This window comes from Paenibacillus sp. PAMC21692 (assembly GCF_014303795.1).
GTDB classification, from domain to species: domain Bacteria; phylum Bacillota; class Bacilli; order Paenibacillales; family Paenibacillaceae; genus Pristimantibacillus; species Pristimantibacillus agaridevorans.
Map to the genome: position 1 here is coordinate 3,849,900 of NZ_CP060293.1, position 57,671 is coordinate 3,907,570.

Below are 57,671 nucleotides of genomic sequence, written 5' to 3' on the forward strand. Positions count from 1 at the left end.
GGAGGCCAGATCGCGGGCATCGCCGGCATGATACTCGCCGTCCCGATCTTCGCTGCCTGCAAAGTAATTGTCCAGCATATGTTTGCCTATTATGTCAGGCGAAAGATCATTTGACAGCGATTCGAGGGACCGCTATAATTTGTGCATGCATATATACAAATAAAGGTTCTAAAATCCGGTTTCAATACCTTGGATTTTTGAACGTCCTTAAAGCGATGATGAAAATAAGTAGGCTATTCATAACCCGCCTGCCAGAGAGAGCGCTTCTTCGTTTCCATTGCCGCAAGGCGGGAAACGTCGGTTGAGAGAGCGCTTCTGCGTAGAATGGCCGAAAGCTGTTTTCGGAGCGTGAACGAACTTCACCGGATGGATCCGTTATCGTCCACGAAGGCGATCGTGCTTATGAAGCGCGATAACCAGGGTGGTACCGCGATATACATTCGTCCCTGTCATTGACAGGGGCGTTTTTTATTTGTTTCTAACACCAATTTATCCGCGAGCGGGCAGCCGCATCGACAAACAGGGAGGAACGAAATCATGAAAGCTAGCGAAATCAGATCCAAATGGCTTGCATTCTTCGAAAGCAAGGGCCATAACATCGAGCCGAGCGCGTCGCTCGTGCCGCATAACGACCCGTCCCTTCTCTGGATTAATGCGGGAATGGCGCCGCTCAAGCCTTATTTTGACGGCCGCATCATTCCGGACAATCCGCGGATCGCGAACTCGCAGAAATGCATTCGCACAAACGATATCGAGAACGTAGGCAAGACGCGCCGTCACCACACGTTTTTCGAGATGCTGGGCAACTTCTCCATCGGCGACTACTTCAAGGAAGAAGTCATTACGTGGGCCTGGGAATTCCTGACCGACAAGAAGTGGATCGGTTTCGACCCGAACCGTCTGTCGGTTACCGTGTACCCGGAGGACGAAGAAGCGTTCCGCTTCTGGAATGAGAAGATCGGCCTGCCTGCAGAGCGCATCTACAAGCTGGAAGAGAATTTCTGGGACATCGGAGAAGGTCCTTGCGGACCGTGTACCGAAATCTTCTACGACCGCGGCGACAAATACGGGGACCTGTCCGATCCGGAATGCTGGCCCGGCGGCGAGAACGAACGGTTTCTGGAAGTGTGGAATCTCGTATTCTCGCAGTTTAACCATAACAAGGACGGCAGCTACACGCCGCTTCCGAACAAAAACATCGATACAGGCGCCGGACTGGAGCGGTTCGCTTCCATCCTGCAGGACGTGGACTCCAACTTCGACACGGACCTGTTTCGTCCCATCATCGACCGGACTTGCGACATTGCCGGCGTGAAGTATAAAGACAACGAAGATCAGGATGTAGCGCTAAAGGTCATCGCGGATCATGTCCGCACGGTAGTCTTCTCCGTAGGCGATGGCGTTATGCCGTCGAACGAAGGACGCGGCTACATTATTCGCCGCTTGCTGCGCCGCGCCGTCCGTTATGGGAAGTCGCTCGGCGTAGACCGTCCGTTCCTGTTCGAACTGACGCCGATCGTAGGCGAAGTGATGGGCGTATACTACCCGGAAGTGGTCGAGAAACGCGATTTCATCGAACGTGTTATCCGCACGGAGGAGGAGCGATTCCACGAAACGTTGTCGGACGGCCTCGTCTTGCTGGAAGCGCTCGTTAAGGGCGCGAAGGAAGCGGGAGCCGGCGCGATCGGCGGCACCGACGCCTTCAAGCTGTACGACACGTACGGATTCCCGTTCGACCTGACGGAAGACTTCGCGATGGAGCACGGATTGTCCGTCGACCGCGAAGGCTTCGACGCAGCGATGGAGGCGCAGCGGGAGCGCGCTCGCGCCGCTCGCCAGGATACAGGCAGCATGAAGGTGCAGGGCGGACCGCTTGCCGACTTTACGGATAAAAGCTTGTTTGTTGGCTATAATGACTTGGTAGCTAAAACCCAAATTACGGCAATTATTCTGGATGATTCGTTAGTCGACTTGGCAGGCGAAGGCAGCCGCGTAGCGGTCCTGCTCGACCATACTCCGTTCTATGCCGAGAGCGGCGGACAAATCGGCGACAAAGGCACGATCCAGGGCGGCGGCTTCACGCTGCAAGTCGAAGACGTGACGAAAGCTCCGCATGGCCAGAACGTGCATCATGCCGTTGTCGTCTCCGGCACGGTTCGCTCCGGTGAAAAGGTAACGGCGGCCGTCGCCAGATCCTCGCGCGAGGATATTATTAAGAATCATACGGCTACGCATCTGCTGCACAAGGCGCTGAAGGAAGTGCTGGGCGACCATGTCAATCAAGCGGGATCGCTTGTCGAGGAGGAGCGTCTCCGGTTCGACTTCTCCCACTTCGGCAGCATAACCGCCGAGGAACTTGCGCTTATCGAGCGCAAAGTAAACGAGCAGATCTGGATCGGCACAAATGTTGACATCTCCAATAAATCGCTTAACGAAGCCAAGGCGATGGGCGCGATGGCGCTCTTCGGCGAGAAGTACGGCGATGTCGTCCGCGTCGTGCAGGTCGGGCAGTACAGCCTGGAGCTGTGCGGCGGCTGCCATGTGGGCAATACGTCGCAGATCGGCCTCTTCAAGCTGCTTGGCGAGAGCGGCATCGGTTCCGGCGTGCGCCGGATCGAGGCGGTAACGGGCAGACATGCTTATGCTTACTACGAGGAGCAGCTGGAGCTGCTTAAGCAAGCCTCCGCGCTGCTCAAGTCGAACATTGCGGACGTTCCGAAGCGGATCGAAGGTCTGTTCGGCCAAGTAAAAGAACTCTCCCGCGAGAACGAGTCGCTTCAGGCGAAGCTGAGCCGCATCGAAGCGGGTTCGCTGGAAACGCAGGCAGTCAAGGTTGGCGACATCCAGGTGCTGTGCGCGAAAGTGAGCGCGCCGTCGATGGACGCGCTGCGCGGCATCGTCGACGAACTGAAGCTCAAGCTGCCGTCGAGCGTGATCGTGCTTGGCGCCGTGCAGGAGGATAAGGTTAATCTTGCGGCTGCCGTCTCCGCGGATCTCGTGAAGCAAGGCTACCATGCCGGCAAAATCATCAAGGAAGCCGCTATCGTATGCGGCGGCAACGGCGGAGGACGCCCGGATATGGCGCAAGCAGGCGGCAAGGACGTCTCCAAGTTGGATGAAGCGCTCAAAATTGCCGAGGAACTGGTTGTCGGCAGGGCGAATGTGATATGATAGAATCAGGCAATGTCCCTAGGCGGATGCTGTTCCCGAAAGCGAGGTGCTGTTGGTGAGTTCCATGGACCAAACAATGAAGTTTAACGTGAAGGCGGAGGGGGTGGAAACTTCTTCCGGGGATATTCTTCTCAGCGTCCACGAAGCGTTGATGGAGAAGGAATACAATCCGATTAACCAGATCGTTGGGTACTTGCTGTCCGGAGATCCCGCGTATATCCCGCGGCACAACAACGCCCGAAGCTTGATCCGCAAGAAGGAGCGGGACGAGCTGATCGAAGAGCTGGTCCGGTTCTACTTGCAGCACAAGAAGCAATGAGAGTCATGGGATTGGATTATGGCGACCGCAATATCGGCGTGGCCGTCAGCGACGCGTTCCGCTGGACCGCGCAGGGATTAACGGTCGTGGAGCGCAGGAGAGACGGCGGAGAACTGGACGTTCTGGCCGGTCTCGCCAAGGAACACGAAGTGTCGGAAGTTGTAGTCGGTCTGCCCAAAAACATGAACGGCTCCGTAGGTCCGCGCGGTGAGATCAGCATCGCGTTTGCCGAACAGCTTGGGCAGAAGCTAGGTATACCTGTTCACCTTTGGGATGAAAGGCTGACGACGGTAGCTGCCGAGCGTACGCTTCTCGAAGCGGACGTCAGCCGGAGGAAACGGAAGCAAGTGATCGACAAGATGGCGGCGACGCTAATCTTGCAAAATTTTCTCGACTCTAAAACGAAAAGGTGAGGGTAACCATGACAAAAGAAGAGATGCAGTACGAAGAGCCGGAAATTATTTATATCCCGGACGAAGAAGGCAACGAGGAAGAATTCGAAGTCATCATGAAATTCGAGGTTGATGGTTCGGATCAAAAATATATGATGGTTGTTCCTTTGATCGGCAACGACGAGGAAGAGGATGAGGTGTACGCCTTCCGCTACGAAGAGGACGGCGACGATCTCAAGCTGTACACGATCGAGGACGAAGAAGAATGGAATATGGTCGAAGAGACGTTTAACACGCTCCTGGGCGAGCTGGAGGAGCAAGACTAATGTCCGATTACAATCAAACGCCTGTTCGGATTAACGGCCTTAAAGAAGTATTCGGCGATCATGTCGAGCTGATCGCCGAGGACGGTCATGCGGAAGTTTACCGGATCAAGGCCGAGTTCAAGCTGGGAGACGCCGTGTATGCGGCGCTCCAAAGCGATGAGATGGAAGCCGAGGACGAAGTCGAGTTTCTGCGCGTTCGTCAAGATGGCGAAGAACCCCAGCTCGAAAGCATCGAAGACGACGAAGAGTGGGAAGCAGCCTCCGAAGCGTACGACGATCTGCAATTCGCTAGCGACGACAGGCCCTAGCATCTCCTATATCGTTGACACGAAGGGCGGCTGACAACCGCTCTTTTTCACGGAAACTGACAGAAGAGGGTGTAGCAGGTTGGATAAGCCGGAAGAAAAGCAGGCAGCGGGAAATGAACCGAATGCTGTAAAGGCTACGAAGACGACAACAAAGAAAAAACGGAAAAAGGTTCGCAACCGTCCCAAAACCTGGGTTATTTCGTTATGGGTCGTATTAAGTTTGCTCACGATCATGTTATTAGGCGCCGGCGGCGTGTTGTATTATGTGTGGAGCAATCTGCAGCCGATGCCCGCAGGAGCTGTAAAGCAAGTTGCGATTTCGCGCGGGATGTCCGCCAATAGCGTTGCGGACACGCTTGAGGAGAACGGCATCATTAAGAACAGCTTTGTGTTCGGTTATTATTTGCAGCTCAAGGATGAAGGCTCCCGGTTCCAGGCGGGCTTGTACGAGATGTCTCCCGGCATGGACAATGCGGCGATTATCGCGAAGCTTAATGCAGGGGATACCATCGCGGAAGAGACGATCCGGTTCACCATTCCCGAAGGCTACACGGTGCTTCAGATCGCCGACAAGCTGGCGGCAGACGGCTTGATTAACAAGGAAAAATTTCTGGATGTTGCGGAGAACGGCCGCTCGTGGGCTAATGCCGAGTCGGCGCAAGCCATTCCGGATGACGATAAATTGCACAAGCGTCTTGAGGGTTACTTGTTCCCGGAGACATACGAGCTGAAGAAGGACAGTACGGAGGAGCAGATCATTACCCGAATGCTGCAGGAGACGGACCGCAAGCTTTCGGCGTTGCCGGAAGATTGGCAGGACGCCATGGAAGCTTCGGGAAGAACGCTGCACGAGATTATGACGATCGCTTCGTTGATCGAGCGCGAGGTTGTCGTGGACGAGGAGCGCGCGCTTGTTTCCAGCGTCATCTACAACAGGCTGGCCAAGCCTATGAGATTGCAGATTGACGCGGCTGTGCAATATGCCCTCGACGAGCCCAAAGAACGTCTGCTCACGAAGGATCTGGAGATCGACAGTCCTTACAATACGTACAAAAACGATGGTTTGCCGCCCGGACCCATTGCAAGTCCAAGTCTTGCATCCATCGAAGCGGCGATCTATCCCGCGCAATCGGATTATTTGTTCTATGTCACGAAGAAGGACGGCTCGCAGAGTCACCTATTCGCGAAGACGTACAACGAACATCTCCGCAACATCGACAAGAGCGAGCGAGGCAGCTAATTGACAGCAGGCCAGGGAGAAGGAGAGCAAACATATGACATACAAACCGGAGCTGCTGGCGACAGCATCGTCGATGGAGGAGCTGGAGCTGCTGATCGACGCAGGCGCCGATGCATTTGTCATCGGCGAGGGGAAATACGGCATGAGGCTGGCCGGCGAGTTCACTTTGGACATGATTGGCGAAGCCGTGAAGTCGGCGAAGCCCAAGGGCGTTCGCATCTATGTATCTATGAATACTCTGATCGACAACGATACGCTGGAAACGATGCCGGACTATATTCGCGGCATCTATAGTATGGGCATCGATGGAATCGTGTTCGGAGATCCGGCGGTGCTCGTGGCGGCGCGGGAGCTGGCTCCTGGGCTCCCCTTGCATTGGAATGCGGAGATGACCTCGACGAATATCGTTACGGCACAATATTGGGCGCGCCGCGGAGCGACCAGATACGTGCTGGCTCGCGAGCTCAATATGGAGCAGATCGTGGATACCAAAGCCAAATCCAGTCTGGAAATTCAAGTACAAGTTCACGGCATGACCAATATCTATCATTCCAAACGTTCCCTGGTGAACAGCTATCTGGACTATCACGGCGATCGGGAACGGCTCGATAATGTTGAGCGGGAACGCGGCTTGTATTTGACGGAAGCCGAGCGTCCCGGAGAACGGTATCCCATCTACGAGGATGCTGGCGGCACCCATATTATGAGCTCGGACGACATTTGCATGCTGGAGAATCTTCACGAGCTGCTGAACGCCGGTGTCGACAGCCTCAAGATCGAGGGCATGATGAAATCGATGGCCTATAACGCGGTCGTGGTCCGGGCATACCGTCAGGCGATCGACGCATACGTCGCCGACCCGGAAGGTTACTCCTTTCAAGAGGAATGGCTGGATGCCATCCGGGAAGCGCAGGATCCCAATCGGGAATTGAGCTACGGATTCTTTTATAAGGAGCAAGTGTACTAATGACGACCGGGCTCATCGGAACAGTGAACAACCAGGAGGTGCGGGAGATGGGGACAACAAACGCGGCTGCGCCGAAATACAAAGGGAAGCGGAACCGGCTGGACAGACCGGAGCTGCTGGCGCCGGCAGGCAATCTGGAGAAGCTGAAGTTCGCCGTTCATTACGGCGCGGATGCAGTCTATATCGGCGGACAGAAGTACGGCCTTCGCTCTAACGCCGACAACTTCAGCTTCGAGGAGATGAAGGAAGGCGTAGAGTTCGCCAGCCGATATGGAGCCAAGGTGTTCGTCGCGACGAATATCTATGCCCATAACGAAGATATCGAAGGACTTGAGTCATACTTGCGCAGTCTGGAGGAGGCTGGTATCGCGGCCATTATCGCAGCCGATCCCGTTATTATCGAGACGGCGCAGCGCGTTGCGCCCAAGCTGGAGGTGCACCTTAGCACGCAGCAGTCGACGATGAACTGGCAGGCGGTCAAGTTCTGGAAGGACGAGGGGTTGCCGCGGGTAGTTCTTGCCAGAGAAACGAGCTTTAAGGAAATCGCGGAGATCAAGAGCCATGTCGATATCGAAATCGAAGCGTTTATCCACGGAGCCATGTGCTCTTCGTATTCGGGGCGCTGCGTGCTGTCCAACCACTTTACGGACCGCGATTCCAACCGGGGAGGCTGCTGCCAATCCTGCCGCTGGAAGTACGATCTGTTCGTTGACGATGAACCGATATACGAGGAAGGGCAAGAGCAGTTCACGATGGGATCGAAGGATCTGTGCATGATCGAATATTTGCCTGAGCTTATCGAGGTTGGCGTGGACAGCTTTAAAATCGAAGGCCGAATGAAAAGCATTCATTACGTTGCGACGGTCGTCAATGTGTATCGTCAAGCCATTAACGCGTACTTCGAGGATCCGGAAAACTTCCGGGTTAAGCAGGAATGGATCGACGAAATGAACAAGGCTGCAAACCGTCCGCTGAACACGGGCTTCTTCCTGGATACGCCGGGCGCGGAGGATCATATCTATGGTCCGGAGGAGAAGGCGGCCCCTTACGACTTTGCGGCGATCGTCCTGGATTACGATGATCGTACGGGCTTCGCTACGCTCCAGCAGCGCAATCACTTCAAGCCGGGACTGGAAGTCGAATTCGTAGGACCGGGCGGCACGTTTTTCCGGCAGACGATTACGGAGCTGACGGACGTCGAAGGACAACCCCTGGATGCGGCGAGACATCCCATGCAGCATGTAAGGGTCCGCACGTTAAAGCCGGTCAAGCCGATGGACATGATGCGTAAAAAAATTAGAAAATGAGACGTTGAGACTACCCGTCCGGGTAGTCTTTATATTATGCCTCGTTATTTTTTGTTCAGGCAATTGACAAGGCCCGGTCAATAACAAATAATAGAACTTATATACCATACATAATGTTTCAAGGTTCGCCAGATGCTTCCTTAAATCGACGAATCAACCAACTTGAAAGAGGGGTCTTCGACAATGGCCGGTAACACGAAGGAGAAGAATGCGACTTCAAGCCAGAAGGACAGTCCTAAACATAACAAGGATGTAAACGCTTCCGGCGAAAAGTCAGGCGCCAAGGCAGCGACGGGCCTTGCCGCAGCCGCGGCCAAAACGAAATCCGTCAAGGAAATGATGAAGGAAACGAAGTTATCCAATCCCGTTAAATCCGTAGGGATGAAGCTATTCCTGATCATTTTTATCAGCATTATTGCATGCGTGCTGACGGTAGGACTCATAGCCTATAGCGAAGCGCGTTCCATCGTCGAAAAGAAGGTATCCGACGCCAGCCTTCAGACGGTGAATCAAGTGGCCGAAAATCTCGACATCATCTACAAAACTTACGAGGACTTGACGCTGCAAATTTTGGTGGACAAGGACTTCCATACCATTGTAGGCACGATCGCATCGAATCAAGACGATTATTCGCGCTTCGAAGCGACGCGCAAGCTTAGCGAAAAGTTGCAGGCTTTTACCATCGGGAACAACACCATTAAGGGCATTATGCTGCTTCCGCTGAGGGACAAGCTTCAAGCCGTCACTTCCGGCGCCTCTCAGACTAGCCGTGCAGAGATCGTTATGGCGCAAAGCTGGTTCCAGGAGACGATTGAGCTTAATGGCCGCGTCAACTGGATTGAGCCAAATGCCGAAGGATTATCGATGGGAACGGATCAGAGCACGTTTGGCATCGCCCGTCTGCTTAAGGACAGCACTTCCAGCGAAGCCTCTTATATTCTGTTGCTGGAAATGGATGTAAACACGATCAGCAATCGTTATAAGGACGTATCGCTTGGCGACGGCAGCGAGATCACCATTATCGACGGCAACGGCAAATATGTCATCGCAAATGACATAGCTTTAATTGGACAAGATTCCAAAGTTCAGCTTCCATCCGGCGAAGCCGGGGCTAACGGAGCACGGAAGTTGACGACAACGGACGGGCTGGAAGTGCTGGCCGTGTACAAGTCATTCCAGGCAATGGACTGGAGGCTGGTTGGAAGCATTCCTGTCGAAATGCTCGTGAAGGATGCAAAAGCCATTCGTACGCTGACCTGGATTACGGTAGGCGCAGCCGCTATTATCGCTATTGCAATCGGCATTCTTGTCCTTTATTCGATCGCGACCCCGCTTGTGCGGCTCCGTAATCTGATGGTGGAGGGCGCTGGCGGCAATCTGACGGTACGTTCGACTATAAAGGGGCGGCGGGATGAGATCGGAGGCTTAAGCGACAGCTTCAACAGCATGATGGCGCAGATTACGGATCTTGCTCTCCAGACGACGGCATCCGCGGAACAAGTGTTGTTAACGGCTTCCGACTTGACCGGAGCGTCTAAAAAAACTTCAATATCTGCCCGCGAGATAGCCGTCGCTACCGAGGAGATCGCAGGCGGAGCAACCAGCTTGGCCGTAGAAGCGGAGCGCGGCAACGATCTGACGAGCAACATGAACGAACAGGTGCAGAAGGTGATCGAGGCCAATCAGGAGATGTCGGCATCTGCAGCGCTTGTGGAGAAGGCCAGCGGACAAGGGACGGCCTATATGGGAATGTTGATCGAGAAGACGGGACTCACGGAAGAAATGACCCGTTCGATGGTAGAGAAGGTCGACAAGCTGAAGGAAAGCACTGGCTCCATCGTCAAGATTCTGGACGTTCTCAACAATTTGACGAAACAAACGAATATTTTATCGTTGAACGCGACTATCGAGGCAGCCCGAGCGGGAGCGGCGGGGAAAGGTTTTATGGTCGTCGCGGACGAGATCCGCAAGCTGGCGGATCAATCTCGTCAATCGATCGACGTGGTTGCCCAGATCACGGCCAAAATTTCCGGAGAAATTGAAGAGACCGTCCTGGTGTTATCGGATGCATACCCGCTTTTCCAGGAGCAAATCAGTTCCGTTAAGGAAGCCAATGAAATCTTCCTCACTGTACAATCGCAAATGGGCAACTTCGTCCATCGATTAGATGGCGTGACGTCATCCATCGAAGAACTGAACCAGTCACAGTCGGTATTGGCAATTGCGATGACCAATGTCAGCGCCGTTGCGGAGGAAGCCTCGGCAACATCAGAAGAAGTTGCTTCTCTCAGCAGCGAACAGCTATCCATCAGCGAAGGACTTGTCCAATTGTCCGAGAAGCTGGATTCCGTGTCCAGAGGCTTAAAGGAATCTCTCAATAAATTTAAAATTTAACAGATTCGACTCACTGGTTTCCCGCAAATTGCGGGAAACTTTTTTTAACTTCAAAAGCAATCGCTTAGCTTCGTTTGCGTTCCATCTTCAATGTCGAATAGGCTTCATGGCCTACTCATGATCAAAAGCGGACTTTTTGAACCTGCTCTATTATTTATTAGGCTGCAGTGGTCGATAAGTAATAGATAGGATTAAGATGCTGGGTACATATCACTAGGTCGTGTCTGAAAACCCGCTCAGGGGCGTCTTTCACCGCCTTTCCGCCCCCTGCTTCGTCACTTTTGCTTGACGTACCCCGGTACGCCTTCACAAAAGTTCCTTGCATGGAACGAAAATTCGGCAAAATCTGCTCCCCTCGGAGTATTCAGACACGCCCTGGAATCAAAACTAACGAAGGCGGTGCAAAGCTTCATGTCAGACTTGAACAAAAATCATTCGGGCAAACAAAAAAAAGATAATGAGCGGTTAAAGGACGTATCCGGGAAAGACACTCCCGGCGGTTCTCTTGCTGGAATGGCAAAATCCTGGGGAGCCGGCTTAAAGGATGTAAAGCTAAAAAATCCGGTTAAATCCGTAGGACTCAAACTTCTCTTGATTATTTCCGCAAGCATTATTGCTTGCGTAGCCATTGTCGGCATGTTGTCATATAACCAAGCGAAGAAGCTTGTAGAGCAGAACGTCTCCGAAGCGAGCCTGCAGACGATTAAGCAGGTTTCGAATAACTTGAACACGGTACTGCAGAACTACTCCGAATTGTCTATGCAAATTTTGATCGATAAGGAAATTAAGGATGACTTGCAGGCATACTCGTCTAAGGGCGACGATTTCGAATCGTTAATGGCCGGCCGCGAGGCCGCAGACCGGGTGACTGCTCTCATTATGGGCAACAATACGATTTCCGGTGCGGCTCTTGTTCCGGCCAATGCGGGCCTGAACCCGATCACGGCGGGCCTTGCGGATAGCGTGCTGCTTGGAAGCGCCCGAGATAAGGAATGGTTCCAGCAAGTCATTGAACTCGATGGGCGCGATATGTGGATTGCTCCGCAAGCAACTGGCATTGCTGCCGCTAAGGATGCATCGTCGATAGCTTTGGCGCGCCTTATTAAAAATGTTGGCCAGGCCAGCGAAATGTTCGTGCTTGTCATTGAAATTCCAATAGAAAATATTGTAAACCGATACCGGGACGTCGACCTGGGCAACGGAAGCCAGCTGTTTATTGTGAGCAATGACAACGAATACATCGCACATAGCGATAAATCGTTAATCGGTCAACCTGCAGCCGTTACGCTGCCTGCCGATTCCGAGTCCGGCCGTCCAACGCTCAAGAGCTCGGAAGGCGATCAGTTGCTGGCCGCCTACCAAACTTTCAATAACGTGAATTGGAAGCTCGTCGGCACGATTCCGGTAGAGGAGCTTGCCAAGCAAGCAGGCGGAATCCGAACCCTGACAATCTGGATGGTCGTGTTGGGCGCGTTTATTGCGGTAGCGATCGGTCTGGTAGTTATTGCGACAGTCGCCAAACCGCTCGTTCGCCTGCGCAACTTGATGGTTGAAGGCGCTAGAGGCAACTTGACCGTACGTTCGAAAACAGGCAATCGTCGAGACGAAATCGGTGAGTTGTCGAACAGCTTTAATGATATGATGACGCAGATTCAAGCACTGGCGCTGCAAACGACGAGGTCGGCTGCAGAAGTGCTGTCAACCGCTTCGGAGTTGACGGAAGCCTCCAAACAAACCTCGATCGCCGCCAAGGAGATTGCGGTTGCCACAGAAGAGATTGCAAACGGTGCGACGAGCCTGGCCGTGGAAGCGGAGAAGGGCAGCGATCTGACGATTCATATGAACGGACAGATGAAGGAAGTCATTACCGCCAATGAAGAGATGTCCAGCTCGGCGCTCGAAGTAGAGAAAGCGAGTCAGCAAGGGACCACTTATATGGGCGTACTGATCGAGAAAACCGGTACAACGGAAGAGATGACGCGTTCCATGGTCGAGAAGGTGGACGCGCTCAAGGAAAGTACGGGCTCGATCGTGAAAATTTTGGATGTGCTAAACAATTTGACGAAGCAGACGAATATCTTGTCCCTTAACGCAACGATTGAAGCTGCGAGAGCCGGAGCGGCGGGCAAAGGTTTTATGGTCGTAGCGGACGAAATTCGTAAGCTTGCGGATCAATCCCGTCAATCGATCGATGTCGTAGCGCAAATTACAGCCAAAATTCAAGGCGAGATTGAAGAGACGGTTTCCGTATTGTCCGAAGCATACCCGCTGTTCCAAGAGCAGATTTCATCCGTTAAGGAAGCCAATGCGATTTTCCTGCAAGTAGAAGCGCAAATGGGAGAATTCTCCGGGAAGCTGGAGCAGGCCACGAATGCGGTAAGCGAACTGGAGAAATCGCAGGACATCATGTCGGATGCGATGACAAGCGTCAGCGCCGTAGCGGAGCAGTCGTCCGCAACTTCGGAGGAAGTAGCATCGCTAAGCAGCGAGCAACTGTCGATCAGCGAAAGCCTGGTCCGCCTGTCGGACAAGCTGGATTCTGTATCGCGAGAGCTCAAGGAATCCTTGTCGAAGTTCAAGATGGATTGAGAAATCCTTTATCGAGGCCTCTCAGTGATGAGCGACCGCGTTTAGAGGTAGGATTTATCGCCAAATAGAATTTCGTCTTCGAGTTCTCGAAAACCTATAAATTCTATTGTGGTAAAAGACCCAATCATAAAGTTAGCCCAGGTACCCCCGAGCAGCCGCTCGGGGGTATTGTTATCGTGCGGGGTTTGAGAGGTCGGCCGGGGTGGAACACTGTCAGCTAGGAGGTGCTGATGTTGCACTTGAAGCGGCTGGTTCTTACGGGACTCTGTATGAGCATCCTGTTTATCGTATTGTTAGGCCGATTGGCATGGCTGCAGTTAATGCCTGGGCAGCACGGAAACGCGCCTGTTCACGGGATGATGCATCGGGACAGCTGGAAACGGATGGCTGTCGTCCAACGGCAGAGAAACTTAATTCTGGATACGGGACGAGGCGACTTTGTTGATCGGTACGGGACCCCGATTACAGGCGAAACGTATGAAACGGTTGCTTTATTCCCCGTCCAGCCGCAAGCCAGAGGAGAAGAGGAGGAGCTTTCGAAATTGGCGAAAGTTCTTGGCGTCGAGCTGAAAGAATTGATCGCCCGATGGGATGCCATGACCGAACCGGATTTCTGGCGTCAGGCTAAGAACTCGGCTCCTTATCGGCTTACAGAAAAACAAAGCAAGGAGATCGGCGCGCTCCAGACGAACGGAGTGAGGGTGCTGCCCTATCGGAATCGTTACCTCGACAGCTTCGACGCCAAACATATTATCGGCTTCACGAGCCAGCATCCGGAGTGGCTGATGCGGGCGCATCCCAACGATTTGAAGGCGGGCAAAAGAACCTTGACGGAGCAAGTTGGCGGCTCCGGTCTGGAGAAATCGTTGGACTCGTTCCTCCATGGTGTCGGCGAGACGTCCGTTTCTTATTTCATCGATGGTAGAAATTCGCCGCTGCATGGACTTGATCTGCGTATGCACGGACCAAAGAACAGCTATTATCCGCTTAAAGCTGTAACGACGATCGATCTGGACCTTCAAAATGAGCTGGAAGCTTACGCCGATGCATCCGGCTTAAAGGAAGGAGCAATCGTCGTGCTGGATGCAGGCAACGCGGATATTGTGGCGATGGTATCCAGACCTAAGCTTCCAGACCGGTTCCAGAGTGCCGATGGGTCAGAATGGATCAATCACGCGTTGAAGGCTGTAGAGCCCGGTTCCATCTACAAGTTGATAACGGCTGCAGCTGCCCTCGACAATGGCGTTGTCCGCAAAGGTGAGATATTTCATTGCGACGGCGAATATGGTAAATATGGCTTGTCATGCTGGAAACACGGCGGTCATGGTGATCTTACGTTGGAGGAAGGACTGGCGCAATCCTGCAACATCGTGTTCGCTACGCTGGCGGAACGGCTTCGAGCGGAGCAGCTGGATCAAGCGGCTGCGGCGCTGGGCGTGAAGGAGCGAATAGGCTGGCATAACGAAAAGAGCCAAGGCATGTTGTCGGCGGCATTCCGTCTGCTTCAAGAGGAGGAGAAGGGGAAATTGTTTGCTGGCGATCTGAAAATGGTGGACGGAGGCATCATGGCACAGAGCGGGATTGGACAGAGGGATGTGAGGGTGACGCCGCTTCAGGCGGCCAACTTGATCGTAACGTTGCTTCACGGGGGAGAAGTGCTTGAGCCGAGACTCGTAAGCGAAATTGATTACGCCGATGGCGGCCGAATGATCGAATTTTCTTCGCGCAGGGATCGGGATTTAGGCGGCGCACGGATTCATCCATCTACCGCAAGGAAGCTGCTGCAAGGCATGGAGTCGGTCGTGGAGCATGGCACGGCTTCGTCCATCAAAGGGGGACGATGGAAAGTAGCGGGGAAAACCGGCACGGCGGAGACGGTGAAGAACGGCGTACAGCTTAATCATCAATGGTTCGCGGGGTATGGGCCGGTAGAGTCGCCGAAGTATGCGATTGCCGTCTTGGCTTCGAATCGGCCTGTGGGCAGCCGACATCTCGCAACGCAATTATTCGGCGGAGCCATGAATATCGCAGCCCGCCATTTGGAAAAGCCAAGTGGCGGGCTGCGATGAGAAAGATAAATGCTGAACGAATCGAAGGAAGCCTATTTGTCGAGCTTCTTTAATCTGTCTACGAAAGGTTCCTTGCTTTTCGTGCGGCTAATGCTCGGTTCTATGTCTTGTGCAGTAGTATCGTCGTCGAATTCGTCCACTGGCGTATGAATCCAGCGATGGAAGTAACCCTGGTCATACAATGACTTGACCAGTATAACAAGAATCGGGGATAAGATGACGCCTGCAAAGCCAAACAGCGAGAGCGAAATGATCATGAACGCCAACATCGTGAACGCGGATACGCCCAGAGAGTCGCCAGTGATTTTTGGCTCCAGTATTTGCCTCGTCAGAATGACGACAAGCAGCAATACAGTCAGCCAGATGGCAAGCGATGTCTGCCCCACGATGAACAAGTAGATGATCCATGGGATAAACAAGGTGCTTACGCCAAGCAGCGGCAGCACGTCGAAGATTGCGGCTACGATTGCGATGACGAACGCGTTTTTGACGCCTAAGGCGATCAAAGCAATCAGAATGACAATAAAGGTGATCGAAATCATTTTGGCCTGTGCCTTTATGTACGATGCAATTCCTTTGAACACATTGTCGCGCAAGAAAAAGAAGGCGTTTTTAAACGTCTTGGGCGTCTTGTCGGAAGCGGTTCTTTTCCAAGATTTAATTTCGATGCTCAGGAAGTAGGCTAAAATGATTCCGACAACGAAATTAAAGATAAAGGACGAGAAGGAAGAAACATAGCCGATAAGGCCTCCCAGAAAAGCCGTGCCGAAGTTTTTCAGCATGTCCGACGCGCCTTGGATAAGATCCTTGGAGCTCTCCTCAATGTTGAAATCAGCAGGCAGCTTATCCAACTGGCCTTCCAATTGAGCCGACAGCTTGCCGATCTGCTCGGTCAAAATTTTCTGGTAGCGGGGGAAGTCCTCAATAAGCGCAGTGCCTTGCTTCGTAATCAGGTATGCGGCGCCCGTAAAAGCGGCCAGGATAAGCAGGGAAAACAGCATGATGGAGATGCCCGATGCAATTGATTTGGGCATTCCCCACTTGTTCAACTTGCGGGCGAGCGGTTCGATCATCAGGAAGATAATGAACGCGAAGATGATCGGGGTCGCGATGGAGTAGAAAAAACTGAACGCGTACATGGTCAGGAAGACGGTTAAGGCGATAAGACCGATGTCGAAGGCGGTTCTCCAATATTTTTTGTAAAAAGGCAGCACAGTATTCCCCACTTTCTTTTGAACGGATTAGGATTTGGTAGTCATTCCATAAAGATTGTACTATAGATTTCTTGAATTGTGCCTATTTTTTGACGAGGTATGATACAATTAGAGGTATTGTTATTGTTCTGAACCGCTACGCACTCATTGACAATTTCATCCAAACGGTGGGGATAACACAATGGAAAACTTATTCTTATGGGGATTCTACGTAATGACGTTCTATGCGTTTCTCCCTGGCCTCATTAGCCGCACATTCGGGTTCCGGGTGTTCAAACGCGGGAGGACGGAGCGAGAGATCGCTCTTACTTTTGACGACGGTCCCGACCCGCAATATACGCCCCAGTTGCTTGATCTTCTAGCGCGATTCGATGCGAAGGCCACTTTTTTCGTCGTGGGTTCGCATGCGGAGCAACACCCCGAACTTCTGCGCAGAATGGAAGCGGAAGGACATATCATCGGCATTCATAATTATGTCCACAAGTCGAATTGGGTTATGCGGCCGCGAACCGTGAAGCGTCAGATCGAACGCACCAACGATATCATCGAGCAGGCAACGGGCAAACGCGCCATCTATTACCGCCCGCCTTGGGGAATCGTAAACGTGTTCGATTATTCCAATCTCGGTTACTTGCATATCATTTTGTGGTCGGCGCTGTTCGGGGATTGGCGCAAGCGGCTTGGTGCCGAACGGCTGAAGAAACGAATGATGAAAAAGCTACGCCCCGGCGAAGTGCTGCTGCTCCACGATTGCGGAAGAACGTTGGGGGCCGACCAGGATGCGCCTCGCAATATGTTAATCGCGCTTGAATCGTATCTGGAGGAAGCCAAAGCGAGAGGTTTTCAATTCGTGGGCATCGACCGCATGATTAAGCTTACGGATGTTCAACGATCTCGGCATCGCTCCATCGTCAAACGTTTCATCATATCGTTATGGCTGATGTGGGAGCAGGCCTTCCATGCGGTGTTCCGGCTTAAGAAGGTTGGAGAAAGCGAAATTCCCGCCTTCCATTACCGAGTGACTAAATATACCGGAGAGCCGGTGACCTTCGCAAATGGCAAAGGGGTAAATAAAGGCGACGATATTGCGGAGATTCATTTTGACAACAAGCTGTTGTCCAGTATTGCCGCAACCTCCAAATCACCGCTTGCGACAGGTCTAAGGCTTATCAGGGAAGTGGAGAACGCTCTGCCCGCGCTAGCGAATCAGCTGGCCGAAGACGCGGCCGCGCAGTCGATCAAAGCCGTATATGGCGTGACGATGATCCATCGTGGCGCAGATCGGTTGGGATTCGAGGTGTTCCAGCTTCCGGAGGGGTGGTTCAAACGTTCCACACAGGTCTATTTGCGACTGCTGATGAAGGTGCTCACCAATACGAAACAATACAAGGCCGGCCGGATCAAGGCGGCAAAAACGGAGATGGTTACGCCTCGCATGTTGTTTATGCCGCTCGAGCGCGTACAGGCTTATGCAACGGTTAGCATGGGCAAGCTGCATGAGGAAGCGGGACGCCTGTCAGAGGCTGTGGAGCGCTCTATCGTCAGTGCGGCGGATGATGCCGCATCGCTGGGAACATAGTGGTTTTAGGGACTAAAGGCTGTTATCCGAGAAGCTCGCTTCTTGGGTAGCAGCTTTTTGTGTTGTTGCGTGGAGTCAGGAAATAGGAACGACAAAAAAGCCTCCACGCATGTTTTACACAATGCGTGGAGGCAGTCTGCTATATTATGGTTGCCAAGCAGCTTACATTTTCATTACGCCGCCAGTGCTGGCGGATGTAACAAGGTGAGCGTAACGCGCGAGGTAGCCGCGTTTGATTTTGAGCTCGAAGCCCGGCCATGCTGCACGGCGCTGCTCGAATTCTTCGTCGCTGATCAGCAGGTCCATCGTCCGGTTGTTCATGTCGATCTCGACGATATCGCCGTCTTGTACGAAAGCGATCGGTCCGCCCTCAGCTGCTTCCGGAGAAGCGTGGCCGATACTGATGCCGCGGGATGCTCCGGAGAAACGGCCGTCCGTAACCAAAGCAACTTTGGCACCGAGTCCCATGCCGACGATCTGCGAAGTAGGAGCAAGCATCTCCGGCATGCCAGGGCCGCCCTTCGGTCCTTCGTAACGGATGATAACGACATGGCCTTCTTTGATTTTGCCGCCAGCGATTCCGGCAAGCGCATCGTCCTGGGAGTCGAAGCAGATGGCAGGGCCTTTGTGATAGCCGCCAACCGACTTGTCGACCGCGCCTGTTTTGATGATTGCGCCGTTCGGAGCCAGGTTGCCGAACAATACGGCCAGACCGCCGCGTTCGGTATGCGGATTATCGATGGGACGGATTACGTCGTGATTCTGAATGTCGCAGCCCTCTACGTTTTCGCGAAGCGTCTTGCCCGTTACGGTCATGCAATCGCCGTGAAGCGCGCCTTCCTTTTTGAGCAGCTCGTTCAGAACGGCGCTCACGCCGCCGGCATTGTGCACGTCCTCGATGTGCCAGTCGGAAGCTGGCGCGATCTTGGCCAGATGCGGCACACGCTCGGCAACTTCGTTAATGCGCTCGATCGGGTATTCGATGCCGGCCTCGTGCGCGATCGCCAACGTATGAAGCACGGTATTCGTGGAGCCGCCCATCGCCATGTCCACAGCGAACATGTTGTCGATCGCTTCCTTCGTGACGATGTCGCGAGGCTTAAGGTTCATCTCGATCAGCTTCATGAGCTGGCGAGCGGATTCCTTGACGAATTCTTTGCGCTCAGGCGATACGGCAAGAATCGTGCCGTTGCCCGGCATTGCAAGACCCATTGCTTCTGCAAGGCAGTTCATGGAGTTGGCCGTGAACATGCCGGAGCAGGAACCGCAGGTCGGACAGCCGTATTGCTCAAGCTCGAGCAATTGATCGTCGTTGATCTTGCCCGCTTGGTGCGCGCCTACGCCCTCGAATACGCTGGAAAGGGAGATGGAACGGCCATCGGACGTCTTGCCGGCCTTCATGGGACCGCCGCTGACCATAACCGTCGGGATATTGACACGTAGAGCGCCCAGCATCATGCCTGGAGTAATCTTGTCGCAGTTCGGGATGCACACCATGCCGTCGAACCAGTGGGCGTTTACGACCGTCTCGACGGAATCCGCGATGATCTCGCGGCTTGCGAGGGAGTAACGCATGCCGATATGGCCCATTGCGATGCCGTCGTCGACGCCGATCGTATTAAATTCGAACGGAACGCCGCCGGCTTCGCGGATCGCTTCCTTGACCAGCTTGCCGAATTCCTGCAAGTGGACATGGCCTGGAACGATGTCGATATAGGAGTTGCACACCGCGATGAACGGTTTGCCGAAATCTTCGTCTTTAACGCCTGCAGCGCGGAGTAGGCTGCGGTGAGGTGCGCGGTCGAAGCCTTTTGTAATCATGTCAGAACGCATTCTTTTGGCCGCCATAATAATGAGTACCCCCTTTAATATTGGCGAGGACGCTGCTCGCGCCTCGAAATAAAACGATAACTTTTATAAAATATCAATAGCTACTATTTTATCATAACGGACAAGCATTGGCTACAAGCATGGCAGAATGTCCAAGGTTCATAATAAAACATTAAGAATGGCTTAAACTTGCTGAAGTTTCGCTGAGGTCGATAGTTTTCCGCCGAGGCATGCGGTATAGTGAATGGCAAAGGGACTACTCGTAATTTAATAAGGAGGATGAATCTGGTGGAAAGACGCGTATTAATCGTAGACGATGAACGCGAGATCGCGGAGTTGATCGAAATTTACCTTCGTAATGAGGGCTTTCAGACTGCTATCGCAGGCGATGGCGAACAGGCGCTGGAGATGTACGAGCGCGACCCGTTCGATCTCGTCGTGTTGGATATTATGATGCCTAGAATGGACGGACTCGAATTATGCCGCAAGCTGCGCAAGGATCAGAACGTACCCATCCTTATGGTGAGCGCGAAGACGCAGGATATGGACAAAATCATGGGGCTGATGACAGGGGCGGACGACTACATGGCGAAACCGTTTAACCCCATGGAACTCATTGCTCGCGTACGCTCGCTCCTGCGTCGCTCGTACCAATACAGCAAGCCCGAAGGCGGAGCAGGATCTGGCCGCGATGTCAGCAAGGAGCTTCGCCTGGGACAGCTCAGAATCGATAAGCTAAGCCATACGGCGGATGTGGACGGCAGGTCGCTGCAGTTGACCTCGACCGAGTTCGGCATCCTTTATCTTCTCGCCAGCCAACCGGGCAGAGTGTTCAGCGCGGAGGATATTTTCCAGCAAGTATGGAAGGAAAAGTATTTCGAGTCCAACAACACCGTCATGGTTCATATCAGCAAGCTGAGGGATAAGCTGGAGAAGGAGCTCGGCGAAAAGCTGATTGTGACGGTATGGGGGGTCGGCTACAAAATTGAAGGATAATTTCGCTGCGCGCCTGATGTGGCGCTCTGTGCTCAATCTCATTGCGAGCGCGGTGCTCGCGTTGATCTGCTTGTCGCTCCTGTTCGCCGTCACGTTGTTCTTAACCAACACATTGCCCGGCCTGGGTTTCGTAAGAGCCGTGGGAGAAGCTTTTGTCAACGGTACGGGATCGATTGGCATGATTTTTTTGTGGGGCGTATTATTCCTGATCTGGTTCTTGGCGCTGCAATGGTTCCTGTTCGCGCCGCTGGGCAAAGTTAACGATGCCATTACGAGAGTGGCCGACGGACAGCTCGATCTTAATCACCAAATTCCGGTTCGATCCGGCGTGTTCGGAATATTGGCGGGGAACGTCAATCGATTGTCGCATCGGCTGCAGCTTGCCCTGGACGAGGAACGCCGCGCGGAGCAGACGAAAAACGAGCTTATCACGAATGTATCCCATGACCTCCGCACGCCGCTCACCTCCGTGGTCGGCTACCTGGGTCTAATCGAGCAGGATGGTTACAGGGATGAAGTGGAGCTTCGGCATTATGTCAGCATCGCGTACGACAAGTCGCAGCGCCTGCATGAGCTGATTAACGATTTGTTCGAATACACGCGTATGCGGCACGACACGATCGCGCTCAAGACATCCCCTATCAATCTTGTCGAGATGCTCGGCGAATTGCTCGTACAGTACCGCGTTCCGCTGCAGGAAGCGGGCATGGAGAGCGGGATGAAAAGCGCCGAGACGACGATCATGGTTCAGGCGGACGCGGCCAAATTGGTGCGCGTCTTTGAGAACCTGATCTCCAACGCCATGACGTACGGCAAGGAGGGGAAACGCGTGGACGTCGTCGTGCGATCCGGGCAGGGCCAGTCGGTCGTTGCCGAGGTGGTGAACTACGGAGAAGCGATTCCGGCCGTGGATCTGCCTTATCTGTTCGAACGGTTCTACCGGGGCGACAAGTCGCGTACGCAATGGTCCGGCGGCTCGGGGCTCGGACTGGCGATCTCGAAAAGCATTATAGAGAAACACGGCGGCATGATTGATGTCGTGAGCAATTCCGAATACACTTCATTCCGGGTTACTTTACCCAAAATTTAAACAGGATTTAAGAATTTTTTATGATTCGCTTTCGGTCTCTTTAAGTTTGTCGGTCTATACTTCTATCTATAGACAAGATCGAAGGGAGAACGATGACCGACATGAGATACGAAACGAGACGCAGGAGCGGCGGCGGAATATGGCAGATTGCAGTGATGGCCGCTATCGCTGCAGCCATATATATGGGATATCAGAAATTGCAAGGCGGGGTAAGCGCGGATCAGCTGAATGTAAATGCCGCTTCGGCGATCCTGATCGATGCAATGACAGGAGAAGTGATGTATGCCAAAAACGCCGATACGCCGATGGCGCCCGCGAGCATGTCCAAGATGATGACGGAAATCCTCGTTCTGGACGGCATTCATGGAGGAACGCTCAAATGGCAGGATCCCGTCACGGCAAGCCTTTATGCAGCGCAGGTGCCCGGGGCGAGATTGGGGCTCAATCACGGCGACGTCACAACCGTTCGGGAGCTGTTCGACGCGATGACGATCTATTCGGCAAATGATGCCGCTGTCGCCCTCGCAGAGCATGTCGGCGGTTCGGAAACGGCGTTTACGGAGCTGATGAACGATCGGGCCGCGCGAATCGGCTTGTCCGAAGAAGCTGTATTTGGCAACGCCTCCGGCCTTAGCCTATCCGATATTTCGCATTTGGAGGGGGCTGCGGCTGAGAGGGATACGATGCTTACGGCACACGATACCGCAAAACTTGCAGGATATTTGATCGGCAAATATCCGGAGGTGCTTGAGGTGACAAGTCGCCGGAGCGTCAAGGTGCCGACGAAGGGACAGACATTCGCCGCAACGAATTGGATGCTGGAGGATCAGCCTTACGCTTATCCCGGCAATGACGGTCTAAAGACGGGTTATACGCCTGTCGCGGGTTATTGCTTTACAGGGACTGCGAAACGGGATGGCAAGAGACTCATTTCCGTCGTTATGGGAGCCTCGAGCAAAGAGGAAAGATTTACGGAAACGATTGCGTTGTACGATTTGGGCTTCGGTTCTTCGGGTAGAGGAATTCAGGCGGCTAGCGGGAAATGATGGTTGTTAATTATTCGTCGATCCGAGTCTATCCTTTAGAGAAGACTCGGATTTTTTGTCGTTTGGACGGCACGAAGGTGCTGCGGAAGGATCGTGTGATGAACGGTATCGCGGCAAAACCGATTTCGTGAAATCCGATGTTGCACGATTCAATCATTAAGGTTATTATGGAGTTATTAAGTCCATTATCGTAACTGCTTTGTGTCAGCCTTCGTAATGAGGTTGATGCATTGTTTTGGTTAAATAAAGGACATTAAAGATCTATAATAGATCCTATGAGGAGGGGAATCAATATGTACTATGATGTTGCGATTATCGGAGGAGGACCTGCGGGGCTTAACGCCGCTCTGGTGTTGGGCAGAGCCAGAAGGAGCGTCGCGCTTATCGACAACGACAAACCGAGGAACGCCGTGACTCAGTCTTCCCACGGCTTTATTACCAGAGACGGCATCAAGCCTGCAGAGTTCAGGCGGATTGCGTACGAAGAGGTGCTCCGTTACCCATCGGTTCAACATTGGAAGGACGAAGCGGTCGATATTAAAAGAACGACGGATGGTTTCGACGTTCGCACGGTCACGGGCGAAACCTTGCAGGCGCGCAGAATCATACTTGCGTTGGGACTTAGAGAGGAGCTTCCCGCGATCGAGGGGCTAAAGGAGTTGTATGGCAAAAGCTTGTTCGTATGTCCGTTCTGCGACGGCTGGGAGCTGAGAGATACTCCGCTTGTCCTACTGTCGGATCTGCCCGCAGCGTTCCATGCGGCCAAGCTGCTGCTGAATTGGAGCAAGGATATCGTTGTCTGCACGAACGGGGGCGACAATCTGTCGGAGGAGCAGCGTCGGGTTCTCGTTTCCCGGGGCATCAGGATCGTGGACACGCCGGTAAGCCGTTTGGAAGGGCATGAAGGTAAGCTGAAGCGGGTTTATTTCGCCGACGGCACGTTTATCGAGAGGAGCGGCGGCTTTATCGGTCCGGCCCAACTGCCCAATGAGCGATTCGAGGAGGCGTTAGGCTACGAGATGAATTCGTCGGGAGCCATTCGGACAGACGAGATGGGAAGGACGGCTGTTCCAGGCGTGTATGCGGCCGGCGATTCGGCCTACGTCATGCCTTCTCAATTGATTTTGGCCGCGGCTTCGGGGAGCAAGGCTGCCATGGCAGTCATGTCGGATTGGCTGGAAGAAGAATGGCGGGAAGCGTAATCGCGTCGGCTTTTCTTAACATTGCGCCAATTCCGCAGAGACTTGACCGTTCTTCGACAATCGTCACTCCTTTGGAATAATTGACCGCGAAAACGTTGACGCTATAGGGAGGCCAGTCTATACTGATTTCAAGATGAATACAGGTATAGATCCGGATGGGAGTGGCGTTCGTTGAACGAAAGCAATGGAAGACGTTATGCTCTGATGAAGGAGCTGGACGATATATTCCGCGAGGTGCGGAAGCTCATCATCGCGGAGTGGAATCGGCACAACGTGCATGGGCTTAATATGACGCATGGCCGGATGCTCATTATTTTGTCCGAGACGGGGGCGATTCGTTCTTCCGAGCTTGCCGAGAGACTATCCATCACCAACGGAGGCGTGACGGGAATCGCGGACAGACTCATCGATCTCGGGTTCGTGAAGCGCGAGCGGAGTGAGCGGGACAGGCGTGCAGTGCAGCTTATGCTGACAGAGCAAGGCAAAGCGGTCGTCGGCGAGATGATGAAAACTCGGGAGCGGGTCATGATGAAGTTGTTCCATAATTTGAGCGAAGAGTCGATGACCGCGGGCATCGAACTGTTTCGACAAATGAGCGTGAACATGGCGGAAGCGCAAGAGTAATTGGACGCCGAATGTTATCAAATTTATGACGAACAGGAAAGATCGTTTACGTAACCGGCTGCCACTCGCAGCTGGTTTGCTTGTTGTATAGGAAATTATGCGACTCCCCAGACGGCAGGAAGCGCGCAAATCGAGCGGAAGCTCGGGTTGATTACCCTCTAGGAGTGTGAGCAGAAGATGAATAACAAAGCGGAAAGATTGAAGAAGGTATCCCCCAAGCTGCCTCAGGCGCCTGCGGAAATCGCCCATCGCGTGCCGCCGGGCCAGACGGTGACGGAACGGTTCCCTATCCTACACGAAGGAGACGTGCCGGAATACGATCTGGCGTCCTGGAAGCTTCGCGTGTTCGGCGAAGTGGAACAGGAGAAGACGTTCTCCTTCGACGAACTCCTCGCTTTGCCGCAGACCAAAGTGCATTGCGACATCCATTGCGTCACGCGTTGGTCGAAGCTGGATACGGACTGGGAAGGGATCAAGTTCTCCGAATTGCTGCCGCTGCTGGGAGCGAAGCCGGAAGCCCGCTACGTCATGATTCATGCGGACGAAGATTACGAGACGAATATTCCGCTTGCGGATCTGCTTCGCGAAGACGTTATTCTGGCGCACTGCTTCGACGGCGAGCCGCTGACGGACAAACATGGCTGGCCGATGCGGCTCGTCGTACCTCATCTCTACTTCTGGAAAAGCGCCAAGTGGGTTACCGGCATCGAATTTATGAAGGAGGACCGTCCCGGCTTCTGGGAGCAGAACGGCTTCCATAATTATGCCGATCCCTTTAAGGAAGAGCGGTTCTCCAGCGAAGAATTTCACATGCCAGAGGATGAATGGCTGAAGGAGGAGTTTGATTAATATGTATTTGCCGATGTACGAGGCGGAGCAAGCTTTATGAGCAATGATCCGGCGCCAAGCTTCGGCCTGTTCAAGCGCGAATGGATGAACAGCGAGCTGCATCCGCTAGTCTATGCGTACTACTACAAGCAATGGGCGGACTACTCCATGGATTATCATACGCATGACTCCATCGAGATCATGTACGTCATTACTGGCGAGTGCCGAATCGAGACGGATTCGGCGCCCGCGTATTCTTCATCTTCCCACACGCTTAGAAGAAGCGACTTCATCGTACTGGATGCCAACGTTCCTCACCGACTCATCGTGGACGATCGCGGGCCGTGCCGGATGCTCAACATCGAGTTTACGATGCAGGAGAAGGCCACAGGTCTGCCCTCGCTCCGAACGCTGGCAAACGAGGATCCTCTCCTGGCGGAGCTGACGGAAGAGAAGTCGCCGGTGCTCGTGCTGCGGGACAATGACGAGCTGTATCCGCTGCTCAAAAGTCTTGTGCTGGAGTTGGATGCCGGCGAGCGGAGGCGGGAGATGCGGACGGGGCTGCTGTTCGCTCAGTTGTTCGTAACCTTGGCCCACATTCGCAAGGAATCGCTAAAGGTCGAAGAAAATCCGATCCATCATTATGTGAAAGCGGCCGTTCATTACATTCATCACAATTACGATCGCGATATACAAGTAAAAGACATCGCCGCTTCCGTCAATCTGCATCCCGGATACTTGCACCGCATTTTTCGGGAAGGCACGGGCGAGACGGTGACGGCTTACCTCAATGAAGTCCGAATGGCCAAAGCGAAAATGCTTCTGGGTCAGACGGATATTCCCGTCGCCGATATTTGCGATTATGTCGGGGTGGGGAGCCGGCCATACTTCCATGCCATGTTCAAAAAACATACCGGCATGACGCCGATCGCTTATCGGAATTCCTTGCAAACCCAAAAGTATTCCATCGAATAAGTGACGATTTCTAACACCTCTTCCGCGAGCTCGTCAGGATATTGATAACGGTTTCTTCTTTGTGTTGCTACAATAGGGATGAGAAACACATACCCAGTTGTCAACCATTAGAGAAGGAGTTGATTTTATGTCTTCTTTCAAAATTACATTCATCGGTGCGGGTTCGATCGGATTTACGAGAGGGTTGTTGCGCGACCTGCTGTCGGTGCCGGAGTTCGCGAATACGGAAGTAGCGTTTACGGACATTAACGAACATAACTTGCGCATGGTGACGGAATTATGCCAGCGCGATATCGACGAAAACGGTCTGTCCATCCGAATTCAGGCGACCACTGATCGCCGGGAAGCGCTGCAAGGAGCCAAATACGTGATCTGTACGATTCGCGCCGGCGGTTTGGAGGCATTTGCGACGGATATCGATATCCCGCTAAAGTATTGCGTCGATCAATGTGTCGGAGATACGTTAAGCGCGGGAGGCATCATGTACGGTCAACGCGGCATTGCCGCGATGCTGGACATCTGCCGTGATATTCGGGAATGCGCGTCAGAGGACGTGCTTCTGCTCAATTACGCCAACCCTATGGCGATGCTAACTTGGGCATGCAACAAGTACGGCGGCGTTCGCACGATCGGCCTGTGCCACGGCGTGCAGGGCGGACACTGGCAAATCGCGACGGCTTTCGGGCTCCAGAAGAAGGAAGTGGATATTATCTGCGCCGGCATTAACCATCAGACTTGGTACATCTCCATCAAGCATAAGGGGGAGGACTTGACCGGCAGGTTGCTGGAAGCATTCGAGAACCACGAGGATTTCAGCCGAACGGAAAAAGTGCGTATCGACATGCTGCGCCGCTTTGGGTACTACAGTACGGAATCCAATGGACATCTGAGCGAATACGTGCCATGGTACCGGAAACGTCCGGAGGAGATCGGAGATTGGATCGACCTCGGTTCGTGGATCAACGGGGAGACCGGCGGTTACTTGCGAGTAAGCACGGAAGGGCGCAACTGGTTCGAGACGGACTTCCCGAACTGGATGAAGGAGCCCGCTTACGAGTACAAAGGCGAGAAACGCGGCGAAGAGCACGGCAGCTACATCATCGAAAGCCTGGAGACGGGGCGGGTGTATCGAGGCCACTTCAACGTCGTCAACAACGGCGTCATCTCCAATCTGCCGGATGATGCCATTATCGAGGCGCCGGGTTACGTGGATCGCAACGGCATCTCCATGCCGCATGTCGGAGAGCTGCCGCTAGGCCCTGCCGCGGTTTGCAACGTGAGCATCTCCGTGCAGCGATTAGCTGTGGAGGCGGCGGTGAGCGGCGACGATCAATTGTTGCGCCAGGCGTTTATGATGGACCCTCTGGTAGGAGCGGTATGCAACCCCAAGGAAATCTGGCAGATGGTCGACGAGATGCTGGTAGCGGGAGAACAGTGGCTGCCGCAATACGGCGACGCCATCCATGCGGCCCGAGAGAGGCTGGAGAAGGGACCGCTGCTGCCTACCCGTGATTACAAGGGAGCTGCCCGTCTGAAGGTCAAGACAGTGGAGGAGATGCAGCAGGATCGGGAATCTGCCAATCGCAATGCGGGCGAGTCGGATAAAGGCAAAGATCGGGAAAAGACGGCAACGTCTTCGAATGGCTGAGGGATACAATGCCGCTTGCATTGCGGCTTCAAGAACGCTAAGAGAAAGACCCGGATAAGGCATCCGGGTCTTTACTGTGCCAACAAACGACGACGACAGCCGTTTCGCCCTGGTTGTCAGGCATGGCACATATGGCACATTAAGCTTCGCGAGGCGCGTATTTGAGCTCGATCGGCACAAGTTTGGCGTTTGGGGGACTCCACTTGGGAGGGCCGTATTTTCTCATATATCCGAGCACGTTAAGCGAATCCATTGCCGGCTGTTCTTCATGCATTGTCCGGAACAGCTCCCAGCAAGCGATGACGTCGTTTAAAGCGCGATGGCCGCCGATCAGCGGAATGCCGTAGCGGTCGCACATATCCTTAAGGGTATGCGGGTATACATGTCTTGCTCTGCTGATGGTCAACGTATCGATAAAATCGTTCCGGAACGACCTTCCCGCGATTCTCATCAGGGAATGATGAAGAAAGCTGAGGTCGAACTGGGCGTTATGGGCGATAAGAATATGATCGCCAAGCATCCGGTTCAGGATGCGGAACGCGGTATCCTCGTCCATGCCGCATGCCGTCATGTCGTCCGTAATGCCGGTAAGCTCCGTAATTTTGGGAGACAGCTTGCCGTCGTACTGCACCAGCGTGCTAAACTCTCCGGCGACGACTCCGTTTACGACACGGATCGCCGCCATCTCGATGACGCGGTCGTTTTTGGGATCGAGCCCGCTCGTCTCGAAGTCGAATACCGTAAAGCTAAGCTGTTGAATGGCTTTCATTGGAATCACCGCCTTCTCGGTACTGAGAACCGAACTTTTTGAACACGTACTTTATGTATTCTACATCAGACAGGAATTCCCTCCCTCAGAAGCGGATTCCTGCCAGGGAAGCTTTGTGGCGAGCGTAGAATCGGGGATAGGCGGAATTCTGTTTTTGGATAGAATTGGACTTCCCATCCCGACCCGATATGATAAACTAATCGTATTGGCAATACAACGGAGATACGTGTTGAGCGACGAGGGGGAACGTCAGATGGCATTGCGGCATTTGTGGAATACGATGAAAGACATGGCGAAGGGAGAGGGCATACCGCCGGAGAGACGGCTTGGCAAGGATGCCGTAACCGCTCTGCTGATTCATAGCTGCTTTCAGTTCGGGGCTTCTATGTCGGGTTTATTTTTGAACTTGTATCTGTGGCGCTTGACCCAGGATCTCAAAGTTAATGCGCTGTACAACCTCATTGTGTTCGCGATTACCCCAATAGCTTTTGCGGCGGGCGGCTTGATCGCGAAAAAACGCGATCGGATGGTGACGTATCGAGTCGGCATCGTAATGATCGCGTTGTTTTATTTGATGGTTATTCTGGCGCAGGAGCAAGTCCCGCAATATTATGTCTGGTTCGCATTGTTCAACGGGATCGCTTCGGGATTCTATTGGACGGGTTATCTCGTTCTACAATACGATGTGTCGACGGAGGCGAACCGGATTCGGTTTTTGGCGATGAACATGGTCATGTTCAATGGCGCGGGGCTGCTGGGACCGGCGCTTGCTGGATTCGTCATTCAGCGGAATGACGGATTGCAAGGGTATATAACGATCTTTACGATCGCATTTGTCATGTTCGTCATAGCCGCCGTTGTCAGCTTTCGAATCCCCATGGTGGAAACCCATCACAAGGTTTATTATCTAAAATTAATGGGGCTCGTCATGCACCGTAACCGACGCTGGCTGAAGGCGCTGTACAGCTTTTTCATACTGGGCCTGTTCCAGGGGCTTATGCTGTTCTTGCCCAATATTATGTTGTTCCAGGCGGTGGGACGGGAGGACTGGGTCGGATATCTCGGGGTTTTCTTCTCCTCGCTGACTGTCGCTACGGGGTATGTTATCTCGCGCAAGGCGCAGAAGGAGAACGTCAGACAATACGTATTCCTGTCCACGACAGGCGTAGTGGCAGGTTCCGGACTGCTCCTCTTCGGCGTGGAATTGTGGTCCGTCGTCCTGTTTATGATCCTGTTCTCGATCTGCAATCCGCTTGCCATCAATACGCTGACTTCTTATTACTACAGGCTGATCGGCACGCTTCCGCTCAAAGGACAGCTTCGTATCGAATCCGTCGTTATGCGGGAGTTGTTCTTGAATGTAGGCAGGGTGCTGTCGATCACGCTGCTGGTGCTGTGGGCCACCGATCTGGAGTCTGCGATTATGCCCGTCATCTTGTTCATCATGGCCGTCCTGCAATATATATTGGTGTTCCTCATCAGGGAGAAGGGGCAGGATGTGGAGAAAGCGGAGCAATAAAGGAAATTAATCGCGCTTCCGGTATTGGCTCGGAGTAAGACCGGTCAGCCGCTTGAATACCGTATTAAAGGAATGAATGTCCTTGTAGCCGACAGCTTCGGCAATATGCTGAATCTTGTCCGACGTTCGCAGCAAAAGCTCCGAGCTTCGGCGAACCCGGACGGACTGCCAATATTTGAACCAGCTTTGGCCGGTGTGCTGGTGGAATAACCGCTGCAAGTGTCGCGCGCTGAAGCCGCTTAAGTGGGCGAGATGTGATAAGGTCAGCTCTTGCTCGCAATTATTGCGAAGATAATGCAGAAGATCCTGGAAAGCCGCTTCCTTGGGCAGCGACTGGTCGGTCTTCTCGCTCTCACTCATGGAACGGTGTAGCTCGACGACGAGCTGGAATAGCAGCGCATGCAGCATATCTTCACAGCCTGGCGCGGGTGTCGAATACTGCTCGAACATAGACTGAAACAGCCGCTCGAAGCGGTCGTTCCGATCCCGGACGCTGTAATTGCCTAGGAGGCCATCTCTCATGCGCCACAGGAAATCCACGGTCTGCTTTTCCGAGGCGAAGGCGATTAGCTTGGGCATCAAGCTGTGGGAGAAAAGGCAGTTGATGACAACCAGCTTCTGTCCCGAGGTGGATTTCGGACGGAAGACGTGAGAGATGCCGATAGGCAAGTAGAACAGCTCCCCCTTGCGGACCTTCTGCACCGATTCTCCGATATGATGAAAGCCCTCTCCCTCCACGATATACGCAATTTCCAGAAAATCATGATCATGGAACGGACCAACAAAGTTTTCGTCGTTCCGATTTACATGTATCAGCTCGTCTTGCTTAAAGAAGTAGTTGCCCCGTAACGTTTCTGTCGTTTTTTTCATGAAAACTCCCTCCAGCTTCCTGCAAAAAAATGTCCGTTTTACCCATTCATTATGTCCATTATACCTATAATCGAAAGTAATTGCTCTCTTATAATAAGAACTATATTACGGTGCAGCTCTTAGGAGCCGTTATTATGGGAGGGTTAACGATGATCCAAGTTACAAGTGTCCAATGCGAATACCAGCACAATCCGATCGGGATCGGGGAGAGGCAGCCGCTGCTCAGTTGGAAGCTGGAAGCGACGTCTGGCCAACGCAAAGTCAATCAATCAGCATACGAGCTCGAAGTCGCATCGGATGCGGGCTTCCACGACATTCTGTGGCAATCCGGCATCATTAACACGGAGCAATCGACCTTCGTCGAAGCGGCAGGTTTAATCTCCGAATCGTGCAAACGTTATTATTGGCGCGTTCGCGTATGGGACGGGGACGGCGTCGTATCGGACTGGTCTCCTGCAGCATTTTGGGAGACGGGCAAGCTCAAGGGAGAGGCGTGGTCGGGCCAGTGGATATCGGCGCCTTTGGCGCAATTGCCTGCGGATGCCGAGCAAGTACCGCTGCTTCGCAAAACATTTAACCTGCGCGGTCCTGTTAAGCAAGCTCGAATCTATGCAACTGCGCTGGGCCTATACGAGCTGGAGCTGAACGGAAAGCGGGTTGGCGATACGTATTTCGCGCCGGGCTGGACGAGCTACAACAATGTGCTGCAGACGCAGACGTACGACGTAACGGATCATTTGACGGCTGGCAACAATGCCATTGGCGCTTGGCTCGGCAACGGTTGGTATAAAGGGAATCTGGCTTGGAGTCATCAGAAGGAGATTTATGGCAATCGGTTGGCGCTTCTAGCGGAGCTTCACGTCCAGTATGAGGATGGCGGCGAAGAGGTAATTGCCACGGATGGAAGCTGGACTTCGGCCCCGGGCCCGATCCGGATGTCGGAAATCTATCATGGGGAAACCTACGATGCTTCGCTGGAACACCCCGGCTGGAGCACGACTGCATTTTCCGAATCGTCCGATTGGCAGTCTGTTGAGGCGATTTCGCAAACATACGAAGTGCTGACGCCGCAGATTAACGTGCCGGTACGGAAAAAGGAGACGCTGAAGCCCGTAGAATGGCTGACGACGCCGAAGGGCGAGACCGTTATCGATTTCGGCCAAAACATGGTCGGATGGGTGAAATTCAGCGTACGGGGAACGGCGGGTGACGAGGTATCTTTGAAACATGCCGAAGTGCTTGATGCCGAAGGTAATTTCTATACCGACAATCTGCGATCGGCGAAGCAAAATATCCGTTATACGTTGAAGGGTGAAAGCATCGAAACGTTCGAGCCGAGATTTACGTTCCAGGGATTCCGTTTTGTCAAGCTGGAAGGGGCGGTGTCAGCGTTCGAGCGGGATGCGTTCGAAGCTGTCGTTATCCATTCGGACATGGAGGAGACAGGGAAGTTCTCTTGCTCGAATCCGCTAATTAACCAGCTTCAGAGCAATATTCGTTGGGGGCTGAAGGGGAACTTCGTCGATGTGCCGACGGATTGTCCGCAGCGCGATGAACGTCTGGGCTGGACTGGCGATGCCCAGATGTTTATAGGAACGGCCGTCTACTTGAACAATGTGGCGCCATTTTTCGCGAAGTGGCTAGGCGATCTCGCAGCGGATCAACGAAGCGACGGAGCTGTTCCGTTCGTCGTGCCGCATGTGCTGGCCGATGACTCCTACGGATCGGCGGCATGGGGCGATGCGGCCGTCATTATTCCGTGGACGCTGTATGCCAGCTATGGCGACAAACGTATTTTGGAGCGGCAATATGACAGCATGAAGGGCTGGGTATCGTTCATAGAGGCGCAGGGAGATCATCCTCACCTGTGGAATACGGGCTTCCACTTCGGCGATTGGCTGGGGCTCGACGCCAAGTCCGGCGATTATATCGGAGCGACGGATCGCGATATCATCGCATCGGCCTTCTACGCTTATTCCGTTAAGCTTGTGCGGAAGTCGGCGGAGGTGCTTGGCCGGGAAGAGGATGCGGCGCACTATGCGGAGCTGGAGCGTCAAGTCGCGGATGCGTTCCGCAAGGAATTCGTGACGCCGGGCGGACGTCTCTCTTCGTCGACGCAAACGGGACATGTGCTGGCGCTTATGTTCGAGCTGCTCGACGAACCTTCCGAGCGTCGTTCGGCGCTGCGATTGAAGGAGCTGCTGGAAGCCAGCAAACATCATCTGACGACGGGTTTCGTAGGCACGCCTTATATCAGCCACGTGCTAAGCAAACACGGCATGCTGGACGAGGCGTATACGCTGCTGCTGCAACAGGACTACCCGTCCTGGCTCTATCCCGTAACGAAAGGAGCAACGACGATCTGGGAGCATTGGGACGGCATCAAGGAGGATGGCAGCTTCTGGAGCGCGGATATGAACTCGTTCAATCACTATGCCTACGGCGCCGTTGGAGACTGGCTCTACCGCACGGTAGCGGGAATACAGCCTGAGGAGTCCGCGCCAGGATACAAGCGTTTCGTCGTCGCGCCGCAGCCGGGAGGCGGACTGACATTCGCCGAGGGCGAGCTGGAGACGATGTACGGCAGAATCCGCTCGGCTTGGAAGCTCGGCGAAAACGGCGCCATCGAGCTGGAGGTTACCGTGCCGCCGAATACGAGCGCGGAGATCCGCTTGCCGGGAGCGGCCGGCGCAGACGTCGTCGCGGAGAGCGGACAGCCGCTGGAAAGCTCGGCAGGTTTAACGCTGTTGAAGTCTGGTGATGGCGTAATCTTGGAGGCAGGCTCAGGCACGTACAAGTTTGCGTACGACTTCAACTGTCAGCCGGCCGTTGCGATTAGCTAAGCGTTCAACTTGGCATGAATATCGCGAGCGTAGGAAAGATAGCGAAGATAGAGATGACAACCGCATAAACCCAACAAGTAAAACAGCTTCTTCGGATTATGACCGGAGGAGCTGTTTCTTTATATTATAGGAAATTATGCGACATACCAAACCGTGGATAATGAGCTTCAGCTGTTATGGGAAGACGCCCATAGGCGTTAGTAACGCTTATGGCTCCGTTGGAGGATAGGCATGCTCGTAGCCATTACCTTCCAATCATCCGTCAGGGTGATTTGGTGCTTGTGATAACTCAACTGCCCGAGAGCAGCAAATTGTGTTTGCTGTTAGTAAAAGTGGGGTATAGATAAAGATTTTTTTTGGATGGCGCGTAATGAATTCCGAAAAATGGGGATAGTAAGCAAGGAAATAAAAACCCCTATTTAGAGAGGCTGTGTGCGATCCAGTGAAAAATCAAGTCAGAGATGCTTCAGGAAAAAAAAGAAGGCAACACCCTGCAATTCGTGCAGCTAAATATGTAAGTGTGGCTGTTATTACGTTAGCGCTTATGTTCAGTCTGCCTCAAACGACTCAGGCAGTTGGCAAAAAGGCGAAGGGTCCCGATGTATACGTCATTCAGGGCATGCTGAAGTCGATCGGCAGCTACGCAGGTCCAATTGATGGTTATTACGGACCTCAAACCGTAAAAGGTGTAAAGTATTATCAAAAAATGCACGGATTGCAGGTAACAGGCTCAGTGGATGCCAAAACGTTACAATCTATAACCTATTCCTATTCCGCTGCTAAGGCTGGCACGAAAGCGCAAGCCAAATGGAAAGGAAAAGCAAGTGGCAAAGGTGCAGGCGTTGGAGCAGGCGGCGCTGGTGGTGCAGGTGGCGCAGGCGGCGGAGCAGGTGGCGCAGGCGGCGGAGCAGGTGGCGCAGGCGGCGGAGCAGGTGGAGCAGGTGGCGGTGCAGGTGGAGCAGGCGGCGGTGCAGGTGGAGCAGGCGGCGGTGCAGGTGGAGCAGGTGGCGCGGGCGGCGGTGCAGGCGGCGCTGGTGGCGCAGGCGGCGGAGCAGGCGGCGGTGCAGGTGGAGCAGGCGGCGGTGCAGGTGGAGCAGGCGGCGGTGCAGGCGGCGCAGGTGGTGGCGCAGGCGGCGGTTTAGGTGGCACTGGCGGCGGAGCAGGTGCAGGCGGTGGTGCAGGAACCGGTATCGAAGGAGGTACCGGCGGCGGCAAAGGCAACATCGGCGGCGGCACTGGCGGCACAGGAACAGAAGGCGGCAAAGGCAACATCGGCGGCGGTACTGGCGGCACAGGAACAGAAGGCGGCAAAGGCAACATCGGCGGCGGCACTGGCGGCACGGGAACAGGCGGCGGCAAAGGCAACATCGGCGGCGGCACTGGCGGCACGGGAACAGGCGGCGGCAAAGGCAACATGGGCGGCGGCACTGGCGGCACGGGAACAGGCGGCGGCAAAGGCAACATGGGCGGCGGCACTGGCGGCACGGGAACAGGCGGCGGCAAAGGCAACATGGGCGGCGGCACTGGCGGAGCTGGAACAGGCGGCGGCAAAGGCAACATGGGCGGCGGCACTGGCGGCACGGGAACAGGCGGCGGCAAAGGCAACATGGGCGGCGGCACTGGCGGAGCCGGAACAGGCGGCGGCAAAGGCAACATGGGCGGCGTGGACAGCAAGTCTAAAAGCCAGCAATAACGCGGCTCCGCGCTAAGCGGAAATGAAGGACCTGACGATTGGCGTCAGGTCCTTCTCTGGTTCCATTGGGGGATACGACTGACGCAGGAGAGCTATTAGACTGGGGCAGGTGGTTGACGGAACTAAAAAAGGGTAAACTAGCAGTAGAAGATTCTAGCAATTATAACAAAGTTGGTGATGGGAGCATGCGTAAGAACAACATCAAAACCCAAGCGAATGCATTGCTTGCTCTATCGGCGGCAGGCATATTGGCCACGTTCCCGTTCCAGCATACGTTCGGCGGAGGGTTGCTGTTCGCGGCTTTCAGCGCGGCGACGATCGGCGGGTTGGCGGATTCGTTTGCGATCAGCGCCTTGTTCGGCAATCCGCTGCGAATAGCATGGCCTTCGTGGATGGGTACGCGTATTATCGCAAAAAATCGGGAGCGGCTGATTGGCGAATTATCGGATATGGTCGAAAAAGAACTGCTTACCGTCGACGCCATCAAAGAAACGTTGGAGGAGCTGAACTTGGCCGATGTCGTCGTTCGTTATTTGCATGAACACGGCGGGGGAGAGAACGCGAAGGAGCTTGCCGTCAAACTTGTCGCCGACTTGCTGGGCAAGGTAGATGCCGAACAGCTTGCGCTGGGTATCGAAGCGTTTACCAAGGAACGGGCGGGTACGATCCAGATTGCCGATCTTATTGCGGATGTAGCAGAGTGGAGCGTAAAGAACGGATACGATGATCGAATCATCACGTTCGGCGCCGAGCAATTGGCCAGATTGGCGGGTACGCCGCAATTTGGCGAGCTGATCGAGAAGTTTGCTGCCGCTGCCATCAAATCCTACGAAGGAGAAAAGTTCAGAAGGCGTCTGGTCGACTTTACGGCCGGCATGAACGCACATGCCATCAGTTCCAAGGTGCAAGCCTGGATCGTTCATTTTCTCTCGGAGCTCGGTCAAGCCGATCATCCGCAAAGAGTGGTGCTGCGCGGTAAAATAATCGATCTCGTAAAAAAACTTCGCGAAGACGAGGCATTACGGCAGAAGGTCGAGGCTGGCAAACATCAACTGCTGCAAGCCGCCCACGGAAAGCTGAAGCTGGACGAATTTCTGGCAGTCCGCTTGGAGAGAATTCGAGAAAAGCTGACCGAAGCGAAAGGTATGTCTAACGACGATTCTGTCTCACAGCCGCTTATGTGGCTGCGCTCGCAATGGAATAAAGGGATGGACCGCTTGGCGTCGGATAGAAGCCTTCAAACCTCTCTCGACGTTATGATGAAACGTGGATTGTTGTCCTGGATTACGCAGAAACATGCCATGATCGGCTCCCTCGTAAGAGAGAAGCTCGGCGCATTCTCGGAGAAGGATCTGATCGAGCTCGTCCAAGATAAGGCGGGCAAGGACCTCCAGTATATCCGGTTAAACGGGATGCTCGTCGGGTCGTTAGTCGGAATCGTGCTTTATTGTGCAACCTTCTGGATAGGGGGTGGCGGTTCATGACGATGAAACAAAAGGCAAATGCCAGCCTGCTGTTGCTTGCCTTGCTGTTTATCGGCGCGGCGGTCGGTCATTACTATTATCCCGCTGCCTGGTGGTCACGGCTTTTGCTCTATACGGCCGAAGCCGGCCTTGTCGGAGCGCTTGCGGATTTGTTTGCGGTAACGGTACTGTTCCGCCATCCGTTCGGCTGGAGCTGGATACCGCATACGGCGATTATCCCAAGGAACCGCGACAAGCTGGTGGACGGCGTCGCTTATATGGTCGAAGAGCAATTGCTCAACAAGGAGCTCATCCGCGACAAAATCAAACAGTTCCGAATTGTGGAAGCGCTGATCTCGTGGGCGGACAGTCGCCCGGATGGCAAACGGATATCCGATCTGGGCTGGACGTTGGCAAGCAACCTGATTAAGAGGATGGATACGTCCGCCACATCTCAAACTTTGGATCATCATACGAGGAATGCGCTGCGGGGAGTCAATCTGTCAACGTATGCCGGCAAAGGGCTGAAATGGATTCTTCGGAGCGGAAACGTTCAGAGCTGGCTAGGGTATATTGTCGATTATGCTGCAAGGCTGACAGCAGGCGATGCAGTCAAAGAAGCTATTCGAGAGATGCTGTCCCGAGAGAAAAACAAGTTCGTGAACGAAGGCGGTTCTATCGCAAGATGGTTCAAACAAAAAATCGTCGAGTTCGCGGAATCCGCGGACGCGCTTAATCTTGACGATGCGGCCCAGACACTCCATCGCGATCTGATCACGTTTATGGAAGAGCTGAAACGACCGGACCATGAAATGCGCGTCTTGCTGGAGACGCAGCTCCATGTATTGGCGGATAAGTTGTCCGACAGCAAGGACATTGCCGCTTCTATCGAAACGTGGAAGCTGGAGGTGCTGGAGCAAATCTCTTTGCAGCCTACCATTGAGGCTCTGCTTAAGACTGTTCAAGGATTGCTGACTGAAGGAGCAGAGGTAAAGTATGTGGTCACCGACGAAGGCACTTTGCGCCAGGCGGATGTGAAGGCTTGGTTTGCAGGACTGTTAGACTCGTATTGGGAATGGTTTAAAAATGACGAAGAAACCAAGGCGCAATTGGAAGAGTACGCTCAGCAATTCGTCAGACAGGTAATCGAGACGGAGCATGCCGTGATCGGAAAAATTGTGCGCAAGACGCTCGGCGGTTTCACGAAAGAGCGACTCGTCTCTTTTATCGAGAGCAAGGTTGATGTCGACCTTCAGCGTATTCGACTTAATGGCGCTTTTATCGGTGCCGGGGTAGGCGTCTTGATCTATGGTTTCTTGCACGGAATTTACGCGCCGTTGCTGAATTGGATATTTTGAACAACCTCTTAGGGCTATATGCCCGAGCAGGAGCCCCGAATGGATGCCTCGTACCGGCGATCGTTCGGGGCTCCCTTCATAAATTAGGACTATCTGTTCTGTATACCGCACAAATGCGGTGGTATAGTTGGAAGGTAGTGGAATTTAAGGGGGGATATCATGAAATTAATCCTATTTAGTGCACTCATTGCATGCCAAGTGGCAATGACGGTGGCGTCGTTATCAGGCTTTCAGCGAACAATTGTGCCTGCCGCAGCGAACGTATTAGCAGGCTTTACGCATAGTGTGAGTCGAAGCGCTGCCGTAAGCTTGCAGGAGGCAGAATTGCCTGACGGGGCAGATCCCACGACCTACCAAACAAAGCTGCATACCATCGATCTCAAACGATGGGGCATTCGCAACGATGGCAGCAAGCCGGTTGAAACGACGCGGGGGATAAACAGAGCGCTTGTTTGGGCGCATAACTCGGGCATTACGGGAGTCACACTTCCTGCGGGCACGTATACCATCGACAAAAACAGCAACATCGAGATGGTCGCCAATATGCTGTTCGAGCTTAGCGACAAGGTGACGATTCAGAAGGAGCCTAACGCGAAGGAAAGTTATTTTTTGCTTCAAGTGAGGTACGGCGACAATAATGTTACGCTCAGAGGCGGAATCTATAAAGGCGACAAGGACCAGCATGATTACTCCAAGAAGGAAAGTCCATATACTCCCGGCACCCATGAAGGCGGATACGGCATCAGCGTCATCGGCGCGGAAAATGTGACGATCGATGGGGTGAAAGCGACACATTTTACGGGAGATGGATTAGTACTGGGCGGGCATGGAACGATGGTGCGGGATCTGTACGAGAACAGCTTTGAGTCGGGTGGCATAGACGCCAAAGGCAAACGGGTCGCCGATCCGGCGAAAATTAGAACATCCATCCCTTTGAAGTTCGACCATGCGATTTTTAAAGATCGGCGCGAATTCGAAATGGCTAATAACCTCAAGCTGCCTCGCAGCTTCGATATCTTCTTCTATTCCAGCAAAAACACGCTAATCAGCAGTCGCAAAAGCGTCAATGCTCGCGACATCATCGCTTTGCCGGACGGAGCAAGCTATGCCCATCTCGTGTTCTCGCAAAAGGGCTTCAAAGGGGCCTATATCGAGCAATGGAACCGAGTAGTCAGCTCTAACGTCGTCGTCCGGGGTTCGGAATTCGCCTACAACAGAAGACAGGGGATTACGGTGGGCGGCGCGGATCGCGTGCTGATCGTAGGTAATGAGCTTCATCATATGAAAGGCACGATGCCGCAATCCGGGATCGATGTGGAAGGCGGCTTCGGCGAGAACGGCAATCGAAACAGCAATATTATGATCAAGGACAATAAGTTCCATAATAACGCCTCCTATGACGTTATCCTGTATGACGGAAGGGACGCCATCGTGGAAGGGAATCATTTGGCCTCCAAAGGAGCCATCGGATTAGCCGTATCGCCTCCGTTTACAGGGGCGCTCATAAGAGGGAATCATTTTGACGGAACGCGTATTATCGCTTATCACGACGTCACGTTCCAGGACAATCGGCTAAACAACTCGTACACGACGCTGGAGGGGCCTCGTATTACCATCGACGGCATGGAAGTAACGGACGGAATTTTGGGCATCAGCGCAAAGGAAGCATACGGGGTTACGGCAAAAAACGTGACGATCACTAGCAAAAACAAATCGGCAGAGGCCGGACTGTCGTTATTCGGCAAGAAGGTGAAGCTGTCCAACATTACGATTATCGGCGAATCCAAATTTCGTACCTTTACCGGCGGCGTTGAGCCCGGCAGCGTGATCGACAACTTGCAGGTGTTGAATTACAACGCCACCTATGGTTTGTCCCTGCCTCCGGCTACCTACACAAATTGCAGCTTCGAGGGCGCGGAAGGCGCCAAGTCGGGAGCAATCGGTTTATCCTTGGGCGGGAAATACGTGTTCGACGGCTGTTCGTTCCGAATCGGCTCTACCGCGATGAACGGACTGATCGCAGACAATGCCAAGCTGGATCTGACTATAAGGAACTCCACCTTCGAAGGACTTGGCGATGCGTCTCTGATATCCGTACAGTCGGCAGCAAACGTGCTGATAGAAAATAATACCTTAATCGCTAATCGATTGACTCGGGAAAATGTAGAGTTGATCAAGCTCAACGATTATTGGAAGCGGAACGATAAACACGATATTTTAAAGGCGGTCATCCAAGGCAACGACATTTCATCTAACCTGTATGCCATCGGGATCTCGACCTTATACGCTGGAACGGATGCGCCTGCCTATACAATCAAAAATAACAAGCTGAAGCATGCAGCGTTGACCATCAAAGACAATGACGTATCGGAAGGAAACGAACTAAATAATTGAAGAAGACCTCCAATCATGGATAAGTCTGCTTTCACTGCCGCATACTAATCCGATTACTACGGAAGCGGGAGCTGAGCGACAGATGAGCTTGACTTGGATATTGGCAGCGATGATGCTGATCGGAACGCAGGAGACGGCGCAAGAGCCGATCAACATCGTTCACCAAGGCGATACGTTATCGCAAATCCAACAATCGGATTATATACACGATCTTCCTGTAGGACCGTTGATTGACGAGAGCAAGCTCGACGCGCTGATCAAGCATGTGGCTGAGCGGGTGGAGACCGAACCTCGCAACGCGGTGCTTGACGGGGCCGGTCGAATCGTGCCGGAGAAGCCGGGCATGAAACTGCACGGCGCAGAGTTTAGACGTCGATTATATGGGAGCATGTTCGAGAAAGGCGGGGGCGAGCTTGAGGTGCCTCTGCGCCCTGTCTTTCCTCGCGTAGACAGCGAAGTTCTCTCAGCGATCAAGGTCAATGCGATTGGCTCGTATTCGACGTACTTCAACAGCCGGAATCGCAATCGTTCCTCTAATATCGTGTTGTCTGCAAAAGCGATTAATAATACGGTAATTTTCCCAGGCGAAAAATTTTCCTTTAACGGCACAGTTGGAAAGCGGACGCGGGAGAAAGGATATCTTCGGGCGCCGGTTATCGTTCGGGGAGAGCTTTACGAAGATATTGGCGGCGGCATCTGCCAGGTATCCTCTACGTTGTACAACGCGGCGGATCGGGCAGGGCTCACGATCGTCGAACGATACTCTCACAGCCGTAATGTCCACTACGTGCCCCCGGGCCGCGACGCCACGGTGAGCTGGTATGGCCCCGACTTCGTATTCGTCAATCCATACAATCATCCCGTTCTTATTCGCGCATACGCGGGACCGGGTTCTGTGAGCATCACGATCTTCTCCTCTGACATGCTCGAAACGCGGCCGCGCGAGGTGCCCGGAGCATCGCGCACGCTCCCCGAGGAAGTGGACCTCGAGGAACGCGGCGTAAACGGAACGAGCGATTAATCGTTCAGCTTTACTTCAATGCCAAGGTAATAGTCGCCTTCCGCGCCTTCCTGGAACTGCGGTGATACAGCTCCTTCGTAGAGATCGTCGCTGCTCGAAAGGCGCAGTGGCAGAGCAACGGGAAGGGCTCCATCCGGCATGTAATGGGCGGTTACCTCATAGTTCCCGATGGGGAGCAGGGGCACGCCGATCCCGCCTGTCAACTCGGAAGCGCGCTTTACGATGGTTTCGTCTTCCGTGCCGTCCAACAGCGGACCCTTCGACGACAAAGTGATGACGATATCGGAGGGATTCCAGAGGGACTGACCTGATGCGTCAACTTCCATAAACAAGGTTCCGGTAATGGGAGCTGCCGTCAATGTGCGGATGCCGCCTTCTAGGGAATCGACAGGCCCGGACAGATCGGCATGGAGATCGCCGATATAACTTTTGCCATGATATTGAATCTCGTACGTAGGAGACAACGTCCAGTTGTCTCCTTTTGTGCTTGATGGAAGCTCGATGGAATAATAGCCATATTCGCTGGACAGTCCGCTGGCTTCCATGTCAGGAGAATCCGTATTAACAGCGATGACCGGAATGCCAGGCTCAGCCGAGCCGCTCTCGTCCGTCACGCGTCCCGCGATCTGCCGCGGCTCCGCTCGCAGGGGAATGGGATCCATATCGTATTGATCATAAATGCCAATTGCAAAGGTATCCTGCGTTGACATATAAACGACGTCATATCCGCTATGTTCCGATACGAACCGCAGGGGGACTAGCGTATTGCCGCCTATCATTTTTGCCGGAGCGTCAAGCGCCGTTTCCTCGCTCCCGACTCTAGCGATAAAGCTGTTTATCGTCAATTCAATTTTGAAGCCGTCCTTTTCCCCACTGGCTACTTGTTCCTCGCCATCCCATGTTACCGTATAACCCAGCGCCTCGAAGATCGCCCGGAAGGGGACAAATGTCCTGCCGTCTTGAATGATAGGTGATGCATCCCCAAACGTTAATGATTTTCCGTTCACGTATACCTCGACCGTTCTTTCTGCCGAAAAGGCCGCACCCGGGAACAACATGGCCGAAATCCATAACAAGGCGAAAATTAATGTAATCGTTTTCCTTCGTTTAAGCAGCGTCTCCTTCATACTTCTCGTCACTCCTTGTCGGGAAGTCGGTATGCTTGCATGAAGTCATTATAACGGAAATTGAATGTCGAATACTGTCGAATTTGTCCGTCGATCTACAAATAAGTCGCTCGACGCAGACGAAATCTGGGTGCGCCTATCTTTGTTAGCCAATTGTTGCAACAGAATAGCCAGATTATGCAAGACGGTGACGTCCCTGATCGGTTAAACTACTAGAAAACAAACATATGATCAGTAATCGAAAGGGATGAATGGAACGATGAAAGAACAACCCGCAATTGCCGTCTTGGGCAGTATAAATATGGATATCGTAGTCAGCGTAAAGCAGCATCCGCTGCCGGGAGAGACGATACACGGCTCGGAGCCGATGTACAGCCCGGGAGGAAAAGGAGCCAATCAGGCTGTAGCGGCGGCAAAATCCGGCATTAAAGTCAGGATGGCCGGAGCGGTAGGAACGGATGGGCATGGACGAGATCTGATGGCGTCACTAGATGGCTACGGGGTGGATACCGGCTCCGTTGCCGGGAAGGAAGGCTCGTCAGGGCTTGCGTTTATTACGGTAGACGAGGCTGGAGAGAACTGCATTATTTTGTCGCCAGGCGCCAACGGCAAGATGTACCCCGAGGAATTGGAGCAGGTGTGGCCGGCTATCGAAGGCTGTTCCGCCGTGCTGCTGCAGAACGAAATTCCGCTTAAGACGACTTTGGCGGCAATGAAAGAAGCAGCGAAGAGGGGGCAACGTGTCTATTTTAATCCTGCACCGGCTGTCGAGCTGCCCGAGAATGCTTATGCGGCAATCCATTGTTTGATTTTGAACGAAACGGAAGCTGATACGCTGATTGGCGGGAGGTTAACGGCAGAAGAAGGAGATGAGGCCCCCGCCGAAATCCGGTCTGCGCGGGCGCTGGTTGAAGCTGGCGTAGAGAGCGTAGTGCTCACCCTGGGAGCCAAGGGAGCCATTTACGCGGACAAATCCGGAGAGACGATTCGCGTCAAAGCGTTTGCCGTAGAGGCGGTCGACACCACTGCCGCCGGCGACACATTTATTGGCGCGTTCGCCGCGATGCGGGAGAGCGGCGAGACAGTGGAGCGATCTTTGCGTTATGCTTCCGCTGCCGCGGCATTAACCGTAACGAAGTCTGGCGCTCAGCAGTCGATACCGGTAAAGGAAGAGGTCGAATTATTTTTGGAAGGAAGAAGTTTTTTGTTAACGTAAAGGTTGGAGGGAGGTGAACGTATTGAAGTTCAAAGTACTCTTTACAATCGTAACCATGGCCATGTTCATCCTTTTGTTAAGTGCTTGCGGCCGTACGGAAAAGGTTAAGCATATTGAGGTTTTCGTGATAGAGACTTCGGAAAAAAACGATGAAGGTTACTTTGAAACGTCGGGATATAAAAAGGTGAATTCCGTAACGGTTATCGAAGAGGGAGAAAAGCATATCCGAACGGAAATAAGAATGATTGAGGACATTTTTGATATAGAAGGGAATTACGTGAAAACGGAAGCGATTTACAGCAAAGCCTATCAATCGAATTTATCGTTCACCGACGAGGGATATGAGCATAGAGAAGAGCTTGTCAAGCCTTCGACCATCTTAATTCCGGACGAAAAGTGGGAGAGATTTAAAATTCAAGATTTGACGGAGGAGCAACAGTCCGCCGTAGAGGAGCATGTACGAGCGCTTACGGAGGGAATGAAATAACATCCGGAATGTAGCCTGACCTTCGGAACCGAGTATGCAGGAAGCATACTTGGGTCCGAAGGTTTTTTTGTACCGAATATTTGCGTTCGTTGAAATGGGAGGCCGTCCGCTGCCATGGAAGCCAAACCGATGGCGACATGGGCGAACGAATATTTACTTTAGATGCTGCCTTGCACGAGTGCGTGAGGTAGATCAGGAGCGAAATCGGATAACGACGGTAAGCTTGTGTAACGATTCGTTTATTTCGGAGGGGGAGGCGGCGTTCTATGATGGAAGGGAATACGCAAACGGGAGGCTGATTGACGTGCAAAAGGGGAAGATTACGCTCCCGGAAATCGGGGGACAGGCGGAAGCGATTGCCGCTGCCTGGACGAGATTGCAGGGGCAGAAAGATTGGGTTTCAGCTTATATCGGAAACGAAAGCTTCGACGAGATCATCTTCATCGGTTCAGGTTCGTCGTATTACCAGGCGATGATCATGGCTGTTTCGACTCGGTTATGGCTTGGCAGGAGGTCAGTAGCCCTGCCGTCATCGGACATTTTGTTGCTCCGGAAGCAGTCGGTAGCGGGTGCAGGCCGCATATTGCTGGTTGGCGTTTCCCGTTCCGGCGAATCGTCGGAAGTAATCATGGCGCTCGAATCGGTGAAGGAGCTGGAGGGCTGGACAACTTGCGGCATAACTTGTTATCCGTCCAGCAGACTGGGAACGATGACGAAATGTTTGGTCTCGCCGCTCGGGCAAGAGGCGAGTACAGTAATGACGAAGTCGTTTAGCAGCATGACGTTTATGATGCAGGCCGCAATTGCACTGGTTGCGGGGGCGGGTTATCTCGGCCAGATGGAGACCGTCAAGGAGCTGGCGGCGGACATCGTGCAGCGCAGCGGGACGTTTGCTGCGAAGCTGGCCGAGGAGAACCGGTTCGATAAGTTTATTTATTTGGGAATGGGCGCTTATTACGGCGTAACGCAGGAGGCTTGTCTTAAACTCAAGGAGATGGCTTACGTCTGGACGGAAAGTTACGGGACGCTGGAGTTCCGCCATGGTCCCAAATCGATTGTAGAGCCCGGCACCCTGGTCTGCCTGCTCGTATCCGAGCAAACGCGCGCCTATGAGCTGAAGGTGGCCGAAGAAATGAAAGGTTACGGCGCTTCCATCCTTCTGTTGACAGCAGCTAAGGGGGGCGATACCGCTTTTGCCGACGAAGTGTTCGAGATCGGAGCGGCGTTGCTCTCCGATGAAGCGCGGGCGGTTTTATATTTGCCGCTGCTGCAATATATCGGGTTTTATTTTGCGTTGAAATGCGGCGTCGACCCCGATCATCCCCGAAATTTGACGCAGGTGGTTACCATCTGATGCGCGAGCGGGAACGAACCCGGAACGAGGATGGCGGTAATGACGGAACCTCGGCAGGGGATCAAACTTTCACGATCGGCATAGACGTGGGGGGGACCAATATCGTTTGCGGAGCCGTTGACGCTGCAGGCCGGGTCATCGGCAAGCGGAAGCTGCCGACGGAGGCGCACTCGGGGCCGGACGCCGTATTGGACCGAATTGCCTCGATGATCGAGGAGATACAAGCGGAGTGCGGCCTGCGCGGAGCGATTGCGGCGGTTGGCATCGGCGTCCCGGGGCTTATTGAACCGGAGACGGGAATATCGAGAAACGCCGGCAATCTGGGATGGCGGAATATTCACGTAGCCGCCGAGCTTGAGCAGCGTGCAGGCATTGCCGTACGCGTGGACAACGACGTGAAGCTGTACGTGTACGGCGAAGCCGTGGCGGGGGCGGGCCGAGGGTACCGGCATGTGCTCGGCATGACGATCGGGACGGGTATTGCTTCCGCCGCGGTAAGCGATGGCAAGCTGCTGTACGGCCACAAGGCGATGGCCGGGGAAATCGGCCACGTCCGGATGGAAGGCGTGGACGAAGTTTGCGCTTGCGGATTAAGCGGCTGTCTCGAGACGTTCGCGTCGGCGTCCGGCATGCTGCGTCGAGCGAGGAGGCTGCTGGAGCAGGGCCGTCCAAGCGTGCTGCGGCAATGGTTCCCCGGCCCGGAGCTTGCCCGATTGACCGGTGCCGATCTGTCGCGGGCGATGGACGAAGGCGATGAACTCGCGAGGGAGATTATCGTCTCGGCCGGAGAACTGACCGGCCGTGCGCTTGCCGCTGCGGCAGCGGTGCTCAGTCCGGACATTGTCATTATCGGCGGAGGCGGCGCGCTTGCGGGAGAGCGGCTGCTGTCTCCGTTGCGAAGAGAATTGTTGGACCGCCTCTTGCCGGAATTCCGCGAGGGGCTGCAGGTGGTCGCGGCCGAACACAACGATGACGCCGGCATTATCGGGAGCGCCTTGTATGCGCGCGAACGGCTGCTTGCGAAGTGAAATCAGGGAGGAACCACACATGACTTTAGTATCATCCACTACGCTCCTTAGGGATGCGCGCGATGGCGGTTATTGCATCGGGGCGTTTAATGTTCACACCCTTGAGATGCTGCAAGCCGTCGTGGAAGCGGCGGAGGAGCTTCGCTCGCCCCTTATTATTCAATCCACCGTCGGCACGGTCAAACATCTGGGAGCGGATTACATTGCCGCGGCGGCGAAGACGGCGGCCCGCCGAAGCTCGGTGCCGATCGCGCTTCATCTCGATCATTGCTCGGACTTCGGCATCATTATGCAATGTATCCGCGCGGGTTATACGTCGGTTATGATCGATGCGTCACATGAGCCGTTCGAACGCAACGTGGAGGCGACGAGCAAAGTCGTGGAAGCGGCGGCGGCGGTCGGCGTCAACGTCGAAGCGGAATTGGGCCGTGTTGGCGGAGTGGAAGATGACATCGTCGTCGACGAACGCGACGCCTTGCTGGCTGACCCGGACGAATGCGCCGCATTCGTGGAACGGACCGGCGTCCATACGCTTGCTCCGGCTATCGGAACGGCCCATGGCATCTACAAGGGAGATCCCAAAATCGACTTCGACCGTATTGGGCGAATTGCCGCCAAAGTCGAGATCCCGCTAGTTCTGCACGGCGGATCCGGCATTCCTGACGCGCAAGTGAGAAGAGCGGTATCGCTCGGCATGTCCAAGATGAACGTGGCTACGGAGCTGCGAATCGTGTTCTCCGATGCGATCAAATCCGTCTTCGCGGAGCACCCGGATGAAAACGATCCGAGAAAATATATGGTGCCGGCCAAACAGGCTCTCAAAGCGGTCGCCATGGAGAAGATCCATTTGTGCGGGTCCACGGGCAAGGCTTGAGTCAGGTGTCATTTGCAAGGCAGTTAATAAGAAGGCGGCTGATTTCATGCAATCCATGATTGTTACGGTTACGCTAAACGCTTCGATCGATAAAACCTATTATGTTCCCGCTTGGTCCAAAGGGGGCGGAGCAAGGGCTGTTCGAACGATCTCCACCGCTGGCGGCAAAGGACTGAACGTAGCCCGGGTATTGAGACAGCTGGGCCATGAGAACGTGGCGGCAACGGGATTTACGGCGGGATACAACGGCATGTACATTGCCGAACGGATCGTCGAAGCAGGAATACGAGCCGCATTTGTCGAGGCGCATGGAGAATCCCGCATCTGCATGAACGTTATTGACCAGAGCGACGGCTCCTCGACGGAAGTGCTGGAGCAGGGAATCGAGGTAGGCGAGGAGCAGTTGTCGGAGTTGCGACAGACGCTTCGACTGTTAAGCAGGGAGGCTGCCCTCGTTATATTCGCGGGGAGCTTGCCGCGCGGCGTACCCGCCGACTGGTATGCGGAATTGATCGGAATTGCGCGCGAAGAAGGCGCTTTGGCATTTCTGGATACGAGCGGCGAAGCTCTGCTGCTGGGCCTAGACGGGAAGCCGGACTTCGTCAAGCCTAACGAGGAAGAGATAAACGCGTTGCTCCCGGGCGAGGAGCGCGGCGATGTTCTTCGAGGGTTATCGGTATTAATGGAAAGGGGCATTACGAATGCCGCCATTACGCTCGGTTCGGCTGGAGCGGTTGCAGGGTCGAAAGGGAAGTTCTACAAGGTAGGTCTGCCCATGCTGAAGACGGTCAATGCGGTCGGAAGCGGCGACGCATTCGTTGCGGGTTACGCCTACGGCTGCGTACGTGGCTGGCCGTCCGCGGAATGTTTGCGCTACGGTGCCGCAGCAGGAAGCGCCAACGCATTGTCGCCGATGACAGGGGATGTAAGCGCGGATCTGATGGCCGCGTTACTGGAGCAAGTCAAGGTAGAACCATGGACGGTCGACTAGAAGGGGGCATAAGGCCGGTTTCCTGCATTGGGGTTATAACTTCTGGTATAGGCAATATTCCGCCGGCGCGATTGACCCGTTCCGCGTGACGGACGAGGGCCATGCGTTTCCTTCAGGGGACGCCTTCCTCGTCTATCCGGGACCGGATGGTCCGATCGAGTCGATTCGGCTGGAAGTGCTGTTCGAGGAGCTTCAGGATTTGCGCGCGCTGCAAAGTCTGGAGTCCCTAATCGGACGCGAGGCGACGGTTGGGCTGCTGGAGGTCGATTTGGAGGGTGAACTGACCTTCAAGAGTTATCCGGAGGATGCAGGCTGGCTGCTTGCGGCAAGAGAGAGAATCAACAGAGCGATTGCGGAGCATCGGGAAGGCAAGTAAGTCATAGTCGTGCTCTGCCCGAGAAAGGAGACTGCAAGATGGGGCTTATCAAGGTGTTGTTCTGGTTTGACGTGGAGGACTTCATCAATCCGGAGTCCGAAGACGCGCTGCTCGGGCTTCTGGATTTGCTGGACGAGAGGGGCGTTACGGGCATCTTCAAATTGGTAGGCGAAAAAATCCGGGTGCTGGACAGGAATGGAAGGGCCGACATTATCGCCAAACTGAAGCGTCACGAGATCGGTTACCATACGGACTGGCATAGCGTGCATCCCGTCGTGACCGAATATTTGGAGCCGCGTGGCTTCCGCGAAGGCGCGGAGGAATTCGCGAGACGCGAGGGCGGAGGCTTCGATGATCTGGAGCGAATTACCGGACGGCCGGTGCGTTGCTATGGCCAGCCCGGGCAGGCTTGGGCGCCGCAAGTATTCCCCGCGCTTCGCCGCTGGGGCGTATCGGCTTACCTGGACGGCCACGATCAGGTGACGATGGACGGCAGGCCGTTCTGGTACGGCGGACTGCTGCATCTGGCATCGCTTGAAGGGCTGATGGTTATGCCGCTCGCGGAGGGGGCATTGCCGAAAGCGATGGAAACGTTCGACCGGCTCTGCGAGAAGCAACGGAATGAAGAAGTCGGTTTTATCAGCATCTTCTATCATCCTACGGAGTTTGTGTTCGAGGAGTTCTGGGATGCGGTCAACTTCTCTGGCGGAAGCAATCCGCCCCCCGAGCATTGGGTGAAGCCGCGTTTCCGGCCGGAAGGGCATATGCGCATGTATTTGGACCGCGTAGCGCAATTGGTCGACTATACCCTTACGAAGCCCAATGTTTCGTACGCTACGACGGAGGATATTATTGATCTGGAGAGAACGGCGAGCCGGCCGCTTTCCGCAAGAGAGGTCGCAACCATCGCAGAGCGAATGGGAAGCGAGCTTCGGTATTGGATGAACGGCGATTTGAATCTGTCGGCAGGCGAGCTGTTCTCCGTTTTCCGCCAAATCGCGCTTGGCTTGGATCAGGCGGTACCGGAGCTGATCTATGGTCCGGAACGCGATTGCGAGGAAGTTCCCGCTAATGCCGCGATACGCGTGAGGGATATCATAGCGGCGATTGCCGCGCCGCTGCCCGATGTATGCGGGTATCCGCAACTGCCGGACTGCTTTGAAGCTGGCGGGACGAAGCTGAGTCCCGCATCAATGACCTGCACGCTGGCGGCTATTATTCGCGACGGGCTTGGACCGGATGATCTCGTGATGCCGCGGCACGGACGGCTTCGGTCGGTCGAACACTCCGCGAGTGACGGCGAGTGGGCGAAATATTGGTGCATCTTCCCCGATCATTTGCAGGTGCCGAATATTGTGGCGCAGTCCCGTCGGCAGACGTGGACGATCAAACCCGCTATATTCACGAGTCCATCGGGAGGTTCCTTATGACGGTGATGGGTTTGTTGTCCGAGGGCTCCATTCTGGAGGCGAACCGCCTGCTTGGTCTGTCAGAAACGCCTCTTACTTCAGTACTTGAGGCTGCGGCGATTGTAAGGAAGGACGACGTCTTGATAGACCTGTTACGGCAAGGCGTCCTTGGCGTACACGCACTGACCGACATGAATGAGACTGCGTTTAGCGAAGCGGTACAAGGATTGCCTGCATTGGCAGATGGCAGGAGCGATAAGGTAAGGGGGATTTTGAAGGAGCGATCCGGATTATTTGCGGTGCTTGTCGTCGCCAGCTTGCTGCCATGGACGATTCGGTTTTACCGATCGAAAGGGATTCAAGAGAGCGTACTCGCCGAAACGATGAGCGATCTGCTCATCTGGATGAACCGCTACCATGCGGAGCATGGCGTATGGGGACTGGATAACTTGACCTGGCTGCTCCATCATCTCGGAGGAAGGCTCTTCCGGCTGGGACGTCTGCAATTCGCGCACAATATGTCGGATCACGACATTATTGTTATGAGCCATCGCGAGTCCGGCCGCACGCTGCTGTTCTCGGAGCCGGGCGTCCAATACCGAAGCGACGGATTGGTCAACGGCACGAACGGGATATATGAGGCGAAGCGGTGCTGGACGTCAGGATTTCATCAAGACGACGGAGGTTTCGCCGGTTATCCGATGATTCCGACCGGCTTGGCTTCACAAGGGCTGATTCGTTTGTCCGCCGCAGATTGGCAGATGGCGTTCCGCCGCGGGGATCCCGTGCTGGATATGCATATCCCGGAGGGAGAGCCGCTGCTGCCCGAGGCTTGCGAGGAATCGATGAGGAGAGCGATCGCTTTTTTCGACAGCTATTTCCCTGAGAAGCCGATCAAAGCGTTCGTCTGCGTCTCCTGGCTGCTCGACTCGCAGCTTGCGGACATCGTGCCCGCAACTTCGAATATTACGGCGTTCCAGCGAATGCTCCACTTGTTCCCGGTGTTGTCCGACGAACGGGAGACTTATATCCGCGTATTCGGAACGGACACGCTCGACCCGGCGACGGCCAGAAGCGACACCGGCTTGCGAAAGGCAATCATCGCCTTCGCGGCAAACGGTCAGCGGCTGCGCGGCGGCGGCGGGCTCAGGTTGATCGACCCAGTTGGATGCAAATAATTATATCCTATCGTAAAGGTGTGTATTTATGAATCTACCAAACAAGAGCAGAATGGCCTTTGAACGGGTGGCTAAGTAATGGCGCGTTCGATCCGTCTTAGCCAGTGGGCGCAGAACAATATCCGCAAGGGCATTTATCTGCCCATGCCGCCAGAGTATGAATGGCCGGAAGATTACCGCGAGAGCGAGGCGGTTTTACCGCTAAGGCTTCAATGCCCGCGCATTGGAGCAGACACCCCGGCGGTCATGCACCACTCTGTTGCTTATCCCGGCATGCTATGGGAATACCCATTTAGGCCCATGTTCGGTTTGCGCCCCTACCATGGAAAGCTTGACGGCGATTACCCTGCCGGAACAACTATAGGCGCATCATTCACTTTCGATGCTTTTGGCGACTATGTGCCGAATAAGAAGGCGCTAAACGTATCAATACCAGACCCTGAGATTGGCCATATCTCATTCCTGGCTTATGCATTTTCACAAACCGATCAGGTTGCGCACAACTTTAAAATCCATTGCGACTATGGTTATCACTGGTTTACGCACCCTACCGGACTTGGTACAGGCGATGGACTTTCGCCGGAAAATGCTGCATCGTGGGCAGACACATTTCAGGGCGCTTCGACCGTTGGGCCGTCGAAAGGCAAGGTTCTTGTTTGCCGCGGCGGGAGATACGCAGGCTCGGAGTATGTGACAAACCCTGCATTTAATGCCATTAATATGATTGCTTATCCTGGCGAGGTTGCAGAGTTTTCATTTAAGATTTTGATATCATCCAGCGATACGTTTATAGGCAGCGGTATTCGCATGGTGGACAAAATAATTACTAAAAGCGGAATGATAACCATTGACGGCATAAAAAACCGAGTTGTTTTGTGGGAAGTGGATTGCGAAAACTTAATACTGGAGGGCGACTCGGATAATCAAAGCTTTATTTTCTCCAATGGCATTGCACAACATTATCGGGACTCGTTGTCGATACTGAGTTGTACTTTTTATAATTCAACTACGCATTTTTGTGAGATATATTGTGTCGATTATCTTTTGGTGGATAAGTGCGAGGCCGTATTTACAGAAGGGAATAAGCAGTTAAGCAGGTCACTTATATTCCCCAAAGCACAAAACAGGCATACGCACATTACGGACTGTGTTTTTGATAACCCGGATTATCATATCGAGCCTTCGGCGGCATTTGTCGATCTTTTTACAAGCGGTTACGGCGAGCCTCTTCATGCGATAAATGTGGTTGAAAACTGCTACTACAATGGCAATGGAGGGATGGCCTACCAGTTGAACAAAGGCTCGGGGTCCGGTATTGCCGTAAGCGTAAACCATCTCATTCGCTCCACAACGCGTGGCGGGCGTGTTGGCGCATACGGACAGGGGCAAACCGGAAGTTGGAGTTATATTAGAGATTGCGCATTCCAGAATCAGGAAGGCGCCACTCAAGGACTAATACAAAGCAGTACCCCGCCTATAGGAAAGTACACCGTTCAAGGCAACCATTTGGCGGCCGTTTCCAGCCTGATAGATACCAATGGCCGATTAACTAACGGGGATCGAGGGCTTAGCGGAAAACAATACTGGAAGCCTGCAGAATTAAAGCGGTCGCTGCTGTTTTCCATATTTTCAGATAGTGGGACGCAAAACCCATGGGGACCGACGAACTCTAATCCTGCATTTCCTGCCGGGTATACCTTAAAGGGATCTCCCGCAAGGGTTTCGCAAAACGCGTTCAGAAATTTTAATGCCGGCACGTCAGGGGTAAATATTATACTGTTGGATGATACGGCGCTTACCGGCACAACGATTTCGGCAGAGGGTTTTTTCTCGACTGTCGGATCGTCTTCCCAAGGGTTTGTGCTTGCTAATCCATCTACTGGCAACGGATATCAAATCCTGATTAACTCCACGAATACGCGGATTTTTGCCATGGCGAACTGGGCTATATCCGGCTCTGCGCTGCGCACAATCGATTACTCGGTCCCCTCTGACAACTATGGTGTATTTAGGAGAAATAACTTCAATGGAGATATGGAGTTTTGGGCCGGCGCCAGCCCAGGCAGCCTGACTCAGCGCGGGACGACATTTACGCAGGCGAACGCGAATACCGATTGGCGCGCGGGTGTATTTGTCCGTGACGGCGGGAGAATGGGGGCGCTTGTTTCCGCATATACCCCCACTTAATCTATCCCCCGCAGTAACATAAGCAAAATCGTATTAAGCGCGCCAATGACAAAAATATCGCAATCCTTAACAATACTGGAGGCCTGAAGTAATGGCGGAATTAAAACGGTCGCTGCTTTTTTCCATATTTTCAGATAGTGGGACGCAGGACGCATGGGGACCGGCGAACTCTAATCCCGCATTTCCTGCCGGGTACACCTTAAAGGGATCTCCCGCAAGGGTTTCGCAAAACGCATTCAGAAATTTTAATGCCGGCACGTCCGGGGTAAATATCATACTGTTGGATGATACCGCGCTTACCAGCGCTACGATTTCGGCAGAGGGTTTTTTCTCGACTGTCGGATCGTCTTCCCAAGGGTTTGTGCTTGCCAATCCATCTACTGGCAACGGATATCAAATTCTGATTAACTCGACGAATGCGCGGATTTTTGCCATGGCGAACTGGGCTATATCCGGCTCTGCGTTACGCACAATCGATTACTCGGTCCCCTCTGACAACTATGGTGTATTTAGGAGAAATAACGCCAATGGAGATATGGAGTTTTGGTCCGGCCCCAGCCCCGATAGCCTGACTCAGCGCGGGACGACATTAACGCAGGCGAATGCGAATAGCGATTGGCGCGCGGGTGTATTTGTCCGTGATAGCGGGAGAATGGGGTCGCTTGTTTCCGCATACACCCCCGCTCAATCCGTTACCAGCATTAACAATGGCAACCCTATCGCCGCCGGGCAAACCGGTGTTCCGTTTGAAACGACCGGGTTTAGTGGCGGTGAGGTTACAGCCATTACCACAAACCAGCCTGGCGTAACCATAAGCAATATCGTATTAAGCGGCGCCAATGATGGAAAGGGTACATTTGATATTAGCGGGTTTGCTGAGGAGGGCTTGTACCCGTCCCTTCCGGCAAACGTGGAGTACACGTTTGCCAACGGTGCGGCAACGGCAAAAATATCGCAATCGTTAACGATACCTCATGCGTATTCGCAAGTGACCTATGCAAATGCTTCTGCGCTTAATAGCCGGGTGTTTGCATGGCATCTGCTATCCGCCGGAATCAGTATGGCTAACGGAACACAGATAATTTGGCCGGATACGCCTGGTTTCTCATTCTTGGATAACGGAGATACAGCCTCGACCGCAGGAACGGTTATAATCGTTACCGCTTGGGCATGGAATGAAGCAACCGGCAAAATGTCGGAATGGATTGTAACGATTGATGATGCCGGCGTTGCATGACGGAATGATGGCGTAAGCTGGAACAAGGGTTGTCACATCAGTCATCTAGCGATGACTATGGGACAACCCTTGTTGATTTGTCAGAGAGTTCGGGGAGCAGCGTTCGCTTGTATGGCTCCTCGTGTTCAACCCTCTTCATATTGCAGATGAATTCGCAGCAGTCGCATGACGACCGTAACGGCTTCAGCTCTGCTTGTATAGCTGTTAGGCTCGAACATATGGCTGCCTTTGCCTTTCATCAGCCCTGATGCGACAGCGGCGTTAGCGGCTGCTTGTCCCCAGATGGGGATCGCATCGTAATCATTCATGGTTGTCGCCGGGGTTGACTTGTAGGCGGTGTCGAGGGAGCGGACGGTCAGCTCGGCGAGCTCTATACGCGAGATGTTGCGCCAGGGCCGGAAGGTTCCGTCTCCGTAACCTTGCAGAAGTCCCGCGCGTTGTCCGGCAACTGCATATCCTTTGGCCCATGTCGGAATAACGTTGCCGTCCGCAAACGTCTTATCCGCGACAGGTGTTTCTACAGCCGCTATGTTCAGAGCGCGCATAAGCATGACGGCAAATTCGGCGCGCGTCACCTGTTGCTTGGGGCGGAAGGTGCCGTCCGCGTATCCGTTTACAATGCCAAGGATGGCTGCTTCTCTAACCAAACTTTCCGCCCAATGTCCTTTCATATCCGTTAGCAGGGGAAGCGGGTTTGTTGCCTTCTTGACGCTAAAGATCAGGTTCGGGGTGTAGTGCTTGGAGTCGATTTTGGAATTAACAAGCTTGGCTTCCCGCAATTCGAATGTCGAAACGCCGTCGGCAATTCGCTCGAATACAAAGGAGGCCAATCTTACATCGCCATTCTTGCCTGGGGCGCTTCCAATCTGCGTGTGCGCAAACCGGAGTAGGTTGCCCTCAATCTTGGAGGGTACCGAGAATCCTTGTATGTCGCTTGAAGAATGGATCAGCTTCCAGTTGTCGGCGTCGAACGACAGCTTAAGATCGTACGCGTAGAGATCGACTGCCCCGCCGGCCTTGACGGACAGCTTCAGTCTGTGTCCGTCATCGACATAGTTCATCTGGAGGGTTGTGACTTGATCTGCGCGAGCGAAGGAGGGGGAAGCCAGTAGAAGGATGCAAGCCAATATAATCAGTTTTCGGGTTAAGAGCATTGCGGAATCGTCCTTTCTGAGTGGGGGATACGGGTTGCGCGCTTGTGAGACCAGTATAAAGCTATTAAAAGGGGGGCGAAACAAACCGATATTGCGTTTCGTTAACCGTTGAGAACGGATTTGACTCTGTCGCTTAAGTTGCAATAGACAAGGTGAAACGATAGTCGCCATCCTTTGGCTGCAGGGAGCATTTTAGTATTGATTTGTACAAAAAAGTGAATTTTGTCCTAATCGGTTAATCCAACACACAAATGGTTTATACAATTTTCCATTCGGGTGACCTATACTGATCTCGCCTACCGTTGTCAGTCGCAAGAGCAGAGTGAGCATCGCTTGGATGTAACCGCCACATTCAGAAACGAAGGAGGGATGGAGTACAGCGCATAAGATTCTCGCGTCGGCATGCAACACCGGAATCTATTATTAAGGGAGGTATAACAATGGAACACAACGTTGCGAATTCACTTCGCAGGCTTCATTCATCCAAACTTTTAGTCCGTTTTCTTGTCTTACTGTTAATGCTGAGCCTCATCCCGATCTACCCGACGGTCGAAGCGGAATCCTATGTGGAGGAACTTCCGGCAGAGGAGTGCACCAATTCTCAAGCGGCGTGGATATTTTGCGACGATTTCGAACAGGATCGATTCAATCAGTATTACATTCATCAGACCTCGGCCAAATTATTTAGAGAAGATGGTACCGGATTGGGGGAGTCCAAAGGTCTGACAGCCAATTTTCAAGGAAGTTATCCAACTGCCGGCAATCTGAGTCTAGCCTTTGGCAAAACACCGAATGCCCTGACTTATAACCCGGTAGGGAATCCCGATGAAGTCGTAAAAGATTTTTATTTTCGCACTTACGTGAAGAACGATGAAACATGGGCCGGCGGCGAGAACGGACGTTTTTTGAACTTCTATGCGTATGGTCCTAATAATCTAGTAATCGCGAAAGCATCCGTAGAGTACTCCTCGGGTACATTGTACGCGTTTCTTTACGGTGCTAAGTTTGA

General features: G+C 53.6%; 46 protein-coding genes (2 of these 46 cut by a window edge). 40 read left to right on the forward strand and 6 right to left on the reverse strand.

Annotation, left to right across the window (positions count from 1 at the left end):
• The 12 genes from H7F31_RS15215 to H7F31_RS15270 form a co-directional block, all read left to right on the forward strand.
• On the forward strand, positions 1–114 hold the 3' portion of the coding sequence (locus H7F31_RS15215) for an AI-2E family transporter (RefSeq protein ID WP_187104879.1). 957 nt of this gene lie to the left of the window's left edge; 114 of the gene's 1,071 nt are visible here — the last part of the coding sequence; the start codon falls outside the window, past its left edge; the stop codon is at positions 112–114.
• Between the two features lie 423 nt (positions 115–537).
• Positions 538–3,171, forward strand: coding sequence for an alanine--tRNA ligase (gene alaS, locus H7F31_RS15220; RefSeq protein ID WP_187104880.1), 2,634 nt, complete (start codon positions 538–540; stop codon positions 3,169–3,171).
• Between the two features lie 55 nt (positions 3,172–3,226).
• Complete coding sequence (locus tag H7F31_RS15225; protein ID WP_087566452.1) at positions 3,227–3,490, forward strand: IreB family regulatory phosphoprotein; 264 nt, start codon at positions 3,227–3,229, stop codon at positions 3,488–3,490.
• Positions 3,487–3,903, forward strand: coding sequence for a Holliday junction resolvase RuvX (ruvX, locus tag H7F31_RS15230; RefSeq protein ID WP_087566451.1), 417 nt, complete (start codon positions 3,487–3,489; stop codon positions 3,901–3,903). Before H7F31_RS15225 ends, ruvX begins: the two co-directional genes overlap by 4 nt.
• Positions 3,904–3,911: 8 nt before the next feature.
• On the forward strand, positions 3,912–4,208 hold the full coding sequence (locus tag H7F31_RS15235; protein WP_087566450.1) for a DUF1292 domain-containing protein: 297 nt from the start codon (positions 3,912–3,914) through the stop codon (positions 4,206–4,208).
• On the forward strand, positions 4,208–4,516 hold the full coding sequence (locus H7F31_RS15240) for a DUF1292 domain-containing protein (RefSeq protein ID WP_087566449.1): 309 nt from the start codon (positions 4,208–4,210) through the stop codon (positions 4,514–4,516). Before H7F31_RS15235 ends, H7F31_RS15240 begins: the two co-directional genes overlap by 1 nt.
• A 79-nt stretch (positions 4,517–4,595) precedes the next feature.
• Positions 4,596–5,756 (forward strand): endolytic transglycosylase MltG, encoded by a 1,161-nt coding sequence (mltG, locus tag H7F31_RS15245; protein ID WP_315970565.1) that lies wholly within the window; start codon positions 4,596–4,598, stop codon positions 5,754–5,756.
• A 34-nt stretch (positions 5,757–5,790) separates the two neighbouring features.
• Positions 5,791–6,723 carry a peptidase U32 family protein gene (locus tag H7F31_RS15250; RefSeq protein ID WP_187104881.1) on the forward strand — a complete coding sequence of 311 codons (933 nt, stop codon included), beginning with the start codon at positions 5,791–5,793 and terminating at the stop codon, positions 6,721–6,723.
• Between the two features lie 47 nt (positions 6,724–6,770).
• Positions 6,771–8,030 (forward strand): peptidase U32 family protein, encoded by a 1,260-nt coding sequence (locus H7F31_RS15255; protein WP_187105366.1) that lies wholly within the window; start codon positions 6,771–6,773, stop codon positions 8,028–8,030.
• A gap of 183 nt (positions 8,031–8,213) precedes the next feature.
• On the forward strand, positions 8,214–10,424 hold the full coding sequence (locus H7F31_RS15260) for a methyl-accepting chemotaxis protein (protein WP_261800427.1): 2,211 nt from the start codon (positions 8,214–8,216) through the stop codon (positions 10,422–10,424).
• A gap of 411 nt (positions 10,425–10,835) precedes the next feature.
• Positions 10,836–13,013 carry a methyl-accepting chemotaxis protein gene (locus tag H7F31_RS15265; protein WP_261800428.1) on the forward strand — a complete coding sequence of 726 codons (2,178 nt, stop codon included), beginning with the start codon at positions 10,836–10,838 and terminating at the stop codon, positions 13,011–13,013.
• Between the two features lie 230 nt (positions 13,014–13,243).
• The gene (locus H7F31_RS15270) at positions 13,244–15,082 is read left to right on the forward strand and encodes a peptidoglycan D,D-transpeptidase FtsI family protein (protein WP_261800429.1); all 1,839 of its coding nucleotides are present in this window, start codon (positions 13,244–13,246) and stop codon (positions 15,080–15,082) included.
• Positions 15,083–15,114: 32 nt separating this feature from the next.
• Here H7F31_RS15270 and ytvI read toward each other — a convergent pair whose 3' ends face one another.
• Positions 15,115–16,296, reverse strand: a complete 1,182-nt coding sequence (ytvI, locus tag H7F31_RS15275; protein WP_187104882.1) for a sporulation integral membrane protein YtvI — start codon at positions 16,294–16,296, stop codon at positions 15,115–15,117.
• A gap of 181 nt (positions 16,297–16,477) precedes the next feature.
• Between ytvI and H7F31_RS15280 the strand changes: the two genes are divergently transcribed.
• Positions 16,478–17,875, forward strand: a complete 1,398-nt coding sequence (locus H7F31_RS15280; RefSeq protein ID WP_187104883.1) for a polysaccharide deacetylase family protein — start codon at positions 16,478–16,480, stop codon at positions 17,873–17,875.
• 162 nt (positions 17,876–18,037) lie between these two features.
• Here H7F31_RS15280 and ilvD read toward each other — a convergent pair whose 3' ends face one another.
• Positions 18,038–19,723 (reverse strand): dihydroxy-acid dehydratase, encoded by a 1,686-nt coding sequence (gene ilvD, locus H7F31_RS15285; protein ID WP_087566444.1) that lies wholly within the window; start codon positions 19,721–19,723, stop codon positions 18,038–18,040.
• Positions 19,724–19,984: 261 nt separating this feature from the next.
• Here ilvD and H7F31_RS15290 point away from each other — a divergent pair, with 261 nt between their 5' ends.
• The 8 genes from H7F31_RS15290 (at position 19,985) to H7F31_RS15325 (ending at position 28,114) form a co-directional block, all read left to right on the forward strand.
• Entirely contained in the window at positions 19,985–20,701 is a 717-nt protein-coding gene (locus H7F31_RS15290; protein WP_187104884.1) for a response regulator transcription factor, read from the forward strand.
• Positions 20,691–21,791, forward strand: coding sequence for a sensor histidine kinase (locus H7F31_RS15295; RefSeq protein WP_261800430.1), 1,101 nt, complete (start codon positions 20,691–20,693; stop codon positions 21,789–21,791). Before H7F31_RS15290 ends, H7F31_RS15295 begins: the two co-directional genes overlap by 11 nt.
• Before the next feature lie 101 nt (positions 21,792–21,892).
• Positions 21,893–22,837: a D-alanyl-D-alanine carboxypeptidase family protein gene (locus H7F31_RS15300; protein WP_187104885.1), complete on the forward strand. Its 945-nt coding sequence runs from the start codon at positions 21,893–21,895 to the stop codon at positions 22,835–22,837.
• Positions 22,838–23,130: 293 nt separating this feature from the next.
• Positions 23,131–24,039, forward strand: coding sequence for an NAD(P)/FAD-dependent oxidoreductase (locus H7F31_RS15305; RefSeq protein WP_187104886.1), 909 nt, complete (start codon positions 23,131–23,133; stop codon positions 24,037–24,039).
• Between the two features lie 171 nt (positions 24,040–24,210).
• On the forward strand, positions 24,211–24,663 hold the full coding sequence (locus H7F31_RS15310; protein ID WP_087566436.1) for a MarR family winged helix-turn-helix transcriptional regulator: 453 nt from the start codon (positions 24,211–24,213) through the stop codon (positions 24,661–24,663).
• A gap of 177 nt (positions 24,664–24,840) precedes the next feature.
• Positions 24,841–25,512 (forward strand): sulfite oxidase-like oxidoreductase, encoded by a 672-nt coding sequence (locus tag H7F31_RS15315; RefSeq protein WP_187104887.1) that lies wholly within the window; start codon positions 24,841–24,843, stop codon positions 25,510–25,512.
• A gap of 36 nt (positions 25,513–25,548) precedes the next feature.
• Entirely contained in the window at positions 25,549–26,466 is a 918-nt protein-coding gene (locus H7F31_RS15320; protein ID WP_315970566.1) for an AraC family transcriptional regulator, read from the forward strand.
• Positions 26,467–26,593: 127 nt separating this feature from the next.
• Entirely contained in the window at positions 26,594–28,114 is a 1,521-nt protein-coding gene (locus H7F31_RS15325) for an alpha-glucosidase/alpha-galactosidase (RefSeq protein ID WP_187104888.1), read from the forward strand.
• A 139-nt stretch (positions 28,115–28,253) separates the two neighbouring features.
• Here the strand turns inward: H7F31_RS15325 and H7F31_RS15330 are convergent, their stop codons facing one another.
• Positions 28,254–28,883, reverse strand: a complete 630-nt coding sequence (locus tag H7F31_RS15330) for a 3'-5' exonuclease (RefSeq protein WP_187104889.1) — start codon at positions 28,881–28,883, stop codon at positions 28,254–28,256.
• Positions 28,884–29,136: 253 nt separating this feature from the next.
• On the opposite strand from H7F31_RS15330, the gene H7F31_RS15335 reads away from it, so the two are divergent.
• Positions 29,137–30,402 carry an MFS transporter gene (locus H7F31_RS15335; RefSeq protein WP_187104890.1) on the forward strand — a complete coding sequence of 422 codons (1,266 nt, stop codon included), beginning with the start codon at positions 29,137–29,139 and terminating at the stop codon, positions 30,400–30,402.
• Positions 30,403–30,408: 6 nt separating this feature from the next.
• Here the strand turns inward: H7F31_RS15335 and H7F31_RS15340 are convergent, their stop codons facing one another.
• On the reverse strand, positions 30,409–31,272 hold the full coding sequence (locus H7F31_RS15340) for a helix-turn-helix domain-containing protein (protein ID WP_187104891.1): 864 nt from the start codon (positions 31,270–31,272) through the stop codon (positions 30,409–30,411).
• 149 nt (positions 31,273–31,421) lie between these two features.
• Here H7F31_RS15340 and H7F31_RS15345 point away from each other — a divergent pair, with 149 nt between their 5' ends.
• From H7F31_RS15345 to H7F31_RS15370, 6 genes are all read left to right on the forward strand, one after another.
• Positions 31,422–34,115: a glycoside hydrolase family 78 protein gene (locus H7F31_RS15345; RefSeq protein WP_187104892.1), complete on the forward strand. Its 2,694-nt coding sequence runs from the start codon at positions 31,422–31,424 to the stop codon at positions 34,113–34,115.
• 520 nt (positions 34,116–34,635) lie between these two features.
• Complete coding sequence (locus tag H7F31_RS15350) at positions 34,636–35,808, forward strand: peptidoglycan-binding domain-containing protein (protein ID WP_261800431.1); 1,173 nt, start codon at positions 34,636–34,638, stop codon at positions 35,806–35,808.
• A gap of 185 nt (positions 35,809–35,993) precedes the next feature.
• Positions 35,994–37,292, forward strand: coding sequence for a DUF445 domain-containing protein (locus H7F31_RS15355; RefSeq protein WP_187104893.1), 1,299 nt, complete (start codon positions 35,994–35,996; stop codon positions 37,290–37,292).
• Positions 37,289–38,629 carry a DUF445 domain-containing protein gene (locus tag H7F31_RS15360; protein WP_187104894.1) on the forward strand — a complete coding sequence of 447 codons (1,341 nt, stop codon included), beginning with the start codon at positions 37,289–37,291 and terminating at the stop codon, positions 38,627–38,629. Before H7F31_RS15355 ends, H7F31_RS15360 begins: the two co-directional genes overlap by 4 nt.
• Positions 38,630–38,788: 159 nt before the next feature.
• Positions 38,789–41,023, forward strand: coding sequence for a right-handed parallel beta-helix repeat-containing protein (locus H7F31_RS15365; protein ID WP_187104895.1), 2,235 nt, complete (start codon positions 38,789–38,791; stop codon positions 41,021–41,023).
• 82 nt (positions 41,024–41,105) lie between these two features.
• Positions 41,106–42,044, forward strand: coding sequence for a VanW family protein (locus H7F31_RS15370; RefSeq protein ID WP_187104896.1), 939 nt, complete (start codon positions 41,106–41,108; stop codon positions 42,042–42,044).
• Here H7F31_RS15370 and H7F31_RS15375 read toward each other — a convergent pair.
• Positions 42,041–43,171, reverse strand: a complete 1,131-nt coding sequence (locus tag H7F31_RS15375; protein ID WP_187104897.1) for a copper amine oxidase N-terminal domain-containing protein — start codon at positions 43,169–43,171, stop codon at positions 42,041–42,043. The genes H7F31_RS15370 and H7F31_RS15375 overlap by 4 nt on opposite strands.
• A 259-nt stretch (positions 43,172–43,430) precedes the next feature.
• On the opposite strand from H7F31_RS15375, the gene rbsK reads away from it, so the two are divergent.
• The 11 genes from rbsK (at position 43,431) to H7F31_RS15430 (ending at position 55,508) form a co-directional block, all read left to right on the forward strand.
• A complete protein-coding gene (gene rbsK / locus H7F31_RS15380) occupies positions 43,431–44,387 on the forward strand; it encodes a ribokinase (protein WP_187104898.1) in 957 nt (318 codons plus the stop codon).
• Positions 44,388–44,409: 22 nt separating this feature from the next.
• On the forward strand, positions 44,410–44,874 hold the full coding sequence (locus H7F31_RS15385) for a hypothetical protein (RefSeq protein ID WP_261800432.1): 465 nt from the start codon (positions 44,410–44,412) through the stop codon (positions 44,872–44,874).
• Positions 44,875–45,172: 298 nt separating this feature from the next.
• Positions 45,173–46,228, forward strand: coding sequence for an SIS domain-containing protein (locus H7F31_RS15390; RefSeq protein WP_397374699.1), 1,056 nt, complete (start codon positions 45,173–45,175; stop codon positions 46,226–46,228).
• Entirely contained in the window at positions 46,228–47,256 is a 1,029-nt protein-coding gene (locus tag H7F31_RS15395; protein ID WP_187104899.1) for an ROK family protein, read from the forward strand. Before H7F31_RS15390 ends, H7F31_RS15395 begins: the two co-directional genes overlap by 1 nt.
• Before the next feature lie 19 nt (positions 47,257–47,275).
• The gene (gene fba, locus H7F31_RS15400; RefSeq protein ID WP_187104900.1) at positions 47,276–48,130 is read left to right on the forward strand and encodes a class II fructose-1,6-bisphosphate aldolase; all 855 of its coding nucleotides are present in this window, start codon (positions 47,276–47,278) and stop codon (positions 48,128–48,130) included.
• Between the two features lie 46 nt (positions 48,131–48,176).
• Positions 48,177–49,121 (forward strand): 1-phosphofructokinase family hexose kinase, encoded by a 945-nt coding sequence (locus H7F31_RS15405; protein ID WP_187104901.1) that lies wholly within the window; start codon positions 48,177–48,179, stop codon positions 49,119–49,121.
• Positions 49,122–49,143: 22 nt separating this feature from the next.
• Entirely contained in the window at positions 49,144–49,497 is a 354-nt protein-coding gene (locus H7F31_RS15410; protein WP_187105375.1) for a DUF4091 domain-containing protein, read from the forward strand.
• A gap of 38 nt (positions 49,498–49,535) precedes the next feature.
• Positions 49,536–50,927 carry a polysaccharide deacetylase family protein gene (locus H7F31_RS15415; protein ID WP_187104902.1) on the forward strand — a complete coding sequence of 464 codons (1,392 nt, stop codon included), beginning with the start codon at positions 49,536–49,538 and terminating at the stop codon, positions 50,925–50,927.
• Positions 50,924–52,084, forward strand: a complete 1,161-nt coding sequence (locus H7F31_RS15420; protein ID WP_187104903.1) for an acyltransferase domain-containing protein — start codon at positions 50,924–50,926, stop codon at positions 52,082–52,084. The genes H7F31_RS15415 and H7F31_RS15420 overlap by 4 nt, the downstream gene beginning before the upstream one ends.
• A gap of 78 nt (positions 52,085–52,162) precedes the next feature.
• Positions 52,163–54,271: a hypothetical protein gene (locus H7F31_RS15425; RefSeq protein ID WP_187104904.1), complete on the forward strand. Its 2,109-nt coding sequence runs from the start codon at positions 52,163–52,165 to the stop codon at positions 54,269–54,271.
• Positions 54,272–54,362: 91 nt separating this feature from the next.
• Positions 54,363–55,508, forward strand: coding sequence for a hypothetical protein (locus tag H7F31_RS15430; RefSeq protein ID WP_187104905.1), 1,146 nt, complete (start codon positions 54,363–54,365; stop codon positions 55,506–55,508).
• 125 nt (positions 55,509–55,633) lie between these two features.
• On the opposite strand, the gene H7F31_RS15435 is transcribed toward H7F31_RS15430, so the two are convergent.
• On the reverse strand, positions 55,634–56,662 hold the full coding sequence (locus H7F31_RS15435) for an S-layer homology domain-containing protein (RefSeq protein WP_187104906.1): 1,029 nt from the start codon (positions 56,660–56,662) through the stop codon (positions 55,634–55,636).
• 440 nt (positions 56,663–57,102) lie between these two features.
• Here H7F31_RS15435 and H7F31_RS15440 point away from each other — a divergent pair, with 440 nt between their 5' ends.
• Positions 57,103–57,671 carry the start of a cadherin-like beta sandwich domain-containing protein gene (locus H7F31_RS15440; protein ID WP_187104907.1) on the forward strand. Its footprint extends 4,450 nt past the window's final position, so 569 of the gene's 5,019 nt are visible here — the first part of the coding sequence; the start codon lies at positions 57,103–57,105; the stop codon falls past the right edge of the window.

Excerpts from the sequence above, each read along its gene's own strand:
- H7F31_RS15435 (WP_187104906.1), bottom strand. The coding sequence starts at position 56,662 with ATGCTCTTAACCCGAAAACTGATTATATTGGCTTGCATCCTTCTACTG.
- H7F31_RS15240 (WP_087566449.1), top strand. The coding sequence starts at position 4,208 with ATGTCCGATTACAATCAAACGCCTGTTCGGATTAACGGCCTTAAAGAA.
- H7F31_RS15395 (WP_187104899.1), top strand. The coding sequence starts at position 46,228 with ATGCGCGAGCGGGAACGAACCCGGAACGAGGATGGCGGTAATGACGGA.
- H7F31_RS15340 (WP_187104891.1), bottom strand. The coding sequence starts at position 31,272 with ATGAAAAAAACGACAGAAACGTTACGGGGCAACTACTTCTTTAAGCAA.
- H7F31_RS15235 (WP_087566450.1), top strand. The coding sequence starts at position 3,912 with ATGACAAAAGAAGAGATGCAGTACGAAGAGCCGGAAATTATTTATATC.
- fba (WP_187104900.1), top strand. The coding sequence starts at position 47,276 with ATGACTTTAGTATCATCCACTACGCTCCTTAGGGATGCGCGCGATGGC.
- H7F31_RS15250 (WP_187104881.1), top strand. The coding sequence starts at position 5,791 with ATGACATACAAACCGGAGCTGCTGGCGACAGCATCGTCGATGGAGGAG.
- ruvX (WP_087566451.1), top strand. The coding sequence starts at position 3,487 with ATGAGAGTCATGGGATTGGATTATGGCGACCGCAATATCGGCGTGGCC.
- H7F31_RS15355 (WP_187104893.1), top strand. The coding sequence starts at position 35,994 with ATGCGTAAGAACAACATCAAAACCCAAGCGAATGCATTGCTTGCTCTA.
- H7F31_RS15420 (WP_187104903.1), top strand. The coding sequence starts at position 50,924 with ATGACGGTGATGGGTTTGTTGTCCGAGGGCTCCATTCTGGAGGCGAAC.
- H7F31_RS15370 (WP_187104896.1), top strand. The coding sequence starts at position 41,106 with ATGAGCTTGACTTGGATATTGGCAGCGATGATGCTGATCGGAACGCAG.
- H7F31_RS15360 (WP_187104894.1), top strand. The coding sequence starts at position 37,289 with ATGACGATGAAACAAAAGGCAAATGCCAGCCTGCTGTTGCTTGCCTTG.
- H7F31_RS15315 (WP_187104887.1), top strand. The coding sequence starts at position 24,841 with ATGAATAACAAAGCGGAAAGATTGAAGAAGGTATCCCCCAAGCTGCCT.
- alaS (WP_187104880.1), top strand. The coding sequence starts at position 538 with ATGAAAGCTAGCGAAATCAGATCCAAATGGCTTGCATTCTTCGAAAGC.
- H7F31_RS15430 (WP_187104905.1), top strand. The coding sequence starts at position 54,363 with ATGGCGGAATTAAAACGGTCGCTGCTTTTTTCCATATTTTCAGATAGT.
- H7F31_RS15270 (WP_261800429.1), top strand. The coding sequence starts at position 13,244 with ATGTTGCACTTGAAGCGGCTGGTTCTTACGGGACTCTGTATGAGCATC.
- H7F31_RS15265 (WP_261800428.1), top strand. The coding sequence starts at position 10,836 with ATGTCAGACTTGAACAAAAATCATTCGGGCAAACAAAAAAAAGATAAT.
- H7F31_RS15345 (WP_187104892.1), top strand. The coding sequence starts at position 31,422 with ATGATCCAAGTTACAAGTGTCCAATGCGAATACCAGCACAATCCGATC.
- H7F31_RS15425 (WP_187104904.1), top strand. The coding sequence starts at position 52,163 with ATGGCGCGTTCGATCCGTCTTAGCCAGTGGGCGCAGAACAATATCCGC.
- H7F31_RS15325 (WP_187104888.1), top strand. The coding sequence starts at position 26,594 with ATGTCTTCTTTCAAAATTACATTCATCGGTGCGGGTTCGATCGGATTT.
- H7F31_RS15290 (WP_187104884.1), top strand. The coding sequence starts at position 19,985 with ATGAATCTGGTGGAAAGACGCGTATTAATCGTAGACGATGAACGCGAG.
- H7F31_RS15255 (WP_187105366.1), top strand. The coding sequence starts at position 6,771 with ATGGGGACAACAAACGCGGCTGCGCCGAAATACAAAGGGAAGCGGAAC.
- H7F31_RS15335 (WP_187104890.1), top strand. The coding sequence starts at position 29,137 with ATGGCATTGCGGCATTTGTGGAATACGATGAAAGACATGGCGAAGGGA.
- H7F31_RS15280 (WP_187104883.1), top strand. The coding sequence starts at position 16,478 with ATGGAAAACTTATTCTTATGGGGATTCTACGTAATGACGTTCTATGCG.
- rbsK (WP_187104898.1), top strand. The coding sequence starts at position 43,431 with ATGAAAGAACAACCCGCAATTGCCGTCTTGGGCAGTATAAATATGGAT.
- H7F31_RS15365 (WP_187104895.1), top strand. The coding sequence starts at position 38,789 with ATGAAATTAATCCTATTTAGTGCACTCATTGCATGCCAAGTGGCAATG.
- H7F31_RS15375 (WP_187104897.1), bottom strand. The coding sequence starts at position 43,171 with ATGAAGGAGACGCTGCTTAAACGAAGGAAAACGATTACATTAATTTTC.
- H7F31_RS15415 (WP_187104902.1), top strand. The coding sequence starts at position 49,536 with ATGGGGCTTATCAAGGTGTTGTTCTGGTTTGACGTGGAGGACTTCATC.
- H7F31_RS15330 (WP_187104889.1), bottom strand. The coding sequence starts at position 28,883 with ATGAAAGCCATTCAACAGCTTAGCTTTACGGTATTCGACTTCGAGACG.
- H7F31_RS15320 (WP_315970566.1), top strand. The coding sequence starts at position 25,549 with ATGAGCAATGATCCGGCGCCAAGCTTCGGCCTGTTCAAGCGCGAATGG.
- H7F31_RS15300 (WP_187104885.1), top strand. The coding sequence starts at position 21,893 with ATGAGATACGAAACGAGACGCAGGAGCGGCGGCGGAATATGGCAGATT.
- H7F31_RS15305 (WP_187104886.1), top strand. The coding sequence starts at position 23,131 with ATGTACTATGATGTTGCGATTATCGGAGGAGGACCTGCGGGGCTTAAC.
- H7F31_RS15405 (WP_187104901.1), top strand. The coding sequence starts at position 48,177 with ATGCAATCCATGATTGTTACGGTTACGCTAAACGCTTCGATCGATAAA.
- ilvD (WP_087566444.1), bottom strand. The coding sequence starts at position 19,723 with ATGGCGGCCAAAAGAATGCGTTCTGACATGATTACAAAAGGCTTCGAC.
- H7F31_RS15260 (WP_261800427.1), top strand. The coding sequence starts at position 8,214 with ATGGCCGGTAACACGAAGGAGAAGAATGCGACTTCAAGCCAGAAGGAC.